The 57,671-nt window shown below is 58.7% G+C and carries 50 protein-coding genes and 2 pseudogenes (1 of these 52 only partly in view); 32 read left to right on the forward strand and 20 right to left on the reverse strand.

Going from position 1 to position 57,671, the window contains the following annotated elements; translation table 11 throughout:
* The 3 genes in view from D3870_RS06750 to D3870_RS06760 are tightly spaced (each overlapping or abutting the next) and all read left to right on the forward strand, a layout consistent with a single transcriptional unit that may run on beyond the window.
* A protein-coding gene (locus D3870_RS06750; RefSeq protein ID WP_119737724.1) for a hypothetical protein crosses the window boundary here: on the forward strand, window positions 1–137 show its end. The gene continues 232 nt to the left of window position 1, outside the view; only the last 137 of its 369 coding nucleotides appear in the window; its start codon lies off the left edge, out of view; it ends in the stop codon at window positions 135–137.
* Window positions 130–714: a DUF4126 domain-containing protein gene (locus D3870_RS06755; RefSeq protein ID WP_119737726.1), complete on the forward strand. Its 585-nt coding sequence runs from the start codon at window positions 130–132 to the stop codon at window positions 712–714. The genes D3870_RS06750 and D3870_RS06755 overlap by 8 nt, the downstream gene beginning before the upstream one ends.
* A complete protein-coding gene (locus tag D3870_RS06760; RefSeq protein WP_119737728.1) occupies window positions 714–3,227 on the forward strand; it encodes an ABC transporter permease in 2,514 nt (837 codons plus the stop codon). The genes D3870_RS06755 and D3870_RS06760 overlap by 1 nt, the downstream gene beginning before the upstream one ends.
* Window positions 3,228–3,264: 37 nt before the next feature.
* Here D3870_RS06760 and D3870_RS06765 read toward each other — a convergent pair whose 3' ends face one another.
* The 6 genes from D3870_RS06765 to D3870_RS06790 form a co-directional block, all read right to left on the reverse strand.
* Window positions 3,265–4,923, reverse strand: a complete 1,659-nt coding sequence (locus D3870_RS06765; protein WP_119737730.1) for a Na+/H+ antiporter — start codon at window positions 4,921–4,923, stop codon at window positions 3,265–3,267.
* Between the two features lie 63 nt (window positions 4,924–4,986).
* Complete coding sequence (locus D3870_RS06770) at window positions 4,987–5,655, reverse strand: PqiC family protein (RefSeq protein ID WP_119737732.1); 669 nt, start codon at window positions 5,653–5,655, stop codon at window positions 4,987–4,989.
* On the reverse strand, window positions 5,652–7,283 hold the full coding sequence (locus D3870_RS06775) for a PqiB family protein (protein WP_119737734.1): 1,632 nt from the start codon (window positions 7,281–7,283) through the stop codon (window positions 5,652–5,654). Before D3870_RS06775 ends, D3870_RS06770 begins: the two co-directional genes overlap by 4 nt.
* Window positions 7,276–7,926, reverse strand: a complete 651-nt coding sequence (locus tag D3870_RS06780; RefSeq protein ID WP_119737736.1) for a paraquat-inducible protein A — start codon at window positions 7,924–7,926, stop codon at window positions 7,276–7,278. Before D3870_RS06780 ends, D3870_RS06775 begins: the two co-directional genes overlap by 8 nt.
* The gene (locus tag D3870_RS06785; RefSeq protein ID WP_119737738.1) at window positions 7,923–8,546 is read right to left on the reverse strand and encodes a paraquat-inducible protein A; all 624 of its coding nucleotides are present in this window, start codon (window positions 8,544–8,546) and stop codon (window positions 7,923–7,925) included. Before D3870_RS06785 ends, D3870_RS06780 begins: the two co-directional genes overlap by 4 nt.
* 144 nt (window positions 8,547–8,690) lie before the next feature.
* Complete coding sequence (locus tag D3870_RS06790; RefSeq protein ID WP_119741775.1) at window positions 8,691–9,983, reverse strand: NAD(P)/FAD-dependent oxidoreductase; 1,293 nt, start codon at window positions 9,981–9,983, stop codon at window positions 8,691–8,693.
* A gap of 206 nt (window positions 9,984–10,189) precedes the next feature.
* Between D3870_RS06790 and D3870_RS06795 the strand changes: the two genes are divergently transcribed.
* Window positions 10,190–10,846, forward strand: coding sequence for a TetR/AcrR family transcriptional regulator (locus D3870_RS06795; protein ID WP_119741777.1), 657 nt, complete (start codon window positions 10,190–10,192; stop codon window positions 10,844–10,846).
* Between the two features lie 725 nt (window positions 10,847–11,571).
* Here D3870_RS06795 and D3870_RS23165 read toward each other — a convergent pair.
* A complete protein-coding gene (locus D3870_RS23165) occupies window positions 11,572–11,877 on the reverse strand; it encodes a hypothetical protein (protein WP_340638435.1) in 306 nt (101 codons plus the stop codon).
* Here D3870_RS23165 and D3870_RS23170 point away from each other — a divergent pair.
* From D3870_RS23170 to D3870_RS06850, 10 genes are all read left to right on the forward strand, one after another.
* Window positions 11,876–12,622, forward strand: coding sequence for an SLBB domain-containing protein (locus D3870_RS23170; protein WP_340638436.1), 747 nt, complete (start codon window positions 11,876–11,878; stop codon window positions 12,620–12,622). The genes D3870_RS23165 and D3870_RS23170 overlap by 2 nt on opposite strands.
* A gap of 149 nt (window positions 12,623–12,771) precedes the next feature.
* Entirely contained in the window at window positions 12,772–15,027 is a 2,256-nt protein-coding gene (locus D3870_RS06805) for a polysaccharide biosynthesis tyrosine autokinase (protein ID WP_242489889.1), read from the forward strand.
* Window positions 15,028–15,162: 135 nt separating this feature from the next.
* Window positions 15,163–16,809 carry an FAD-dependent oxidoreductase gene (locus D3870_RS06810; RefSeq protein ID WP_119737740.1) on the forward strand — a complete coding sequence of 549 codons (1,647 nt, stop codon included), beginning with the start codon at window positions 15,163–15,165 and terminating at the stop codon, window positions 16,807–16,809.
* 131 nt (window positions 16,810–16,940) lie between these two features.
* Window positions 16,941–17,966, forward strand: coding sequence for a UDP-glucose 4-epimerase GalE (gene galE, locus D3870_RS06815; RefSeq protein ID WP_119741781.1), 1,026 nt, complete (start codon window positions 16,941–16,943; stop codon window positions 17,964–17,966).
* A gap of 131 nt (window positions 17,967–18,097) precedes the next feature.
* Window positions 18,098–18,913: a polysaccharide deacetylase family protein gene (locus tag D3870_RS06820; protein ID WP_158590397.1), complete on the forward strand. Its 816-nt coding sequence runs from the start codon at window positions 18,098–18,100 to the stop codon at window positions 18,911–18,913.
* 479 nt (window positions 18,914–19,392) lie between these two features.
* Complete coding sequence (locus tag D3870_RS06825) at window positions 19,393–20,253, forward strand: glycoside hydrolase family 16 protein (protein WP_242489890.1); 861 nt, start codon at window positions 19,393–19,395, stop codon at window positions 20,251–20,253.
* 321 nt (window positions 20,254–20,574) lie between these two features.
* Complete coding sequence (locus D3870_RS06830; protein ID WP_242489891.1) at window positions 20,575–21,432, forward strand: glycoside hydrolase family 16 protein; 858 nt, start codon at window positions 20,575–20,577, stop codon at window positions 21,430–21,432.
* 381 nt (window positions 21,433–21,813) lie between these two features.
* Window positions 21,814–22,818: a glycoside hydrolase family 16 protein gene (locus D3870_RS06840; RefSeq protein WP_242489892.1), complete on the forward strand. Its 1,005-nt coding sequence runs from the start codon at window positions 21,814–21,816 to the stop codon at window positions 22,816–22,818.
* Window positions 22,819–23,047: 229 nt separating this feature from the next.
* Window positions 23,048–24,097 carry a glycosyltransferase family 4 protein gene (locus D3870_RS06845; RefSeq protein ID WP_242489893.1) on the forward strand — a complete coding sequence of 350 codons (1,050 nt, stop codon included), beginning with the start codon at window positions 23,048–23,050 and terminating at the stop codon, window positions 24,095–24,097.
* A 306-nt stretch (window positions 24,098–24,403) separates the two neighbouring features.
* Window positions 24,404–25,132 carry a polysaccharide deacetylase family protein gene (locus D3870_RS06850; protein ID WP_119737747.1) on the forward strand — a complete coding sequence of 243 codons (729 nt, stop codon included), beginning with the start codon at window positions 24,404–24,406 and terminating at the stop codon, window positions 25,130–25,132.
* Here D3870_RS06850 and D3870_RS06855 read toward each other — a convergent pair.
* From D3870_RS06855 to D3870_RS06895, 9 genes are all read right to left on the reverse strand, one after another.
* Complete coding sequence (locus tag D3870_RS06855; protein ID WP_119737749.1) at window positions 25,122–25,928, reverse strand: WecB/TagA/CpsF family glycosyltransferase; 807 nt, start codon at window positions 25,926–25,928, stop codon at window positions 25,122–25,124. The genes D3870_RS06850 and D3870_RS06855 overlap by 11 nt on opposite strands.
* A complete protein-coding gene (locus D3870_RS06860) occupies window positions 25,882–27,051 on the reverse strand; it encodes a glycosyltransferase family 4 protein (RefSeq protein ID WP_119737751.1) in 1,170 nt (389 codons plus the stop codon). The genes D3870_RS06855 and D3870_RS06860 overlap by 47 nt, the downstream gene beginning before the upstream one ends.
* A gap of 23 nt (window positions 27,052–27,074) precedes the next feature.
* Window positions 27,075–28,217 (reverse strand): glycosyltransferase family 4 protein, encoded by a 1,143-nt coding sequence (locus D3870_RS06865; RefSeq protein WP_242489894.1) that lies wholly within the window; start codon window positions 28,215–28,217, stop codon window positions 27,075–27,077.
* A 240-nt stretch (window positions 28,218–28,457) separates the two neighbouring features.
* On the reverse strand, window positions 28,458–29,375 hold the full coding sequence (locus D3870_RS06870) for a glycosyltransferase family 2 protein (protein ID WP_119737755.1): 918 nt from the start codon (window positions 29,373–29,375) through the stop codon (window positions 28,458–28,460).
* A 3-nt stretch (window positions 29,376–29,378) separates the two neighbouring features.
* Window positions 29,379–30,323 carry a glycosyltransferase family 2 protein gene (locus tag D3870_RS06875; RefSeq protein WP_119737756.1) on the reverse strand — a complete coding sequence of 315 codons (945 nt, stop codon included), beginning with the start codon at window positions 30,321–30,323 and terminating at the stop codon, window positions 29,379–29,381.
* A gap of 3 nt (window positions 30,324–30,326) precedes the next feature.
* Entirely contained in the window at window positions 30,327–31,778 is a 1,452-nt protein-coding gene (locus D3870_RS06880) for an O-antigen ligase family protein (RefSeq protein WP_119737758.1), read from the reverse strand.
* Window positions 31,779–33,308: a lipopolysaccharide biosynthesis protein gene (locus tag D3870_RS06885; protein WP_119737760.1), complete on the reverse strand. Its 1,530-nt coding sequence runs from the start codon at window positions 33,306–33,308 to the stop codon at window positions 31,779–31,781.
* Window positions 33,309–33,583: 275 nt separating this feature from the next.
* Window positions 33,584–34,012 (reverse strand): VanZ family protein, encoded by a 429-nt coding sequence (locus tag D3870_RS06890; RefSeq protein WP_147375725.1) that lies wholly within the window; start codon window positions 34,010–34,012, stop codon window positions 33,584–33,586.
* Window positions 34,013–34,262: 250 nt separating this feature from the next.
* Window positions 34,263–35,669, reverse strand: a complete 1,407-nt coding sequence (locus tag D3870_RS06895) for an undecaprenyl-phosphate glucose phosphotransferase (RefSeq protein ID WP_119737764.1) — start codon at window positions 35,667–35,669, stop codon at window positions 34,263–34,265.
* Window positions 35,670–36,146: 477 nt separating this feature from the next.
* On the opposite strand from D3870_RS06895, the gene D3870_RS06900 reads away from it, so the two are divergent.
* From D3870_RS06900 to D3870_RS06920, 5 genes and pseudogenes are all read left to right on the forward strand, one after another.
* Window positions 36,147–36,548, forward strand: a complete 402-nt coding sequence (locus tag D3870_RS06900; protein ID WP_119737766.1) for a group II truncated hemoglobin — start codon at window positions 36,147–36,149, stop codon at window positions 36,546–36,548.
* Between the two features lie 152 nt (window positions 36,549–36,700).
* A complete protein-coding gene (rmuC, locus tag D3870_RS06905; RefSeq protein ID WP_119737768.1) occupies window positions 36,701–38,167 on the forward strand; it encodes a DNA recombination protein RmuC in 1,467 nt (488 codons plus the stop codon).
* Between the two features lie 113 nt (window positions 38,168–38,280).
* On the forward strand, window positions 38,281–39,600 hold the full coding sequence (locus D3870_RS06910; RefSeq protein ID WP_119737770.1) for a hemolysin family protein: 1,320 nt from the start codon (window positions 38,281–38,283) through the stop codon (window positions 39,598–39,600).
* A 257-nt stretch (window positions 39,601–39,857) separates the two neighbouring features.
* Window positions 39,858–40,244, forward strand: a complete 387-nt coding sequence (locus tag D3870_RS06915) for a winged helix-turn-helix domain-containing protein (RefSeq protein WP_119736216.1) — start codon at window positions 39,858–39,860, stop codon at window positions 40,242–40,244.
* Window positions 40,245–40,282: 38 nt separating this feature from the next.
* Window positions 40,283–40,810: pseudogene (locus D3870_RS06920) on the forward strand (IS630 family transposase); the annotation flags it as partial.
* A gap of 7 nt (window positions 40,811–40,817) precedes the next feature.
* Here the strand turns inward: D3870_RS06920 and chrA are convergent.
* Window positions 40,818–42,158 (reverse strand): annotated as a pseudogene (gene chrA, locus D3870_RS06925) (chromate efflux transporter).
* Window positions 42,159–42,302: 144 nt separating this feature from the next.
* Window positions 42,303–45,131: an Rne/Rng family ribonuclease gene (locus D3870_RS06930; RefSeq protein ID WP_119737772.1), complete on the reverse strand. Its 2,829-nt coding sequence runs from the start codon at window positions 45,129–45,131 to the stop codon at window positions 42,303–42,305.
* Window positions 45,132–45,718: 587 nt separating this feature from the next.
* Here D3870_RS06930 and D3870_RS06940 point away from each other — a divergent pair.
* Genes D3870_RS06940 through D3870_RS06955 form a run of 4 tightly spaced genes read left to right on the forward strand, consistent with a single transcriptional unit; the run spans window position 45,719 to window position 48,868 of the window.
* Window positions 45,719–46,726, forward strand: coding sequence for an RluA family pseudouridine synthase (locus tag D3870_RS06940; RefSeq protein WP_119741789.1), 1,008 nt, complete (start codon window positions 45,719–45,721; stop codon window positions 46,724–46,726).
* 57 nt (window positions 46,727–46,783) lie between these two features.
* A complete protein-coding gene (locus tag D3870_RS06945) occupies window positions 46,784–47,443 on the forward strand; it encodes an HAD-IIIA family hydrolase (protein WP_119737775.1) in 660 nt (219 codons plus the stop codon).
* Entirely contained in the window at window positions 47,443–47,814 is a 372-nt protein-coding gene (locus D3870_RS06950; protein ID WP_119737777.1) for a Rieske (2Fe-2S) protein, read from the forward strand. The genes D3870_RS06945 and D3870_RS06950 overlap by 1 nt, the downstream gene beginning before the upstream one ends.
* Window positions 47,815–47,845: 31 nt before the next feature.
* A complete protein-coding gene (locus D3870_RS06955; protein ID WP_119737779.1) occupies window positions 47,846–48,868 on the forward strand; it encodes a S49 family peptidase in 1,023 nt (340 codons plus the stop codon).
* Between the two features lie 246 nt (window positions 48,869–49,114).
* Here the strand turns inward: D3870_RS06955 and D3870_RS06960 are convergent, their stop codons facing one another.
* Complete coding sequence (locus D3870_RS06960; RefSeq protein WP_119737781.1) at window positions 49,115–49,867, reverse strand: SAM-dependent methyltransferase; 753 nt, start codon at window positions 49,865–49,867, stop codon at window positions 49,115–49,117.
* Window positions 49,868–49,939: 72 nt separating this feature from the next.
* Complete coding sequence (locus tag D3870_RS06965) at window positions 49,940–50,569, reverse strand: Maf-like protein (RefSeq protein WP_119737783.1); 630 nt, start codon at window positions 50,567–50,569, stop codon at window positions 49,940–49,942.
* Window positions 50,570–50,671: 102 nt separating this feature from the next.
* Between D3870_RS06965 and D3870_RS06970 the strand changes: the two genes are divergently transcribed.
* The 9 genes from D3870_RS06970 (at window position 50,672) to D3870_RS21980 (ending at window position 57,604) form a co-directional block, all read left to right on the forward strand.
* Window positions 50,672–51,169, forward strand: coding sequence for a YceD family protein (locus D3870_RS06970; protein ID WP_199710550.1), 498 nt, complete (start codon window positions 50,672–50,674; stop codon window positions 51,167–51,169).
* Window positions 51,170–51,289: 120 nt separating this feature from the next.
* Complete coding sequence (gene rpmF, locus D3870_RS06975; RefSeq protein ID WP_119737787.1) at window positions 51,290–51,472, forward strand: 50S ribosomal protein L32; 183 nt, start codon at window positions 51,290–51,292, stop codon at window positions 51,470–51,472.
* Window positions 51,473–51,622: 150 nt separating this feature from the next.
* Entirely contained in the window at window positions 51,623–52,714 is a 1,092-nt protein-coding gene (gene plsX / locus D3870_RS06980; RefSeq protein WP_119737789.1) for a phosphate acyltransferase PlsX, read from the forward strand.
* Entirely contained in the window at window positions 52,711–53,697 is a 987-nt protein-coding gene (locus D3870_RS06985; protein ID WP_119737791.1) for a beta-ketoacyl-ACP synthase III, read from the forward strand. Before plsX ends, D3870_RS06985 begins: the two co-directional genes overlap by 4 nt.
* 19 nt (window positions 53,698–53,716) lie before the next feature.
* The gene (fabD, locus tag D3870_RS06990) at window positions 53,717–54,649 is read left to right on the forward strand and encodes an ACP S-malonyltransferase (RefSeq protein WP_119737793.1); all 933 of its coding nucleotides are present in this window, start codon (window positions 53,717–53,719) and stop codon (window positions 54,647–54,649) included.
* Window positions 54,646–55,392: a 3-oxoacyl-ACP reductase FabG gene (fabG, locus tag D3870_RS06995; RefSeq protein WP_119737795.1), complete on the forward strand. Its 747-nt coding sequence runs from the start codon at window positions 54,646–54,648 to the stop codon at window positions 55,390–55,392. Before fabD ends, fabG begins: the two co-directional genes overlap by 4 nt.
* Before the next feature lie 122 nt (window positions 55,393–55,514).
* A complete protein-coding gene (acpP, locus tag D3870_RS07000) occupies window positions 55,515–55,754 on the forward strand; it encodes an acyl carrier protein (RefSeq protein ID WP_040041346.1) in 240 nt (79 codons plus the stop codon).
* 30 nt (window positions 55,755–55,784) lie between these two features.
* Window positions 55,785–57,032, forward strand: a complete 1,248-nt coding sequence (fabF, locus tag D3870_RS07005) for a beta-ketoacyl-ACP synthase II (RefSeq protein ID WP_119737797.1) — start codon at window positions 55,785–55,787, stop codon at window positions 57,030–57,032.
* 65 nt (window positions 57,033–57,097) lie between these two features.
* The gene (locus D3870_RS21980) at window positions 57,098–57,604 is read left to right on the forward strand and encodes a flagellar hook-length control protein (RefSeq protein ID WP_158590398.1); all 507 of its coding nucleotides are present in this window, start codon (window positions 57,098–57,100) and stop codon (window positions 57,602–57,604) included.
* Window positions 57,605–57,671 lie beyond the last annotated feature (67 nt).

Raw genomic sequence — 57,671 nt, forward strand, 5'->3', positions numbered from 1 at the left:
GGCGCTTCATCATCCCCGTGATGCTGATTTCCGCAGGCGTCCTGATGCTGGTTGCCCGCTCTTCCTCCATACCCGAGTCGCCCGTGTTCAACCGGCGCTTCGGGCGCAAGCCGCAAGATGGAGAATCTCATGACTGATACCTTTTCCGCCGCAGCGCTGGCCGGCGGCCTGTCCTGGGCCAGCGGGCTGCGCCTGTACATGACGCTGTTCATCGCCGGCTGGTTCGGCCGAATGGGCTGGATCGATTTGCCGCAGGCCTTGCAGGTGCTGGAGTCGCCATGGGTACTGGTGACGACGGGAACGTTGATGGTGGTGGAATTTCTGGCCGACAAGGTGCCGGGTGTCGATTCTGTCTGGGATGCGATCCAGACCTTCATCCGCATTCCCGCCGGCGCGGTGCTGGCGGTGGCCGCGCTGGGGCACATGGACCCGGCATGGACGGCGGTGGCGGGCATCCTCGGCGGCACGTTTGCCGCAGGCGCGCATGCGACCAAGGCCGGCAGTCGCGCACTGATCAATACCTCGCCGGAACCGTTCAGCAACTGGACGGCGTCGGCGTCGGAGGACGCTGCGGTGATGGCCGGATTGTGGGCGGCGTTCTATCATCCGTGGGTGCTGGTCGTATTTCTCGCAGTATTTTTCCTGATCGCCGCATGGCTCATGCCGAAGTTATGGCGCGGGCTGCGCTGGCTCTTTAGAAGGCTTTCCACCTGATGTTTTCACAGGCACTCCGTATGACCCGGCGCGACTGGCGCGCGGGCGAATTGCGTTTTCTTCTGGTTGCGCTGATCGTGGCGGTTGCCGCGCTGTCGTCGGTCGGATTCTTCGTCGACCGCATGCGCGCCGGGCTGAACCGCGATGCACACCAGCTGCTCGGCGGCGATCTTGTGATCAACGCGGACCAGCCGATCAACGGCGTGTGGCGCGCGGAAGCACAGCGGCGCGGCCTGACGCTGGCCGATACCGTCTCCTTCCCCAGCATGGCGATCGCCGGCGAGGGCGACAAGACCGTGTCGCAGCTGGCATCGGTCAAGGCGGTGTCCGCCGGCTACCCATTGCGCGGCAATCTGAAGCTCGGCTCGCCGGAGCAGGGGACCGAAGTCGTGACGCGTGACATTCCCGCCGCCGATACGGTGTGGGTCGATGCCAATCTTCTCGGCACGCTCAATGTCGCACTCGGCGACACGCTGCGGCTGGGCGACAAGACCTTCACCATCGCGAACCTGATTTCGGTCGAACCGGATCGTGGCGCGTCGTTCATGAACTTCGCGCCGCGCGTGATGCTGCCTGCATCCGATCTGGCGGCGACCAACCTGATCCAGAATGGGTCACGCGTGACCTACCGGCTGCAGATCGCCGGGCAGGACAAGGAGGTCGAGGCGTATCGCAAATGGCTAGTGGCGAAAATCGGCAGCGAAAACATCAAGGGCGTGCGCGTCGAATCGCTGGAGTCGGGCCGCCCGGAGATGCGCTCGACGCTGGATCGCGCGGAACAGTTCCTGTCGCTGGTGGGCCTGCTGTCGGCGATGCTGGCAGCGGTGGCGGTCGCGATGGCGGCGCGCCGCTTCATGCTGCGCCACATCGATGCCTGCGCCATGCTGCGTTGCCTCGGCCTCACGCAGAATCAGGTGACCTCGCTCTACCTGATCGAATTCCTGCTGGTCGGTATCGCGGGCAGTCTGCTTGGCGTGGCGGTCGGCTACGGCGCGCATTTCGTCCTGCTCGAATGGCTGGGCAGGCTGGTCGCCAACGATATCCCGCCGCCGACCTTGCTGCCGGCGGTGCAGGGCATCGCCACCGGCATGCTGCTGCTGATCGGCTTTGCCGTGCCGCCCATTCTGCAGTTGCGCAATGTGCCGCACAACCGCGTGATCCGGCGCGAGCAGGATGCGCCGCAGCCGGTGACGCTCGCGACCTACGGTCTCGGTTTGCTGATGTTCATCGCGCTGCTGCTGTGGCAGGCCGGCAATCTGAAGCTCGGTCTGCTGACGGCAGCGGGCTTCTTCGGCGGCTTCGCGGTCTTCGCCCTGGTCGGATGGTTGAGTCTGCGTTCCCTGCGCACGCTGCGCACGGCGATCAATCATCCGAGCTGGCGTTTTGCGGTGACCGCGTTGCAGCGCAGAACAGCTGCGAGCGTGGTGCAGATCGTCGCGCTGGCATTGGGCTTGATGGCCTTGCTGCTGCTGACGGTGATTCGCGGCGACCTGATGCAGGCATGGCGCGAATCGACTCCGCCCGATGCGCCGAACCGCTTCGTCATCAACATCCAGCCGGACCAGAAGGACGGCATCGAAAAACAGCTGGCGGCGAATGGCATTGTCCATCCGCTGCTGCACCCGATGATCCGGGGCCGCCTGATCCAGGTGAACGGCAAGCCGATTACCGGCACCACCTATGTGGAGGATCGCGCAAAGAGGTTGGTGGACCGCGAATTCAACCTGTCCACCATGCACGGACTTCCGCCGCAGAACCAGGTCGTCGCCGGACGCTGGTTTGAAGAGGACAAGCGCGACAGCAAGCCGGAAGCCTCGGTGGAGGAAGGGCTCGCCAAGACGCTCGGCCTCAAGCTTGGCGACACGCTGCGCTTCGACATTGCCGGTCAACCGGTGGATGCAGTCATCACCAGCCTGCGCAAGCTGGAGTGGGGCTCGATGCGGGTCAACTTCTTCGTGATCATCAATCCCGAGGCGATGAAGGACATGCCGCAGACGTGGATCACGGCCTTCCATCTGCCGCCGTCGAAACTGAAGTTCGGCAACGAACTGACGCGCGACTATCCGAACCTGACGGTGGTCGATACCGGCAGCGTGCTGCGCCAAGTGCAGGGCGTGCTCGATAAGGTGGTGACGGCGGTCGAATTCCTGTTCTTGTTTACGCTGGCATCCGGCGTACTGGTGTTGTATGCGGCGCTGGTCGGTTCGCAGGATGAGCGGATCCGCGAAGCGGGCCTGCTGCGCGCCCTCGGCGCGACGCGCGCGCAACTGGCGCAGGCGCAGCGGATCGAGTTTGCGCTGGTGGGCGGCCTGTCCGGCGTGCTTGCCGCGACCGGCGCGGCCGCCATCGGCTGGGCGCTGTCGAAGTACGTGTTCAGCTTCGAATGGACCTTCGACCCGCTGGTGTGGGTCGCCGGCCTCATCGCAGGCGCGGTCTGCGCCTTCGTCGGCGGTGCTGTCGGGCTGCGCAACGTGTTGAAGAAGCCGCCCCTGCAGACGCTGCGCGAGGCGTGAAATCCGCGTCAGGCGGAGCACGCCGCGATGCGCGCTTTCAATGTGATTTGCTGTTCCGGCTGCGTGTGAATGCAGCTTCGAGCAGGTCGAGCTCGCGCAGCAGCTTTTCGTAGTGCATGTCATCCAGTTGCCGTGCGACGCGCAGCCTGTGGAGTTCATCGCGTTCGGCATTGAGCGCCTCCAGCAGCAAGCGGCGTTCGGTGGCGGCCAGCTGCTTCAGCCGGACGGCTTCGTCGCCGTTGCTCTGGCCGTAGTCGAGCCGGCGACGGTAAATATCGAGCACGCGTACCGCGGCTTCGGCGTGGCTGTCATGATCCGCTCCCTGGTTGGCCGCATCGGCCACGATCTGTTCAATACGATGGATCGCGGCTTCTGCCGCCGCCCTGCTGGCGTGGTTTTCCGCATCGACAGTCTGCTCCTGCGGCGCGAATGTCAGGCCCCGCGTCAGCAAGGGCAGGGCTGCGCTGGCAGTCAACAGTGACAGCAGGATCACGCCCATCGCGAGGAAGATGACCAGATTGCGCGCCGGGAATACAGAGCCGTCCGGCAGCAACAAGGGGATGGTCAGGATGCCCGCCAGGGTGATCGCGCCGCGCACGCCGGCCAGCGCGGTGACCAGCATCAGACGGAAGGGCGGTTTCTGTCGCTCGACATCGCTCGGCCTGCGTGTAAACAAGGTCAGCTTGAGCGATGCCCAGACCCAGAAGAAACGGAGCAGGACGAGCGCCGCCGTGATTGCGGCCACGTACAGCGGGAGCTGCCAGTCGCTGGCGATGTGAATCTCTCGTGCAATCGCGGGCATGCTGTCCAGGGTGCGCTTCAATTGCGCGCCCAGCATCACGAAGATCGCACCATTCAATGCCATTTGCATCGTGTCCCATACCGCGTCGCGCTGTGTGCGCGTGGCCGCCAGCGGACGGCCCACGAGATCGACGTAATGCATGGACATGCCTGCGGCTGCGGCGGCCAGGATGCCGGAGCTGTGCACATGCTCGGCGGCGATGTAGGCGGCAAACGGAATGAGCAGGCTGATGAGGATTTGCAGTCCGGGTTCTTCGCCGACCCGGGTCACCAGCCATTTGTTGAGCAGGCCGATGCCCCAGGCGACGGCAAGGCCGATCAGCAAGCCGCCGGCGGCCGCCTGCAGGAAGCTCAGGGAGGCTTCGGCCAGCGAGAAGCCGCCGGTAATGACCGCCGCAACCGCCACACGAAAACAGACCAGTCCGGATGCGTCGTTGAGCAGCGATTCGCCTTCCAGGATGTGCATCAGGCGCGACGGTATCGGGTTGCTGGAGGCGATGGCGGATACGGCCACCGGATCGGTCGGCGACAGGATCGCGGCGAGCGCAAATGCCACGGCCATCGGCACGGCGGGGATCAGCCAGTGGATGAAGAATCCCATGCCGACAACGGTGAACACGACGAGTCCGATCGCCAGCGTCAGGATGGGGTGCAGATCGCGGACGAACGCACCCTTGGGTATGCGCCATCCATCGAGGAACAGCAGCGGCGGGATGAAGAGCAGGAAGAACACATCCGGATTGAGCGGAATGTTCACGTCGAACAGGCCGGACAGGACGATGCCGCCGAGGATCTGGATGAGCGGCAGCGGCAACTTGACAGGCAGCAGCCGCGCGGCGAAACCGCTGGCGACCACCGTCACGAGGAGAATCAGGACGATAGTGATGGTGTGCATGAGACTTGATGGAATGATGCACGGCATGTCGAGCGGACATGCCGCAGATCGTGGTGATCGTGGTTATTGCGAACTTCGCGAATCGACATGAACCTGGCGGTTGCAGTTGGCGCTTGCGCCTGATTGCAGTTGCGTCACTTGCGCGGCGATCTGTTCCGCGACGCGACCAACCGCACGCTGGATGCCCTGAACCAGCGCATCCGTACCCGGGCCGACCGCTTCCGACAAGGGCAACACGCAGGCGGCGCCACGGCCGCCGTCCGAGCGCGCGATGGTCCAGCTGAATGTGGCATCGACACGTGCATCGGGTATGGCATCGAACTGCCGCAACTGCACGGCAATGCGGTATGCCGTTTCCCCCGGCGGACGGCCGCCGTGCGTGACATCCACTGCGTCGCTCCGTGCGGCGATGCCGCTGGCGAGTGCGTCGCGCAATTCGCTGTTGAAGGGCGATGACCAGCGGTCGTCGTCCAGAATATCGATGCGCTCGCTGCCGCGCGCGCTCCCTTGCCGGCGGACCACCAGTTGCGGTCGCACCAGGCGCTCGGGCACGGCCACCGGTGTCAGTTCGATGAAGATCGGTTTGCCCGCGTGGCTTGTCGTCGCCGCAGGCGCAGAGGGCGTGACGGGTTCCGCAGTCGCCAGCGTGTGATAACGGATCGGTGCCGCCGCGCAACCGGCAAGCAGCAGTGCAATGGCAAGCGTGATCCGGCTGCTGTTCATGGATGTCATTGTTTGTCCTTGGCTTTGCCGCGAATCAGGGATTCCGGGTGACGTTCGAGATAATCGGTCAGGATGCGCAGCGACGCCGCCGAGCGCGTCAGTTCCTTCAAGGTCTCGCGCAAGTCTTGTTGCAAGGGCGCTTCGTCCGACAGCGTGCGTTCCGCCGCATTGAGCGTCTTGCGCACATCCTTCATGGCGGCCGTCATTTCCGGCGCGACGTCGTTATTCAGGCTTTTCGTCAAGGTTTCGGCGTTGATCAGCGTGCGATTGAGCGAACCCAGCGTCTTTTGCAGATCCGCGCCGATCTTGTCGAATGGAACCTTGTTGAGCTTGCTCGCGAGGTCGGAGAGCTGCGTCTGGATCTCGTCCAGGCTGTTCGGTACCGTGGGCAGCTCAAGCGGCGTTTTCGTCGTGTCGATGTGCATCTGCGGCGATGCCGGGAAGAAGTCGAACGCCACGTATAACTGTCCCGTCAGCAGGTTGCCGGTGCGCAGTTGCGCCCGCAATCCGCGCTGGACCATGAATTGCAGATACTGTTGCTGGGTGTAGCGCGGCTGCTGCTCTGCATTGAGGTATCGGCGCCGCAGCCGGTCCGGATAGACCTGCACCAGCACCGGCATGCGGAATTCGCGCGTCCTGGCATCGAAGTCGACGCCGATCGAGATGACTTCGCCGATGATCACGCCGCGAAAATCGACTGCCGCACCCGGCGTCAGGCCGCGCAGCGACTGATTGAAGTACAGCAGCATGGTCTGGGACGGGCCATCCTGCTCTTTCATCGCAAGGCTTTCATCGGCGGCGAGGGTGAATGAGGTGTTCTCCGGCGCGATGGGCCCCATGCTGTCGCCGGGCGCCTGAAAGGCGATGCCGCCCAGCACCACGGTCGCCAGCGATTGCGTGCGCAGCTTCACGCCGCTGGCATTGATCTCCACGTCGAAGCCGCTGGCATGCCAGAAACGGGTATTGGCGCCGACAAAGGCCTGATAAGGCGCATTCACAAAGATGCGCAGCGTGACGCCTTTTCCGTCCGGATCCAGTTCGAAGGCCGTCACTTGCCCCACCTTGATGCGGCGGAAGTAGACCGGCGAGCCGATGTCCAGCGAGCCGATGTCGCCGGCATGCAGCACATACTGCAGGCCGGATGAATCGCGCGTCACGATCGGCGGCGTCTCCAGCCCGGTGAAGGTCTTGCCCGACTCCTTTGCATTGCCGGCATCCGCGCCGATGTAGGCCCCCGACAGCAGCGTGCTCAATCCCGAAATGCCCGATGCTTCCATGCGCGGTCGCACAACCCAGAAGCGGGTGTCGGCAGCGGTGAACTTCTCCGCCTCCTTCTGCAACTGCACGGTGACCAGCACATGTGAGAGGTCCCTGGCCAGCGCAATGGTCTGCACGGTGCCGATGTCGACATCCTTGTACTTCACCTTGGTCTTGCCGGCTTCCAGTCCTTCCGCGCTGCGCAGAGTGATCGTGATGACCGGCCCGCGCTCGCTCAGGACCTTGACCACCAGCGCGATGCCCACCAGCGCGGCGACGAGCGGGATCAGCCAGATCAGCGAAGGCAGCCAGTTGCGCTGCCTGGCCACCTGCGGCGTCGGCAAGTCGGGAATCGGGGCGTCGGGTTTGACTTCATCCATGGTGTTCCTTCGTTTTTGTATTTGGAAGCGCCGGCTCGCGCTCATCCCATGTCAGGCGCGGATCGAAACTGAGCGAGGCCAGCATGGTCAGCACCACGACCCCGCCGAATGCGGCGATGCCCCATCCGGCAGTGATTTCGGCCAATCCGTGAATGCGCACCAGGCCTGCGAGCAGGGCGATCACGAAAATGTCGAGCATGGACCAGCGCCCGATCGTTTCGATGATGCGATAGAGCCGGGCGCGTTCGAGGCGGCGCCAGTTGCTGCGTCGCTGTGCCGTTGCCGTGATCAGGATCAGCGTGGCCAGCTTGAACAGCGGCACCAGGAAGCTGGCGATGAACACGATCGCGGCCAGTCCGAATGAACCGCTCACCCAGAAGTAAATGACGCCGCTGAGAATCGTGTCGTGCTGCGTGCCGAGCAAGGTCCGGGTGATCATCACCGGCAAGAGGTTGGCCGGGATGTACAGGATGCAGGCGGTGATCAGCAGGGCCCACGTCCGGTGCAGGCTGGCGGGTTTGCGCAGATGCAGGCGCGTGCCGCAGCGTTCGCAGGCGTCGTTCGCGACTGCGCCTTGCCAGAGCGTGCCGCAGTTGTGGCAGGACATCATGCCCAGCCGTGCCGCTGTCAGTGGGTGGTTCATCGCTGCGGCCCCGGTTGGGGCGCAAACGCCATTTTCCAGAAGAAGCGCGGACTGAACGACAAGAGCACGGTCAGCAGTATTGTCAGCGCGATGAAAGCCCACAAGGCGACGCCCGGCAAGACATTGGTCATGTTCGACAGCTTGACGATGGCGACCAGCACGCCGAGCAGAAAGACTTCGATCATGCCCCAGGGGCGCACACCCTGGATGGCACGCACCAGAATGTTGAAACCGGCGGGGCGGCGCGCTTGCCGTCGAGGCAGAAAGATATGCAAGAGAATGAGCAGATATAGCAAGGGAAAAAAGATGGTGGTCGCCAGCACCAGCAAGGCAATCGGCGACATGCCTTCGCTGGCAAGCGCCGCTACCGCGCCGATCAGCGTCGTCTCGCTGTGCATGCCACGCATTTCGATTCGCACGATGGGGAAGAGATTGGCAATGGCGAACAGGATCAGGCAGGCGATCGTCAATGGCAACATGCGTCCGGTCCGGCGTCCGGGGTGGCGATCCAGTTCGGTTCCGCAGCGAGCGCAGCGCGCGATCTCGCCGCTCGCCAATGGATGGCGTCGATAGATGGCGTCGCAGCCCTCGCAAGCGATGGCGTCAGCAACGGCGCGCATCGTGGTTTGAATGGGAGGTGCGCCGACGCGCGTTGGCGCCGACAGGAGAGTGGAGCCGAGTTGGGGTCGCGCTTTTTTGCTTGTCGGTATGAGGCGTTCCCTGCATGTTTGATTCAGATCAGTGTTTAGCTCAGTGCTTGATTCTTAACTCAGGCGAATGCGGGGCCGGACCAGTCCGTTGATCCGTTCCGCCAGCCACATCGCGCCCGCCCGCACCATGCCGTGCAGGCCGATCTGGTGCCGCCGGTACAGATAAGTGTGGCTCAGTTGCGCGAAATGCCCGCGTATGAAACCGCCCTTGAAGAAACCGAACTTGCCGAGCGTGCCGAAAGCGTTGTATTGACTGAGGGATACCAGTGAGCCGAGGTCCTTGAACACGAAATCCGGCAAGGTGCCTCCTTCCAGCCAGCTCTCCAGGTGACGCGCGAGGTGGTCGGCTTGCTGGTTGGCGACCTGGGCGGTGGGCGGCAAGGGACGTGCGCCTTCCTCCGGCGTCAGGCTGGCGCAATCGCCGAGCACGAAGATGTGCGGATCGGTCAGGGTTTGCATGGTCGGTTTGACCAGAACCTGATTGCTCCGGTTCACCTCCAGTCCGTCGAGCCTCGTCAGAAAATCGGCTGCCTTCACGCCTGCGGCCCAGACCATCAGGTCGGCCGCGACCAGGCTGCCGTCGGCGAGGCGGAAGCCCTCCGCTTCGGCGCCGACCACGCGCGTATCCGCGTGCAGCGCGACGCCGATCTTCCTCAGTTGCGCGGCGCTGTGCGTCGAGACTTCCTCTGGAAATGCCGCCAGGATTCGCGACCCGCTTTCCAGCAAGGTCAGGTGCAGGCGATCGCGTATGTTTGCATCGCCATAGCTGGCCGCGAGTTCCAGCAGCCGACTCAGCTCGGCCGACAGCTCCACGCCCGTGGCGCCGCCACCGACAATGGCGACGCGCAAAATTTCATCGTTCACCACGCTGCGCAGGATGCGGCCGCGCAGTGTCAGGTTGAAGGCTTCGGCCTGCGCCTGGCTGTCGATGAAATGACAGTGCGCGGTGACGCCGGGCACGCCGAAATCGTTGGCGCGGCTGCCGATGGCAAGGATCAACACGTCATACCCGAGCGTGCGCTGGCCGACGATCACTTCGCCGTCCGGCATCTCCAGCGGTGCCAGCGTGACTTCGCGAACACTGCGATCCAGCCCGCACATCTCGCCCGGCTGATAGGTGAAATGATGCTCGCTGGCATGGGCAATGTAGCTGACTTGCTGTTGCTGGACATCCCATGTGCCGGCGGCAATCGTATGCAGCATCGGCTTCCAGATATGTGTCGGGCTGCGGTCGGCCAGCGTGATTTCTGCCTTGCCGATCCGACCCAGCTGGTCGCCCAGTTTGGTCGCCAGGTTCAGGCCGGCAACCCCGCCGCCGACAATGAGGATTTTTCGAATAGGGTTCATGAAATGATCCTGTAATGCAGCCTGCATGGCTTGATGTGCGCTATTATACTCGTAATTCATCACGTGATGAATATGCCCGATCACTAACCGCTCCCTTTACTCTCTCTACTCGTCCAATGAAACCGTCATCCCCCGCCCGACGCACTGTGGTCACTGCCCCGGATGCGCATGCCGAACCTGAGAACACGACGGCGCCGGATGGTGCAATGGCGCCCACGCGCCGCGCCAAGGGGCGCCCGCGCGGCCCCGATCTGGCTGCCGCTGCCGTATTGCTGAACCATGCCCGGTCGGCGTTCGCGCGCCTTGGATTCGACGCCGCGAGTGCGCGCGCCATTGCCAAGACAGCAGGCGTCGACCCGGCACTGGTCGCCCATTACTACGGTTCCAAGGAGGCGCTGTGGCTGGCTGTCGTCGATCAACTCGCCAACCAGGTCAGCGCGATGGCGTCGTCCTTGACGCTATTGCGCAGCCGTACCGATCTGGATGCGCGGACGCGTGTGATGCACGCTCTGCAACTGCTGGTTCGGGAAAGCTGTCAGGAACCGGAGTGGGGCATGTTCTTTTCCAGAGCGGCAACCGAGCAGGGTGAGCGTCTCGAAGTGTTGATGCAGCGGTTGGTGCGTCCGTACCATGATGCGTTTTTGCCGCTGCTGACCGATGCGATAGAGTGCGGCGCAATCGCGCGCCAAGACCCGGAAATCCTGTACGCGCTTCTTGCCAACGCGGTGGTGATGACAATTTCCTATCGTCATGTCCTGAAGGATTTTTCGACGCTGTCGGAGGAGCCGGAGTTGTTTGAGGCGGCGATCCTGCACAGTGTTCTCTGCATGCTGGGGCCGGACGCCGGCGCGTTGCCACGCTGAGGATTCAGACCCCTTCGGAAGGGGGGCCATATGGTCGTGTCATTCGGACGTGTCATTCCCCGGCCGGGAAGTGTGCACGTCCATCCCTTTGCCATTCCCATTTCCCTCCCGCGATACCTTGTTTTAACAAGGATTAAATTCCGCAAAGCGATTACATGCTTTTGCGCAAGGTTCACGTCGCATTTTTCTCCTACCTTTTAACTACGTCATCGCCGCTTGAACCGGCGCAACGTGACGGAATAGAGACATCGGTCGACCCCGCAAGACATTGAGGGTGACCTGTTTTATCGCGAGAAGGACGCAGTGGTGCGCCTCGACAGAGGATGTGACAAACGGTTGCACATTGCAGAACTTATATCTTGTTTCCGGTTGATACGTGTCAAAAACGCTCAAGGCCAGCTTACGTAAAGTTGAAGAGAAGATAATTTTTTGCAATGTCATCAGGCAACGCATGTGCGAGCCATGAGCGAGCCGTCTGCCGCAGAGCGCGCATTGCATCGTTCTTTTTACGAAGTCCGGCAGGCGATTGAAACCGGGCTTGTTCAATCAGTGCACATGCCATCGATCGCGCTGGCAGTCTTGCACTCATCACGTGGGGTAATCGTATGCGGTTCTCGTCCAAAGCATTGCTTTATAAATGGAGTGCGCTTGTTGTCGTGCCGTGGCTTGCCGCTTGCGCGTCCACCGCACCCGGCATGCAGTTCAACAATTCCGGCACCAACTCCTCATCGCAGCAGTCCGGCGCGAACGCGGACATGGGCAATGCGGTCCTCAAGCAGATCACGCCGCAGCTGGTGAAGGTGGAGCGCGAAGTGCGCGAGAAGCAGGTCAGCCAGGATATCAGCAGCCTGCTCGGCAAGGCGTCGGCATACAAGATCGACAACGGCGATGTGCTGTCGATCGTCGTCTGGGATCATCCCGAATTGAGCAATAGCGCGACCATCGCCGCAGGTGGCTATGCGGGCACCGGTGCGGATGCATCGGTGGCTGCGGCGACCTCCGGCCGGTTTCATCGTCGACAACGACGGCATGATCCAGTTTCCCTATGCCGGCACGATCAAGGTCGCGGGGCTGACGCAGGACCAGGCGCGCAATCTGCTCGCCACCAAACTGGCCCGCTACCTCAAGCAGCCGAAGGTGACCTTGCGCGTACAGTCGTTCCGCAGCAAGCGCGTCTATGTCGATGGCGAAGTCAAGACGCCTGGCTTGCAGGCGATCAATGACATCACGATGACGCTGGTCGAGGCGATCAATCGCGCCGGCGGCGTGCTACCGGCGGGCGATCAAAGCCAGATCGTCGTCAATCGCGCCGGTACCAATTACCTGATCAATCTGCCGCAACTCGTGCAGCGCGGCGTCAACCCCGCCAACATCCTGCTCGCCGACGGTGACGTGGTGCGTGTGAGGTCGCGCGACGAAAGCAAGGTGTTCGTGTCCGGCGAAGTGGTCGCGCCGCGCGCGCTGCCGATGTACAACGGACGGCTGTCGCTCAACGAGGCGCTGGGCGAGGCGGGCGGCGTCAATCCCTTGAGCGGCGACGGCAGCCAGATCTACGTCGTGCGCAAGAGCGGGACCGACCAGGTCGTCTATCAGCTCGACGGCAGCAAGCCGGGTGCGCTGGCGATGGCGGAAGGGTTCGAACTGCATCCCAAGGACGTCGTCTACGTTGCAGCGACGCCGCTGGCGAACTGGCACCGCACCATCAGCATGATCCTGCCGGGCGCATTGTCGTCGGCGGTCGGTGCGGTCTCTCCGATCACGACGCCGGCACGCTGATGAGGTCGCGTCCGGCAATCGGTGTCAACAATTGCAAGATGAGGTACGTCGCATTGAAGCGCGTTCAGGCTGGTCTTTTTGCCTGCGGATGCCGCGCTGATGAGTTTGAAGACCGTTTCATGTAAGTAATAACCACGGGCAGACAATCCATGATGAATCAATCCATACCCCAGTTAACCGGCCCCGCGTCCTACCGGCAGGATGAAGGAGAGATCGAGATGGCAACCTATCTCGACATCCTTTGGGAAAGCCGCTGGCTGATCGCCGGCATTGCATTCGTGATCACGCTGATCGGCGCGGCCTATGCATTCCTGGCAAGGCCGGTGTACGAGGCGAATCTGGTGATCCATGTCGAGGAAGAAGGCCAGAAGGAGTCCAAGAACATCATCGGCGACGTGAACTCGATGTTCAACGTCAAGACGATGGCCATGTCCGAAATGGAGCTGCTGCGCTCGCGCATGGTGGTGTCGCGCGCGGTCGATAACCTGCGGCTGTATATCAATGCGCAGCCGAAGTACTTTCCGGTGATCGGTTCATGGGTCGCGGACCACAACAATCAGTTGTCGGTTCCCGGCTTGCTGGGCTATGGCGGTTACGTGTGGGGCTCGGAGAAAATCGATGTGGCGGTGTTCAATGTGCCCGAAGCATTGCAGAACCGCGAGTTCGTGCTGACGGCGGAGGGCAACGGCCAGTTCCGCATGAGCCAGAAGGAAAGCGATCTCGAACTCAAGGGCGCGATCGGTGCGCCGCTGACGTTCGAAACGCCGCAGGGCAATATCGAACTGCGCATCGATCAATTGCAAGCGAAGGCCGGCGCGCAATTTCTGCTGACACGCACGTCCCGCCTCGGCACGATCGAGAGCATCCAGAAATCAATGACGGTTTCCGAACTGGGAGGCAAGCAGTCCGGCGTGATCGGCGTCACGATGCAAGGATCCAACCCGAAGCAGATCCACAGCGTCCTCGCGGAAATCTCGAAGGAATACATGCGGCAGAACGCTTCGCGCAAGACCGAGGAAGCCGAGAAATCGCTCGCCTATCTGAACAAGCAGCTGCCTGACCTGAAGGTGCAGCTGGAGCAGGCGGAGGCCAAGTACAACGCGTTCCGCAACGCCAACGGCACCATCGATCTGGCCGAGGAATCCAAACTGAACCTGCAGCAATCGGCTGCCGCCAAGCTGAGGAAGATGGACCTGCAGCAGAAGAAGATCGAGCTGCTTGCGCGCTACACCACCGAGCATCCGCTGGTGCAAGGCATCGATAGCCAGCTCAAGGAAATCAACGGTCAGATCAACAGCATGAACGAGCACATCAAGACGCTGCCGATGATCGAGCAGAATCTGCTGCGCCTGCAACGCGAGGTGAAGGTCAACACCGAGCTGTACACCGCGATGCTCAACACCGCGCAGCAATTGCGCCTGGTGTCGATGGGCAAGGTCAGCAACGTGCGTCTGGTCGATATGCCTCTGATGCCGGAAAAACCGGTCAAGCCGAACCGTCCGATGATCCTCGCGCTATCCGTGCTGAGCGGCCTGTTCCTCGGCATGATGGTCGCGTTCTTCAGGAAATCGCTGCGCGCTGGTATCGATACGCCGGAGCAGGTCGAGAGCATCGCCGGCGTGCCGGTATTCGCCACCATCCCGCACAGCAAGAAGCAGAAGGAGCTGTACGAGGCGGTCAATACCCGCCAGCAGAAGGTGCCTTTGCTTGCCAGCGTCTCGTCCAACGACATCGCGGTGGAGAGCCTGCGCAATTTCCGCACCGCGCTGCAGTTCTCGCTGCCGCAGTTCAAGAACAACATCGTGCTGATCACGGGGGCCACGCCCGGCATGGGCAAGTCCTTCGTCTCCGCCAACCTCGCCGCGATCATGGCGGCGACCGGCAAGCGCGTGCTGCTGGTCGATGCCGATTTGCGCAACGGCCTGCTGCATCTGTACTTCGGTTTCGGCCGCCAGGACGGTTTGTCGGACGCGCTCGCCGGAGCGCGCCGCCTCGATCAGGTGGTGCATCGCGGTGTGATCGAGAACATGGATTTCATCTCGACCGGCACCTTGCCGCCGAATCCATCCGAACTGCTGTTGCGTCCGAACCTCGGCGCATATCTGCAGCAGCTCTCCGGCAGCTACGATCTCGTGCTGGTCGACGGACCGCCGATTCTCGCAGTGGCCGACACGATGATCATCGGCTCGCATGCGGGCGCGATCTACATCATGACCCGCGCCGGTGTCACGACCGCCATCGAGATCAGCGAGTCGATGAAGCGCCTCGCACAGGCAGGTCTGGCGGCCAAGGGAATTCTGTTCAACGATCTGAAACTGCGGCCGGGACGCTACGGCTATGGCTATGGATACGGCAAATACTCGCAGTCGTCCGCCGGCGACACGCCGCTCATCACGGCGTCCTGAACGATGCACTTGCCCGCGCATGCCTCGTCTTGCGCGGGAGCGGAGCAGGGGCAATGCCGCAGCAGTGTGCTGATCAATGTGTGGATGCATGCGTGCGGCCGGAGAATTTCTCAACCAGGGTAGGCAAGAACAACAATGTTCATCGATACACGACATGTTGAAGAAGGTTCCGTAGTCGAGACATCGGTCTGCATCATAGGCGGCGGCGTGGCAGGCATCACGCTGGCGATGGAGCTGGACAAGCAGGGCATCGACGTCGTCCTTCTTGAGAGTGGCGGATTCAATCCGGACGACGACACACGCGATCTGTGCCGTGGCGAGGACGTGGGTGAATGGCCCTACAATTTTTCCGACGGCAGCCGCAGCCGCTTTCTGGGTGGCAGCAGCAACTGCTGGGGCGGCTGGTGCCGTCCGCTGGACCCCTGGGATTTCGAAAAGCGCGACTGGATCGCCAACAGCGGCTGGCCGTTCGGACTGGACGAGCTGCTGCCCTACTATGCGCGCACGCACAAGCTTCTCAAGCTGGGGCCGAACAACTTCGAACCGGATTTCTGGGAGCGCTCCATCGGACGGCCGGATGTGCGCCGCATGCCGCTTGTCACCGGCAAGATCCGCGACACCATTTCGCAGTTCAGTCCGCCGGCACGCTTCGGCAAGCTCTACCGCGATGTGCTCAAACGTTCGGGCAACGTGCGCGTCTACCTGTACGCGAATGCGACCAACATCGACACCGATACCGCCGCCCGCACGGTCACGCGCATCGAGGTGGCCACCTTGAGCGGAAGGACGATGGAGGTGTCGGCGAAGCTCTATGTGCTGGCTACTGGCGGCATCGAGAATGCGCGACTGCTGCTGGCGTCCAACAAGGTGCAGCGGTCCGGCCTCGGCAACGGCAATGACCTGGTCGGGCGCTACTTCATGGATCATCCGCGCCTGTTCTCGGGAAATATCCGCTTCAGCAAGGAATGGTCGCGCAACAAGCTGTCGGACGTGAAGTACCACTATCAGAATGCTGCCGTCGCAGCGTATGGCACGTGCATCGCCCACCAGTTCGCGCTGACGCCGGAGGTGCTGGCGGAAGAGGGCTTGCTGAATGCGCGCGCGTGGTTCGCGTCGATCTTCCCCGGCGAGGGCAGCGAGGGAGCGCAGGCGCTGTTCCGCTGCAAGCAGGCGCTGTTGCAGAAGGAGCAGTCCGGCTGGAGTCTCTCCCGGGACCTGCTGACCATGATGACGCATCCGCTCGATACCATCGGCTATGGTTACACGCGTCTGTACCAGCCGCGCTGGCTGATCAAGGGCGTGCAGTTCCAGCTCATTGTCGAGCCGGAGCCGGACCCGAACAGCCGCGTGATGCTGTCGCCGACGCAGATAGACCAGCTCGGCATGCCCCGTGTGCGGGTGGACTGGCGGCTCGGATCGAAGGTGAAGCGTACCTTCGACCGCACCATGGAACTGCTGGCCGAAGACATGCGCAAGAGCGGTGTGGCCGAAGTCGATCTCGATCCGCCGTTCGAGGGTCGGAACTGGCCCTCGGATCTGGAGGGGACATGGCACCACATGGGGACCACGCGAATGCACGATTCGCCGAAGCAGGGCGTGGTCGATCGCGATTGCAAGGTGCATGACATGACGAACCTGTATGTCGCCGGCAGTTCGGTTTTCCCGACGGCGGGCGCCAACTTCCCGACGATCACGCTGGCTGCGCTGGCGTTTCGCCTGTCCGAGCGCATCGGGAGGGAATTGCTCCGGGCGGATGCGGATATCTCGGTGCGGGTCGCGTAGCCTTGCCTGCATATGCAGCGGTTTGGCTGGCAGCACATGGAATCGCTTATCATCCGATGTTTGCAGCGACGGTGCCGGACAGCGGCGCTGCCGCCGCGCGCTCCCTGCTTATGACAACATCGGCTCTTCACATGACAACAAACAAATCCATCCTCGTTACCGGAGCAGCTGGCTACATCGGTTCGCATACCTGCGTTGAACTGCTGAACGCCGGTTATGCAGTCGTCGCGCTCGACAATCTGTGCAACAGCTCGCCGCAGTCGCTCAAGCGCGTCGAACGCATCACGGGAAAAGCCATCCCCTTCATCAAGGCGGATGTGCGCGACAGGCAGGCGCTGGACGCGGTGCTCAAGGCGCACCGCATCGATGCGGCCATCCACTTCGCCGGCCTGAAAGCGGTAGGCGAATCGGTCGAGCAGCCGCTCGCGTACTTCGAGAACAACGTGTCCGGCACGGTCACGCTGCTGGAGGCGCTGGGCGCGGCGGGCGTGAAGAATTTCCTGTTCAGCTCCTCGGCAACCGTATACGGCGACCCCGAGTCGGTGCCGATTTCCGAATCGGCGCGACTGTCCGTCACCAATCCATATGGCCGCTCGAAGCTGATGGTCGAACAGATTCTGCAGGACCTCGCACGATCGGATTCGTCATGGGCCATCGGCGCACTCAGATACTTCAATCCCGTTGGTGCGCATGAAAGCGGCCTGATCGGCGAAGACCCGCGAGGCATACCGAACAACCTGATGCCCTTCATCGCGCAGGTCGCCGTGGGCCGGCGCGAGCAGCTTGCCGTTTTCGGAGACGACTATCCGACACCGGACGGCACCGGCGTGCGCGACTACATCCATGTGGTCGATCTGGCGCGAGGCCATCTGGCGGCGCTGGCGGCGCTTTTTCGCTCCGGTGAGGGGTTCACGCTCAACCTCGGCACCGGGCGCGGGTACAGCGTGCTGGAGATGGTGCGTGCATTCGAGGCGGCGAGCGGACGTCCTGTGCCTTATCGGGTCGTGGCGCGCCGACCGGGCGACATCGCGGTGTGCTATGCCGATCCGGCAGGTGCGCAGGAACGGCTCGGCTGGACTGCGCAAAAAGGCGTGACGGATATGTGCGCCGATCATTGGCGCTGGCAGAGCGCGAATCCGGACGGCTTCAACGAATAGCGCGGACGCAATGGAGAGGCAGGATGCGTGCGGTGGAGCATCCTGTCATTCCCGATGACATGGGAGATTTTACCTGTGCGTTCTCGCGTTGATGTCGGGGATTCGATGCGATGTCTTGAATGAGATTGCGATTGAAATCATTGGCAAAGGACAGAGACTTGAACAACGGCATCCCCATCCTCCTGTACCACCGCATCGACGATTCATCGGTCTCGACCGCGACGCCGCCCCTGGTATTCCGGCGGCATCTCGAAATGCTCGCGGAGCGGGGATGGAGATCCTTGTCCGCGGAGGAGTTCGCGATGGCGGCGACACGCAAAGGCAGCATGCCGCAGCGCTCCTTCGTCATCACATTCGATGATGGCTACGAGTCGGTCGCGAGTGCGGCGCTGGCGGTGTTGAAGGAATTCGATTTCAAGGCGATCTGCTTTCTCTCGACCAGGTTCCCGCGCGATCCGATGCACAATCCTGCGCAGTCCGCGAACAATGCAAACGCGCACGCCTACCTGTCATGGGAGCAGGCGCGCATGCTGCAATCGAGCGGCGTGATCGATTGTCAATCGCACAGCCATTCGCACAGGGATTTCAGGAATTGTTCCCTGGCCGAGATTCGGCACGATCTCGCGACCTCGGTCGATATTCTTTCGCATGAACTGAATCTGCCTGCCAATCATTTCCGGCATGTCGCGTGGCCATGGGGATTGTCGACTCCCGAGTGGCGCGCCATCGCGCGCGAAACGGGTTTCCATTTTCAATACACCGTGGCGCGACAGTCCTTCCTGCCGGATGGCGCGCTGGATGAAATTCCGCGTACCTGCTTCGACGCCACCGCCTTCAAGAATTTTCAGCGGCAGCTTTGGCTGCAATCCGGACAACTGGCGCCGGTATGGAATGCCGCTTATCCGTTCGGCAGAAAGTTGTGGCAGTTGAAATCCATGTTCGGGTAATTCGTCCGGCCACGCACTTATATTATAGCGGGGAATAGATAAGGAGCATCGTCATGGCGATGCTTCTGCTCGGCATGCGCCTGCATGTATTTCCTTCGCGATATTTCTCCTCTGCATCAATACGGCGTTTGTTGTTTCAATGCGCATCGATACGTCGGATTCCGATTTCGCTGAAGCACACGCAGCTCCATTTCCACGCTGCAATTTTCCCTTCCTCTCTTGCTTGAAACGCATTCCACCCCGCCATCTTTGATTGCGGCAATGACAAATTTATTGTCGTAATTTTCCCAAAAGAAGCATTTTTTCGTTTTTTTCCGGAACCATTTTCTGGATGGAAAACTCTGACTGTGCACTTGCTTATGAGAATTGTTGAGCACTGTCAATTGAGCACCATCAACTTAAAGGAAAACGGTTTGACTATTTTTTCAATTAGCCAACTTCGAATCTCTGTTATTGCTGCTGCCTGCGCAGCGACTCTGTTGACCGCCTGCGGTGGCGGCGGTGGCGGTACCGATGCGCAAGCATCCACGTCTTCTTTCACGGCAGCGCCGGAAGCGTCGGCGAGCCAATCCACAACGGGGTCCTCGTCGGGCGCAACCGGCTCCGAATCGACCGGTCAGGCATCTACCGAAACTCCGGGCCCGTTCGGTCAGAACGCAGCCAACTACAAGCTGACCTTCAGTGACGAATTCGAAGGCGGCAGCCTCGATAGCAACAAGTGGATCGACCACGAATGGTATGACCAGCAGCGTCCGATCAACTACGCGGTCGAAGGCGGTTCGTTGAAAATCTGGCCGCAGAAGGACGAGAACGGCAACTTCTTCAAGCGCGTGATCAACACCGACGGCAAGTACTACCAGACCTACGGCTACTTCGAGATGGAAGCGAAGCTGCCGCACGGCAAGGGCGTGTGGCCGGCATTCTGGCTCTACAACCATGACAAACCGGATCCGTTCCGTCCCGAGATCGACATCATGGAAGCGTATTCGGGCGGCGGTCCTGCCAGCGGCTGGTCCGATGCCAACCTGAAGCCGACGGCGTTCGCCGCCACCATCTGGAAGGGCAATCCCGGCGACATGGCCGGCCACAAGATGCTGCAAGACCTGGGTGACCTGTCGGCCGGTTATCACAAGTACGCGATGAAGTGGGAGCCGAACAAGCAGACCTTCTACTTCGACGGCAAGGAAATCTATTCCACCACCGTCGCCATGCCGGATCGCATGTACATCCTGGTCGACATCCTGTTCGGCAGCGCCAGCGGCCAGCCGGACAACACGACGCCGACCGGCAAGAGCAATTCGTTCGACGTGAAATACGTGCGCGCCTGGCAGTTCAAGTAATTGCACGCACGATAGGTAGTAAAAAAGAAGAGGCCGGCATGGCGACATGCCGGCTTTTTTCTTTCCTGTCGCCGAAAAATCATTCTTGCTCTTGTGAATTATCAATCAGCGCCGCGTGGAAAAATTATCTGATCTAGTGTCCTGAGTTTGAAATTCGTTGCAAATAAAAGTGATGAAATCGCGACGAGACAAGGAAAAAAGCGCAGCAAGGCCGAGACCTTGCGAGCATTTTTGACGCGGTATCGGTGTGATTCTCGTCATCTTTTATGCAGCGAATTTCGAATTCAGGACACTAACTACGTGATTTTTCAGTCTGGTTCCATGCCCTCATTCAACTGTTTGCGATCGATTGCGCCGCTCGCTGTTTTCTTCCTCACGACAAGCGCGAGTGCCGCCGATGCCGACACCATGGTGACAACCTCGCCAAAGTCCGCCGCGCCGCCTTCGGGGCGCGCAGCCGGCAAGACTGCAGTCGGACCCTACGGCCAGAATACGGCGAAGTACCGTCTGACGTTTTCGGAAGAATTCGACGGCGATCGGCTCGATACACGCATCTGGAACGATCGCGAATGGTATGACCCGTCGTTTCCGACGATCAATTACGCGGTCGAAGGCGGTTCACTGAAGATATGGCCGCAACGGGATGCGAATGGCAACTTCTTCAAGCGCGTCATCAACACCGACGAAAAGTTTTATCAACAGTACGGTTACTTCGAGATGGAGGCCAGGCTGCCGTACGGCAAAGGTGTGTGGCCCGCATTCTGGTTGTACAACCACGATCACAAGGAGCACTTCCGTCCCGAAATCGACATCATGGAAGCCTATCCCGGCGGCGGGCCCGGCAGTGGCTGGTCCGGTGCGAATCTGCGCCCGACCGCCTATGCGATCACCATCTGGAGCGGCGAACCCGAAGTGCAGGGCGGTTACAAGATGCTGGAAGACATGGGTGACCTGTCGGCGAAATTTCACAAATATGCAGTGAAGTGGGAGCCGCACAAGCAGACGTTTTATTTCGATGGCAAGGAAGTCTATTCCGCAAAAGTGAGCATGCCGGACCGCATGTACCTCCTGCTCGATATCCTGTTCGGCAGCGCCAGCGGCGAACCGGACGACACCACGCCGACGGGAAAAGGCAATGCGTTCGAGATCAGATATGTGAGGGCGTGGCAGTTTAGATAAGCGCTTCTCGACAGCTACTCCTCACCTTCATGAAGGCCGGCATGCATCACATGCCGGCCTTTTTTCATGTGCGTGAAGAAAAATTTCTTCTTCTTTCTTCTGTTGCGTATTCACATCACCTCACACCGCTCAATCGCCGTTTTCTGAAGGAACTGTTTTTCAATCGGCATCTTTCCTTGATGAGTGGTCAACAAATTCCCTTCAAACAGTAACAAGCAGGCAATTTTTTCGTTTGCATTCTTCCATTGCCGCTAGCACACGATCAAGCAAATTTCCAGATAAAAAGATTTGTTGCGGGAACTATTTCTCGATGGAAAAGCTCTGAGTGAGCTCTTGCTCTTGAGCATCATCAAGCGCTTCCAATTGAAAAAGGGGAATTTTTTGTCTAACTCAACATTCAATCGATTTTATGTATCGGCATTGGCAAGCGCTTGTGCAGCTGTCTTGCTGGCCGCCTGCGGCGGTGGTGGCAGTTCTTCCAGCGATTCCGTTCAGGCGGGCGAGTCGACCGTTGTGGACGGCGGCACCAACGACGGAACCAGTACTACGCCGAGCCCTACGCCGGGCAATCCTGAGTCGCCTTCGCCTTCGCCTTCGCCTTCGCCGGCACCGAGTCCGTCTCCTGCACCGTCCCCGACGCCTGCTCCGACACCGGCTCCTGCGCCTTCTCCAGCAGGAATCCCGGGCCCGTTCGGTCAGAACGAAGCCAACTACAAGCTGACCTTCAATGACGAATTCGAAGGCAACAGCCTGGATACCGGCAAGTGGATCGACCGCGAATGGTATGACCAGCAGCGTCCGATCAATTACGCAGTCGAAGGCGGTTCGTTGAAAATCTGGCCGCAAAAGGATGCCAATGGCAACTTCTTCAAGCGCGTCATCAACACCGACGGCAAGTACTACCAGACCTACGGCTATTTCGAGATGGAAGCGAAGCTGCCGCACGGCAAGGGCGTATGGCCGGCATTCTGGCTCTACAACCATGACCACGCGGATCCGTTCCGTCCCGAGATCGACATCATGGAAGCGTATTCGGGCGGCGGTCCTGCCAGCGGCTGGTCGGACGCCAACCTGAAGCCGACGGCATTCGCCGCCACCATCTGGAAGGGCAACCCCGGCGACATGGCCGGCCACAAGATGCTGGAAAATCTGGGCGACCTGTCGGCCGGTTATCACAAGTACGCGATGAAGTGGGAGCCGAACAGGCAGACCTTCTACTTCGACGGCAAGGAAATCTATTCGACCACCGTCTCCATGCCGGATCGCATGTACATCCTGGTCGACATTCTGTTCGGCAGCGCCAGCGGCCAGCCGGACAACACCACGCCGACCGGCAAGAGCAATTCGTTCGACGTGAAATACGTGCGCGCCTGGCAGTTCAAGTAATTGCGCACGCTGCAGTAATGAAAGAAGAGGCCGGCATGGCGACATGTCGGCTTTTTTCTTTTTGGCGCGCGACTATGTGCATTCGCAAAACGCCTGCGCCGGCATTCTCTACACTGGGCGCATTTGCAGCAGCATGCGTGGCCAGACAATGCCGAGAATCACACTCGTTTCAAACACGCCGCCTCCCTATCGCGTTCCCGTTTTTCAACGACTATGTCGGATGCCCGGTGTGGATTTTCACGTTATTTTCTGCTCCGAGCGGGAGCCGAACCGGCTATGGGATCTGCCGCCGTTCGACTTTCCGCATACCTTCCTGCGCGAACGTTTCGTGACGGTCCGCGGCCGCTATATTCACCACAACCCGGACGTCATTTCTCATTTGAAACGGCTTGCGCCCGATGTGGTGGTGACCGATGGATTCAATCCAACGCATCTCTATGCTTTCGCTTATGCCGTGATGAAAAATCGGGCGCACGCTGTCATGACCGACGGCACCGATGTCTCCGAACAATCACTGAGCAGGGTACACAAGGGCGTGCGCCGCATCGTGTATGCGCGATCGCACGCTTTCATCGCGGCGAGCCAGGGCGGCGTGCGGCTGTATGAAAGCTACGGCATTCCGGCGGAGCGCTGTTTCATGTCCTGCCTGTGCATCGATAACGGCGCCTATGCAGCGCCGCTGCCGACGGCGCAGCAGGATCGGCCATTCGATTTCATCTTTTCCGGACGCATCGAGGCTGTGAAGAATCCCCTGTTCGCACTGGAGGTGGCAGCGGAAACCGCGCGCCGGATCAAGCGCAAAACGAGCATCCTGTTTGCCGGATCGGGCAGCATGGAAGGCGACGTGAGGGCCGTTGCATCGCGCCAGTCGCATCTGGTCGATACGCATCTGCACGGGCACGCGGCGCAGGGGCAGCTGCCGGCACTGTACGGGTCTGCGCGGCTGTTTCTGTTCCCGACCTTGTGGGACCCGTGGGGCGTGGTCGCCAATGAAGCATGCGCAGCCGGTCTGCCGGTCATCACCACGCCGGCGGCTGGCGTCGCCGGGGAGCTGGTGCGGGACAGCGAGAACGGATTCGTCTGCACTCCCGACGTGAAGACATGGGCGCAGCGCGCAGCGATGCTATTGACGCAGGATCATGTCTGGCGCGGCTTTTCGCGGCGCAGTCTTGCCCTGGTTGACGATTACAGCTACGACAAGGCGGCAGAGGGGCTGATGGCGGCATGCCGCGCTTGTCTTTCGGACGATGTGCGGAGCGGTAAAAGGAACCTGATTTGATTCCGTGCCAATCTTCATTCGCTGTTCTTTGATGCGACTTTGATGCGATTCATGTCGCGGAACCGATTGCGCAGCCAGTCGTCTGGTAAACATGAGCACGCCGTTTGTTCTGCAAATGTTTCGCGCATGACGGACATGGTCTCTACATATAAACAAGAGCGTCTGACAAACTGATTCTGCGGGTGCTGTGCCGCCTTGCCGTGCAAGACAGTACGGGCAGGGCGAGGGCGGCGCGTCTGCCTGGAACCGCCTCGCTGCATGTTGTCAAACGTTGAAAGTGCCGGACGGAACACGACGGAGTTGGCAATGGGTCTGATGTTTACTTTCTCTACGGACGACGGTCATCCATCGGACATGAAGATGGCCGAGTTGTTGAGCAAGCACGGTTTGAACGGCACCTTCTACATTCCGATCCGGAATTGCGAGGGGCATGCCGTTCTGTCGCCCTCGCAAATCGAAGAGATCGGACGCCAGTTTGAAATCGGCTCGCACACGTACGACCATTGCTATTTGCAGCATGTCGATATCTGGGATGCATACTATCAGATCGCCGAAGGAAAAAAGCAGCTGGAAAACCTGCTGGGCAAGGAAGTGGCCGGATTCTGCTATCCGGGCGGAAAATATCGGCAACGCGATATCGACCTCGTGAAGGCTTGCGGATTCAAGTATGCAAGAACGACGATGAACCTGCGTTTCGATATCGGCGACAAGTTGTTTGAAATCCCGACGACGGTCCAGTTCTATCCACATGACCGCTCGGTGTATTTCCGCAATTTTGCCGAGGCCGGCAGCTGGCTCGGCAGGCATGACGGCCTGCGTCTTGCACTGATGCACGATGACTGGATCGAGCGGCTGTTCGCACTATTCGAGTACGCATGCGTGCACGGCGATCTGTTCCATCTGTGGGGGCATTCGAGGGAGATCGACGAGCTCGATGCATGGCGCGCGCTCGATGAATTCTTCGCGCATGTCGCGAGCAAGGTGGCGCAGCAGAATCGTGTCAACAACGCGCAGGCGGCGCACGTCATTTATTGAATACTTCCTTCCGCAACACGTCCAGCAGCTGGCGCATGAAACCCAGGATGAACAAGGTGTTGGTCACCATGTAGCGCCGGAACAGACGGCGCGGCTCGGAGCCGAGCCGGTACAGCCACTCCAGTCCGTTGTTCTGCCACCAAAGCGGCGCCCGCTTCACGGTGCCGGAGTGATAATCGAATGCCGCGCCGACGCCGATCATCACGGCATTGATGCGGCCGCGATGCTCCGCCATCCACTTTTCCTGCTTCGGGCATCCAAGGCCGACGAACACGACGTGCGCGCCGGAGTCGTTGATCGTCTTCACGATCGCTTCGTCCTCCTGCATCGACAGCGGGCGGAACGGCGGCGCATGGCGGCCTCCGACCTGCAGCCGGGGAAACTGTCTGGCAAGGACCTTGTCCAGTTTCTCCAGCGTTGCATCGGTGCTGCCATAGAAGAAAACGGTCTGTCCTGCGCGCTCTGCCTCCGCGAGATATTTCCACATCAGATCCGGGCCGTTGATTCTTTCCTGCGCCGGGAATCCCAGCCGCCGCAGGGCCCATGCGATCGGCGCGCCATCCGGTGTGGCCATGTCGGCATTGTTCACGGCGATCTTGAATTCGATATCGCTGGTCGTCGTCACCACCGAGTGCACATTGCAGATGCAGACATAGCGCGACTCGTGCGCTGCACCCCAGCGCATGATCCGGCCTATGGCATCGTCCCACGTCACGGCATCGATGAAGGCTTCCAGAATCGCCTTGCCCTTACGCGGCATGACGCTCTCGGTGTGGTGCTGCAATTGCGTCTTCATATATTTCCATCAGCATTTGATAGTTGCGTTCCGGCGTGTAGTGCGCCTCGTATTCTTCGCGCGCCGCTCGGCCCATTTTCAGCATTGCGTCGGGATGCGCTTGCGCCCATGCGATTTTTGCGGCGAGATCAGCGGCGTCGCCCGGGTTGAACAGCAGACCGGTAATGCCGTCGCGCACGATATCGATCAGTGCGCCCAGCCGGCTTGCAATCACGGGCAGTCCGCATGCATAGGCTTCGACAATCGTGCGCGGCGAATTTTCGTAGCAGATGCTCGGGACAAGCAGGAATTGCGCCTTGCGCATGCGTTGCATGATGTCGTCGAGCGCCATGTAGCCGAGATAGCGGTCGCCAAGGGTGTCTTCCATCAAGGCTTGCAGCGGGCCGCTGCCGATCACGTCGATGGCGGGCTGATCGAGCATGCGCACGGCGTTCGCCAGCACATCCAGTCCCTTTTCGGATGACAGGCGGCCGACGCACATGCCGCCGCTGCGGCCGTTCCATTCGGGCATGACGGCACTGGCGACGAAGTTGGGCTTGATGCGGAAGCGCTCTGCGGGCAATCCGCCCTCGATGTACTTGTCGCGGGCAAAACTGTTCAGCGCGATGTAGCGGGTGACCCGCTCTTCGTAGGTGCCGATCATGCGGTGCGTCGCGAGCATGCCGGTAATCACGGCCGACTGCATGGCGGACTCGCGATAGCATTTGCGCGTGACGGATCGCCATGGCAGCTTGCCGACGCAGTCTTCGCAAATCTTTCCATCACGCAAAAAGATCGCCTGCGGGCACAGCAGGCGGAAGTTGTGCAGCGTCTGCACCACCGGTATGCGGCCGCGGGAGGCGGTCCAGTAGAGCGATGGCGAGATCAGCGGGAAGGTGTTGTGAGCATGAATGACATCCGGCTGAAAGGACTTGCAGACATCCGCGACTTCGCCTGCGGCGCGGCTCGACCAGATCGTCGACACGGCGGCGACTGCGCGCGACATGTGATTCAACGCATCGTTGTGCTGCCGGTACACCATGACATCGTGACCATGCTCGCGCAGCAGTGCAATCTCGGCATCGACGACGGCGTCTTCTCCGCCCCGGTGCTGATAGGTATTGTGTGCGACGAGTATTTTCATGGCATGGCTGGCATCGATATCGTTTAACCCAAACCGGCGCTTTCGCTGGGTGTCAGATTTCTGCCGGGTTTGTCCTGCACCAACGCGCTGCGGCATGCCGCCACCACGCCGGCGGCGGCATGCTCGAAAGTGTATTGTCCGGCGATGGCGCTGCTGCGCCGCGAGAAGCGCTGATAAACGGCCGGTTGGCTCAACAGCAGTGCAGCCAGTTCGCTCCACAGGGAAACGTCCAGTTCGCACACGAATCCGTTTTCGCCATCCAGCACAAGTTCGTTCGCGACCCCGGCGTAGGGTGACACGATCACCGGCAAGCCTGCCGCGCACGCTTCGTTCGCGACCACTCCCCATACATCGGCCAGGGTGGGGAACAGGAAGATGCGTGCCGAGCGGTACAGCGCAGGCAGCTCATGCTGGGAGGCAAAGCCGTTGAACTCTGCCTCGACGAGATCGCAACGCAGCAGCGCCTCCTGCCGGATCGCTTCTTCCTGCTCGCCCGATCCGACGAAGAGGATGCGCATCCGGCGGCCAAGCCGGCGCGCTGCATCTTCGGCAACGTTCAATGCGAACAGCGGATTCTTGCCTTCCACCACGCGTCCGCAAAAGAGAAAATCGAACGGTTTCTCGTCATCCGCAGGAGCGTTCATGTACACCTCGTTGTTGATGCAAAGACAGGACTCAAAGCAGCGCCTGGATGGGATGCCGTAGCTTTCATACAGCCGCCGCCCGCCGATGCTGGCGGAGATGAAGCTCTGCGAACGCCGATACACGAAGCGCCGTATCGCCTTGTGCCAGCGGCTCAGGGATTCTTCCGATGCATCGGTGCCGTCGGTCATCGGCACATGCGCCGCGCCTTTGGCGAGTGCATAGGCGAATGCGTAGAGGTAGGTCGGGTTGAATCCCGTCGTGACGACCACGTCTGGCGCAAAGCGGTTCAGCACCGGGATGACGTCGAAGTTGTGGTGGATGAAGTTGTCGCCGCGCGCGATGAATCGTTCCTGCAGAAACACATGATCGAAGTTCAGCGGTGGCAGCTTCCATTGCCGGTTGGGCTCGCGCATGCTGCAAAAGATGAGCTGCAGATCGATGTCCGGCATTTGCGCAATCTTCTCGTAGACCGGAATCCGGAACGGAGGAGGGTGGTTCGTGATCATCGCGATTTTCAGCATCGTTTCACTCCGGGTTTGCCGCTTTTGTCTCGGGAACGCTTCAACGGATGCCGCTGCAGCCATGGAATCGTTCAGGCATTGCGGCGTTGTTGAATGGATTGTGTTCAAGCGTACAAAACAATCCTGTCGGAAGTATTTACCTGGATCAGTAAATGGTCAGATATCGCGCGCAGACGGAGGTGTTGACATGACGATGAGGCGAGAGATGATGGCGGAGCGAGTCCGCCACCATCGTCGGAACTATTTGTGTCGCCACCGCAGCAGTCCGTCGAGCCGTCCCCGCACGACCGCGTACCCGTGCGCAAGATCACCCCCGAACGATCCCTTCAGCAGCGGGCGCATGACCGGCGCGGCAAGTCCGCGCAGGATGACCCACAAGGGCAAGCGGTGCTTGGCATACAGTGCGCCGGTGCCGCGTGCACGATGCCTGATCGCCATGCGTGCGTCCGGGCCGGCATCGGGCGTGGCTGGATTGACCGCGTGATGAACTTCGGCCAGCGGCTCGTAGGTCAGGACAGCGCGGGACCGCAGGGCACGCAGCACGAAGTCGGTTTCCTCGCCGGCGCCGAACCATTGGCCGACACCGAGACGGGCATCGAAACCGCCGATTTTCCGGAACAGGCTGCGTTCGCAGAACAAGGTGATCGAGCTGACCGGGACATCTCGAAAAGCGCGCGCTCTTTCCCATGTGAGGTTGGCGGCGACCAGCGGCTGTTCGCCCTGTTCCACCCAGCGCACGACCACGCCGGCCGGGTTGTCGTCCAGCATGAAGCGCGCGGCGACCCGTTCCAGCAAATGCGGGTCATACCAGCAATCATCATCCGGGAAGCCGATCCAGCGCCCGCGCGCCGCTTCGATGCCGGCATTGCGCGCCGCAGCGAGATTGGCCGGATGGTGCTTGAGATGCTTGACGGCGATGCCGAGATAGCGCGCGCGCTCCAGATGCGGCAACAGCCGTGCGTCCATGTTCTGGTCGACGACGACCAGTTCGAAATTGCTGAAAGTCTGCGCGGCCAGCGACTCGAACAGGCGTCCCAGTTCACTGGTGCGACCGACCGTCGCCAGCACAAGGGAAATATCCGGGAAACGGATATCCGCACTGCCTTTGGCGTTGCCGGTAGCTGTCGAAGCGTGAGGATTCATGGGAGTGGTTGACATGACTCAAAATCTTTCCAGGACACGAAGACGAATTGTTCTTGGCAGGCAAGCCAGCAGAAAAATCTTCAGCCAGAAGCGGGGTGCATGGATGCTGAAGCGGTTGAACAGCAGCGACACGCCACGTCCCCAGCTGCTGGTGCGCAGAAATCTCAAGGCCAGCATGAGCTGATGCAAGCCGAGCAGGCGCGACACGCCCTTGCGATGCTGCGGCGGAATGCGATCGGCGTTGTAACGCTCCTTCAATCGCTTGATGAAGGGCGGCAGATCGGCATCCGCGCTTGCCTTGCTGAGGCTGGAAGGCAGGCCGACGCGGTATGCCACCAGGGGGCGCGAGGAGTACGCGATCGGATAACGCTCGGCGATGCGGAACCAGACGTCCTGATCTTCGCCGAGGCTCTCGTTCTCCGGAAAAAAAATCTGGTGGTCGAAGAAGATCGCGCGGCGAATCACGACCGAGCAGGTGGAAAAAATATTGTTCCGCGCCCAGGCTTCGAAGAAACGCGTGACGAGCTGCGGCGAACCGTCTGGATCGACTTCGTAGATGCGTGGCGTCTGCGTGCGTCCGTCTTCGGTGAACGTGAAATAGTGCGTGGCGTACACGGCGCATTGCGGATACAGGCGATGCAATGCAAGGATTTGGGGAATGTAATCCGGTGTCCAGTAATCGTCGGCATCGAGAAAGGCAATGAATTCGCCGCTCGCTTCGCGGATGCCGCGGTTTCTCGCCGCCGATACGCCCTGGTTCCTCTGGCGAGTCAGCTTGACCCTCGGGTCGCCCATGCGCGCGACGCGTTGCGGGCCGTCGTCGGTGGAGCCGTCGTCCACCACGATGACTTCATGAATGCCGTCGTCGGCATGCAGCGCCGATGCGATGGCCGTCTCGACGTACGGTCCCTTGTTATAGAGGGGAATGACGACCGAGATAAGCGGCGGCATGATGCGCGTCATGTTTCATCCCCAACCCAGCTGCTGCCGCGTGCGCGGAATATTCGGAAAAGCATGCATGTCATGCAAGGGATAGGGCTGATTGCTCTTCAGAAGGATCAGGCGGAACAGCAGAAGATGCATGATGAATTCGCCGCTGAAGATGCCGCTCAAGTCGAACGGCGCTTCGGTGAAGGAACGGATGAGGATGATCGTGAACAGTGCGAGCGACAGCCCCCGCGTTGCCTTGTTGGCCGCCAGCGCGTAGTTGAACATCACGGCCGCGTAGAACAGCAGCCCGGCAAGGCCGACCACGCCGGCGACGGACAGCGCTTGCAGGATCTGGTTGTGCGCGTGATACGCATATTCCATGCCGATCAGCTGCCGTACCTGGTCATCCCACATCGATGCGCCGTATCCGAACAGCGGATTCTCCGCCCAGGTTTCCAATGCAACCGTCCATATATAAGTGCGGCCGGTCAAGGTTGCAATCTCTTCGTCCCTGGTGAACAAATCCACCTGTTCGCTGTACACGTTGTACAGCGCGGCAGCGCTTACCGCCAGGATGCCGAGCGCGCAAATCAGAAGCGGTCCGGACAGCTTGCGCAGTGCGTAGTCGTGATGGAGGCTGGCAGCCCTCGGCGCATGCAGCATGCGGCCCCACCACAATATCGGGAAGCATATCGTGGCGCACAGCCAAGCCGTCTTCGATTGCGACAGCACCATCACCGCGAGGCCGGTTGCCAGCGCGAGCAATTGCAACAGGCGATTCGCGAAAGGCTTGTGCATCACGAGCAGGAGGAATACGACCGATAGCGGACCGATGCTGTTGGGCCCGGAGCCGATTCCCCACAAGCGGATGTCAAGTCCGGGTATCCAGCCGGTGTAATTGCGCTGCACCGCCATTTGCGGCACCGCCACGGCGGCGATGCAGCAGCCGAGAAAGAACAGAAACAATGAAATTTTCGTCGCGTCGATCGAATAATTCTTGTCCTTGTTGCGGCTGAAATAAATGGTCGTGAAGATCAGCAGCGGGTACCACGCGCGCTGGTCGAACATCGGCTTCGTGCCGAAGATGTTGTTCAGGACAACATTGGTCGCAAAGTACAGCAGGAAGGCGATGAAGAGGGTTTTCCCTTCCTTGACGCGCAACTCGACCTTCTGCGATACCGAGATCAGGCGCGCGAAGCACAGCGCGAGAATGAGGCCGGTTGCGAGCCGCAGGACCCAACTCAGCATCGGTGAATCGACGCCGGCTGCTGCCGCCAGCTCGAACTCGGCGGCGGTGACATTTCTGCCGGTGAGCAATGCACTGATGCACATTGCAGCGACGATGATCGGGAAGATCAGTGACAGTATCCATTTCGGCGCTTGTCTTTGCAGATCGATGAACCAGGCAAGCGCAAAGATGGCAACGAAGGCGACGACGATGGCGCCGATAAAGTACAGAGCCATGGTGGAGAGTTGAATGTCGCTCATTTACATCGACCTTTTCATCTGGCCACGATAAAGAAATCTCTGAAGCCGGTTTGCAGTGCCGGATGGAAGACGCAGTGCAATCTTTTCGAACAGTTGCGCGACATGCCGGTTTACCAGCGTCGGGAATATCCAGAGCGAGGCGACGATGCCGATCACGCCGGCGGCGACATCAGCCGCCAGCCACAGCGACGGCATGGCGGTAAGTTCGCGCGTGCCGAAATCGGTCAGCAGGATCGCGACGGTGGTATTGAACGTCGTGATCAGTCCGCCTGACATGGTGCGCATGATCCGGCGCAGGCTGATCTCCAGCGCGCGGCAGGTCATGCCGAGAATCGCCGCGGCACGGATAAAGTACATGCCGAACACCGTCCATGCCACCGCCTCGAGCGAGTAGTGTGCGCCGATTACGGCGGCGGCGGTGAATGCCACGGCGATCGGAATCTGGATGAAGAACTCCGTTTTCGTGCGGCCCGCCACCCACAGCAGCGGTGTTGCCATTCCCAGCAGCAGGTACAGCGGCATGGCAAGCGCGATCGGGCGCAGCAGTTCGGTGGCGCCAAGCCATGATGCACCGTACAGACTGTGCAGGATTGTTTCGGATGCAGCGGCAATGCCGAAGAAGACCGGGAACAGCAGGAGCGTGACTGCGCCGATCATCGTCAGCAGCGCCTTGCGCAAGCGGTTAAAGTCGTCCTGCACCCGGGCGCTGGTGGAAAACAGCGCAGATTGAATGACGCCGATGGTGGTGATGGTCGGACTCGACACGAGATTGTATGAGAGCGAATAGAAGCCGACCTGCGCAGTGGGAAACATGCGACCGATGATCACGCGATCGACGTTGCCGATGATCCAGTTGACGAGGTTCGTGCCGAATACCTTGATGCCGTAACTCATCAGTCCGCCATCGTCGTGTTGGCGCAGAACGATACCGACCGGATGGCGCGCCTTCCGGTACAGAAGGATGAAGTTGATCGCTTCGCTGCTGATGAAAGCTGCGATCAGTGCCCACACCTGGTTGCCGTTCAATGCCATCGGAATGCCGATGAAGATGTAGCCGACGATATAGCCGATGATGTGCGCCACTTGCATCGATCGGAAATCCAGCTCGCGCTTGAGAAGGTTCAGCGATGGTGAGCAGACTGCATTGATGAAGCAGATCACCGAGGCAACTTCGATCACGGGGACAAGACGCGGCTCGTTGAAGAAAGTGGATAGCGGACCAGCGAGAAAGAAGACGATCAGCGAGACGACGATGCCGAGGATCACCTGCCAGGTGAAGACGAACTTGATGTCATTGTCGGTAATCGTTTTCTTCTGAATCAGGCCGTAGGAAATGCCGATATCTGAGAAAAACTTGCTGAAGCTCAGGATGGTCGCGGCAATCGCAAAGATGCCGTACTCCACGGGGCCGAGTATCCGCGCCAGAATGATCTGCGTCCCGATCTGAAGCAGTGCGCGCAGGATCGAGCCGAATCCACCCCAAAACACGGCGGAAATTCCTTTGCTCGACAAGTTGATCACTTTTTCCATGGCGAATGCCGATGCGGCAGGGAGTGTTATTCAAAGTTGCTGGTTTCCGTGTCGGCCGCGAAACCTGGGCGATTTGCACGGCGCGCCAGCGGCACTGTGCATGTTGAACTCGTTGCGGTCGTCACATCGCACATCGGCCCCACATCGGCCCATTCCCCGATATGTTCGAGGTCTGAGGTATTGTGCCGTTCCGCTCTTTGCGTACATTGATATGGGACAACATTGGCGTCACCATTGGTGTCGCAAGACGGTGTCAAATGAAATGCCTGCGCCGTTCATGCACCATGCCTCTGTTTGTCGCGCGTGACCGTGGCTCGAACGGAACGTTTCCTTCTTCCGATCGCCAGCGTATGGATCAGCATGATCGACGCGATGCATGCCATGGCCGCGATCATGTCGACACTCCAATCACTGAAGTTCGCATGACGGTATGGCATCAATCCCTGGCTAAGCTCGTCAATCGCTCCCAGCACGCCGACCACAAGAATCGTGCCGAGTCCGCGAAGGATGCGCGTGCCGGAGAGCCCGGCGTAGATCAGTGCAGTGATGAACGCATAGGCAAGGAAATGCAGCAGTTTGTCGTAGATGGCCGATGACAGCGCCGTCGCCTTGCCCGGTACGGTGCCGATACCGACCATCAATGCAAAGAATGCGAAGGCAATCATGAGACAAGCGCGCGGAGTGAAGAGTTTTTTCTGAAGCATGTCGAATCTCATGTGTCGATCGTTCTTGCGCTTGTTTGCTGATGAGCGTGAAATGAACGGCAAGAAACGCGCCAGCGCGTTGCCGGACAGGCGGCGTGAACAGGCGAGAGCTTGCGAAGGAGAAGATTTGAATATGGCGGATGCAAACGCATCCGCGCATGTGTTGCCGTCGTGTTACGCGCGGTGAATATCCTGAATCCGCAGCAAGTCGGGCGCGTCATCCTCCGCGAACGGAGCAGATTGAAAGCCATCAATACGCATTCGCTCCCGTCCACCCCTTGAATGCGGTCCAGGCGATGATGCGGATATCCATCCACAGTGACCAGTTCTGTATGTAATGCAGGTCGAACTGCACCCGCTTGGCCATCTTGTCCACCGTATCCGTTTCGCCGCGATGGCCATGGATTTGCGCCCAGCCAGTGATGCCTGGCTTGACGCGATGCCGCAGCATGTAAAGCTCCAGCAGATCCTTGTACATCTCGTTGTGCTGCAAAGCGTGCGGCCTGGGACCGACGACCGACATCTCGCCGCGCAGCACGTTGATGAACTGCGGCAGCTCGTCGAGACTGGTGCGGCGCAGGAACCCGCCGATCGACGTCAGGCGCGAGTCGTTCTTCGCCGCCTGCGTCACGATGCCCTGTTCCCGATGCACCTTCATCGTGCGGAATTTATACACATTGAATTGTTTGCCGTTCAAACCCAGCCGCGGCTGCTTGAAGAAAACCGGACCGGGTGATGTGTATTTGATGCAGACCGCGATCACCACAAACAACGGCAGCAACAGAATGAGCGCGACAATGGAAAACACCTTGTCGAACAGCTCCTTGATCACGCCGTGAATGCCGCTGGAAATCGGCTGATTGAGATCGACCGCGGGAAAGCCGAGGAAGTCGCCAACCTTGTTGCTCAACATCTGCAGACCGAGAATATCCGGCACCCAGCGAATATCGACGAGCGCATTGCGCAAGAGGTACTGCAGTTCCTGCATTTTCGGCGAGGCAACCAGCGGCAGCGTGATCCATATCTCGTGGATCTTGTTGGCGATCACGTAGTTGTGAATTTCTTCCACCGTATTGATGCGGACGATGGCGGGGTCGCTGATTTTTCCCGCATCGGTCGGATCGGCATGCACTGCCTTGACGTCATATCCGGCCCAGTCCTGGGCAAGGGCGCGTCGATGCATTTCCTGTCCGGTACTTCCATAGCCGACGATCACCACGCGCTTGCTGTTCAATCCCTTCTTGCGCAGATGGCGCAGCGTGCCGTAGACAATGATGCGATAAGCCACGAGGAGCATCACGCCCGTCGCATACCAGTAGAACAGCCACAGCCGCGATACATGCCCGACATGGTGAATAAGGAAGCTGAAAAACAATCCGATCAGCAACACTAATCCCCATGCCATCGCGACACGCACGAACATTTCCGGCATGGAACGTCCGCGCCATGAAGTATAGAGACCGAGCTGGGCAAACAGCACGAAAGCCAGCCCGCTGCAGAAGTGCAGCAACACTGTGTGGATCGGAGCGGTTTCGCCGATCATTGCCTGGAAGTGGATGATGCTCGCCAGCATGCCGGCGGTTTCGAGTACGAGCACATCCATGACCCGCATGGAAAGTTCGAGCCGGGAGGAATTGCGGATGATCAGGTCTTGCATGGCTTCTCGATATTCAGCAATCTCAAATCATGGATGGCTGCCTCCGCTACATTGGTTGCCGCACCAACCGGTATTCCGATCAAGGCAGCGAAAAGCAATGAAATCCGGCAGTGTCAAACAATGAAAAAACTGTTTCTATGGAAATGAATTTACTTGTGGACTGGCTTGAAATCCTTGAATCATTGTTACCTTTCTAACAATATTAGGCATTTAATGGCGGCCAGAATCGCAAAGTGTTCAATGCTTGCGTCGGCTCAAATGGCAGGTTGCCCCGCATCAAATGCAGGCTTGAGAAGAATCAGATTCGTCGCTTTTTAGACACTTCATCAGCGGTACGCAGTAATCAGTCACATGCATTTGCCTGTCGTGTCGATGATGCAAACGTCATGCGGAAACAGGGTGACGCATTGACAAGTGCCATTTTCGATTGGCCGCGCGCCGTTACCCTTGCACATTCGATGCGCTATCATTGGCCTCATGAATGCAGAAGAAACTCAACAGCCATCCGCTTACGAACTCATCGGAGGGGATGCCAGATTGCGCGAGTTGGTTGACCGCTTTTACGACCTGATGGATCTGGAAGCGGAATTCGCCGGCATCCGCGCGATGCATCCGACACCGCTGGACGGTTCACGCGACAAGCTCTACTGGTTCTTGTCGGGCTGGACCGGCGGCCCCAGCATGTACATCGAACGCTTCGGCCATCCGCGTCTGCGCGCACGTCATTTACCCTATGCGATTACCTCCGTCGAACGCGACCAATGGCTGCGCTGCATGGCATTGGCCATGCAGGACGTCGGCGTCGAGGAGTCGTTGCAACACCGGCTGATGCAAGCGTTTTATCAAACCGCGGATTGGATGCGGAACAAGGCAGGCTGATTTCGGACGGGAGGACGGCGAGGGGCAACATATTGTCTCGCGTTCAGCCGTGCATCGCCGGAACGCAAGTGCAGTTTCTCTGGCTCGACGATTGCTGCATCCGGACGCGCCGCCGTGTTTCACCAAGCGGATCGAATTCCAAAGAAGTCCCCATGACACTCATCGAACTCATTATTCTGTCGCTCGTATCGGCAGTCGCCATATTGCAAGTCTTCATGCTTGTGCGTGGACGTGCGCGCGACCTGACAGCACAGCTGGACAGCATGCAGGATGAATTGCGCTTCCATCACCAGCAAGCCGGCGAGCGCATCGAGCGCGAGCTGCGCGGCGAGATGCAAACGACAGCACAGCGCACGCGGCAGGAAATGACCGGCAGCCTTGCGCAGTTTCAGCAGATGCTCACTGCGCAATTGACCAGTGTTGCCACCATACAGAACAACCAGATCGATTCCTTCGCGCAGCAACTCGCAAAGCTGAACGAAGTGAATGCGCAGCAGCTCGAATCGATGCGGCAGGCCATCGCGTTGCAAGCGCAGACCGGAAGGGAAGAGCAGGCCGCCACGCTCAAGCGTTTCGGCGATTCCTTGAGTCAGGCTATTGCTGCATTGACCGAATCGAACGCGCAACGCATGACGGAAGTGCGCGCAACCCTTGAGGCGAAGATCAGGGATCTGCAAACCGACAACGGCACACGGCTGGAAGAAATGCGCAGGACGGTTGACGAGAAACTGCATGCGACTCTCGAGCATCGTCTGGGCGAATCCTTCAAGCTCGTCTCCGACCGCCTCGAAAAGGTGCATCAGGGTCTGGGAGAAATGCAGCAGCTTGCCATCGGGGTAGGAGACCTGAAGCGTGTGTTGACCAATGTGAAGACGCGCGGCACATGGGGCGAAGTGCAGCTCGAAATGCTGCTGGAGCAGGTGCTGACACCGGACCAATACGCGAAGAATGTGGAAACCGTGCCGGCGACCGGCGAGCGCGTCGAGTTCGCCATCAAGTTGCCGGGACAGGAAGAAGGTCAGAAGCCGGTATGGTTGCCGATCGATGCCAAGTTTCCGAAAGAGCAATATGAACGCCTGATCGAGGCGGCCGAACATTCCGACGCCGATGGCGTTGCCGCAGCCGGTCGTGACCTCGAGCGCGCCGTGCGCGTGGAAGCGAAAAGCATTGCCGAGAAATATCTGTCGCCGCCGCTGACCACCGATTTTGCCATCATGTTCCTGCCTACCGAAGGCTTGTATGCGGAAGTCATGCGCCGGCCCGGTCTGGCCGACGAGTTGCAGCGCGTGTGCCGCGTCAGCATTGCCGGCCCCTCGACCTTGTCGGCATTGCTGAACAGTCTGCAGATGGGCTTCCGCACTCTTGCGCTCGAAAAGCGTTCGTCGGAAGTGTGGCAGGTACTGGGCGCGGTCAAGACCGAGTTTGGCAAGTTCGGCGATGTGCTGGCGGCAACCAAGAGCACGCTTGAGCGCGCCGCCAGAAATATCGAGCAGGCGGAAACGCGCAGCCGGCAGATGGCGCGCAAGTTGAAATCGGTGGAGGCGCTGCCTGCCGATGCGGCACAGCGTTTGCTTGGGGCGGAAACGTACACGATGGAAGACGAGAAGGAAGAGCGATAGTGCGTTTCCGGTGCAAGGGGCGGTTGGAGATTGTGTTGTCATTCCGAGCTACCGAGAGGAATCCCCCAGTTCGGCGTCACATCAACATTTAAGGAACGCATCACCCACACCATATGGAAATAGCGATACTGTTCGGCCTGATACTCCTGAATGGCGCATTTGCCATGGCGGAGATAGCACTGATCACCGCGCGCAAGATGCGGCTGCAAAAAATGGCGGAAGATGGCGATGGTTCCGCAGCTGCTGCGATACAACTTGGCGAAGATCCCAACCGTTTTCTCTCGACGGTGCAGATCGGCATCACATCGATCGGCGTGCTCAACGGTATCGTGGGCCAAGCGACGCTTGCGGAACCCTTCAGTCTCTGGCTGCAGAACATTGGCGTTCCGGAATCGGCATCCGGCTACCTCTCAACAGGCCTGGTCGTGGTGAGCATCACGTATTTTTCGATCGTGCTGGGAGAGCTTGTGCCCAAGCGTCTGGGACAGATCAGCCCGGAGCCCATTGCGCGCCTGGTTGCAAGACCAATGCTCTGGATGTCGGCAATCACGAAACCTTTCGTGAAGCTGCTGTCGGGGTCGACCCAACTGGTATTGCGCAGTTTCGGCGTGACTGCAAACAGCGCACCGGCCATGACGGAAGAGGAAATCCACCTGATGCTGGCGGAAGGATCGGAGTCAGGTGTGATCGAACACCATGAGCATCAAATGGTGCGCAATGTGTTTCGTCTCGATGACCGCCAGATCGCGACACTGATGGTGCCGCGCGGCGAGATCGAGTATCTCGACATCGACGGTTCGTTTGAAGAAAATCTGAAGCGCCTGGAACGGAGCAGTCATTCGCGCTTCCCCGTGGTGCGTGGCGGCTGGGATGAGGTAATGGGGGTGGCCACGGCGCGCCAGTTCCTTACCCAGACCCTGCGCGGAGAAACCCCCAGGCTTGCCGACCATTTGCAGCCGCCGGTATTTCTGCCGGAGTCGCTGACAGGAATGGAGCTGCTTGAGAATTTCAAGAATTCCGGCGTGCAGCTTGCATTCATCGTGGATGAGTACGGCGAGGTGCAAGGCATCGTGACCTTGCAAGACGTGCTGGAAGCCATTACCGGCGAGTTCAAGACGACGGAGGCGGACGATGCCTGGGCCGTGCAGCGCGATGACGGCTCGTGGCTGCTGGATGGCTTGATCCCGGTGCCGGAGCTGAAGGACCGACTCGGTCTGAAGCAGGTCCCGGAAGAGGACAGGGGGCGTTACAACACCCTGAGCGGAATGATGATGCTGTTGCTGGGAAAACTCCCGCAAACGGCGGACCGCTGTGAATGGGAAGGATGGACCTTCGAAATTGTCGATCTCGACGGCAAGCGGATCGACAAGGTGCTGGCAGCGCGGACCCAGGAAGCTGCGGAAGAATTCCTGCCGCCTGTGTCGGCAGAATGATGTCTAGTGTCCTGAATTCGAAATTCGCTGCATAAAAGATGACGAGAATCGCACCGATACTGCGTCAAAAATGCTCGCAAGGCCTCGGCCTTGCTGCGCTTTTTTCCTTGTCTCGTCGCGATTTCATCACTTTTATTTGCAACGAGTTTCGAACTCAGGACACTAGAGCAGTTTTGTCCTGACCTGCGTCACAAAGCTGTTGAACTACGGGATCGGTGCAGGATCGAATGGGATTGGCAGCGGCAGGAGACACGGTCATGGCGTGGCATCCAGGACAAGCCTACGGGCAAGATTTACGGGATCGCGTGCTAAACGCGAGCGGTTCCATAGCCGAGGTGGCGACCCGCTTCAGGGTAAGCAAATCGTACGTGGCAAGGGCCCGTTCGCGGCGGCACCGACTCGGGGATGATACGGCGGGTGTCCAGCACAACCATGTGCCGTTGAAACTGAGCGGACTGGAAGACGTGCTGGCCGCGCGCGTACAAGCCATCAATGATCAAACGCTGGAACAGTTGTGCCAATGGCTGCATGCCGAGCATGGCGTTCAGGTGAGCGTGACTACCATGTGGAAGACGCTGGCCCGGCTTGGGCTGAGCCTTAAAAAAAGACGCTCCATGCCGCCGAGCAGGAGCGCCCGGACGTAGCGCAGGCGCGTTGTGACTGGGCCGCCGAGCAGGGCTGCTTTGACGTGCGCCACCTGGTATTTCTGGATGAGACCTGGGCCGGCACCAGCATGACGCCGGCCCGAGGACGCTCCGTGAAAGGCACTCGCTGTCTCGGGCAAGCGCCTTGCGGCCACTGGCATACGACCACCTTCGTCTGCGCCTTGCGTACCGGCGGCCTGGTGGCGCCTTGCGTGTTCGATGGCCCGATCAATGGCAATGCCTTTCGCACCTGGGTACAACAGGTACTGGCCCCTGTGCTGCAACCGGGCGATATCGTGGTGATGGACAATCTCGGCTCGCACAAGGTCGTCGGCATTGCTGCTGCCATCGAGACCGCTGGTGCACAAGTGCGTTATCTGCCGCCTTACAGCCCCGACTACAACCCCATCGAACAAGTCTTTGCCAAGTTCAAAACGCTCCTCAGAAAAACTGCAGCTCGCACGATGGATACCCTCTGGTGTGCCTTCGGCGCCCTGCTCGATCAATTCAATGCCGCCGAATGTGAACGATACATTTGCCATTCTGGCTATGGCAAGTCAGGCTGAAACCGCTCTAGCGCAACAAGGAAATCGACAAGCCGATCAAGGCAGTGCACGCGATCAAGCTGATGGTCCCCGCCTTGAACCGGAACAAGGCGATGCCTGCTGCAACGCCAATCGCCATCGCCGTATAGTCCCATTGCGAAATCGGCTGCGCAAGGTGGAACACATGTTCCGCAAAAAACAGGGCAAGACTCACGATCACGCCGACCACCGCCGCCGAGATTGCTGTCAACGGCGCGCTCAGCCTGATGTTGTCGCGTGTCGATTCCACCATCGGGCCGCCGGCCAGGATGAAGACGAATGACGGCAGGAAGGTGAAGAACGTGGCGACGCAGGCACCCATCACGCCGGCCAGGAGCGGGCTCTCCGCGCCGAACAATTGTCCGGCCCAGCCACCGACGAACCCGACAAACGCAACGATCATGATCAGGGGCCCGGGCGTCGTTTCGCCAAGGGCCAGTCCGTCGATCATTTGCGCCGGCGTTACCCATTGGTAAGTCTCGACTGCGCCTTGATAGACGTAGGGTAGAACCGCGTATGCGCCGCCGAAGGTCAGCAGCGCCGCCTTTGTGAAGAACCATGCCATTTGCACGAAGGGATTGGCGATGCCGAATTGCGGCACGAGGGCGCTCCATATCGCCGCAGCAATCCCGATACCGGCCAGCGTCACCACAGCCAGGTATCCTCAGGAAAAGCGGGCATGCTGCGGCGTTGGCGTGTCGTCGTCAATCAAGGCGATGCCGAAGGATGCCGTGCTTGCCGCTGCATGCTTCCCGTTCACGTTGAACTTCTGCGGCAGCCAGTGTCCGCCGATCAAACCGATCAGCGCAGCAGCGACGACGATGATTGGAAAGGGAGCATGCAAGGCAGCAATGGCAATGAAGGCTGCCACCGCCACGCAGATCAAGCACGGATTTTTCAGTGTACGGGAACCGATGCGCCATGCCGCGGCCAGCACCACTGCAACGATTGCCGGTTTGATTCCATACAGTATGCCTATCACTGCCGGGACGTTGCCAAACACGATATAGATCCAGGACGCCGCGATCAGGATTACCAGGGAAGGCAGAATGAAAAGTATCCCGGCGACGATACCTCCCCAGGTGCGATGCATCAGCCAGCCGATATATACCGCCAATTGCGTGGCTTCCGGTCCGGGCAGCAGCATGCAGTAATTGAGCGCATGCAGAAAGCGCTGTTCGGAAATCCAGCGCCGTCTTTCGACCAGATCGGTATGCATCAATGCAATCTGCCCGGCGGGGCCACCGAAACTGATGAACCCGAGCTTCAGCCAATACCAGAAGGCATGTGAGAGGGATACAGGAGTTGGGCGTGGCGGCGAGGTGGTCATTGGGGCGAACTGGAATGTGGAAACGGAAATGACAAGACAACATTCACGATCAAGAGCAGCATCCAAAGAAAAAGGGAGCGAATGCTCCCTTTTGCGAACTGCCGTTGAACGCCCTGCCCGGTGGCACCGGGCAGGGCGGTGCGATCAATGCCGCGTTTCGACTTGAACCAGTGGTTCGGACGACGACGGCGGCAACGGCTTGCGCTCGCGCGGCACACGAGGAACCGGAACGATTCGTGCAGCGGCTTCTTGCGCAGCACTCAGCTTTTCCGGATCGGTGACAGCCAGAGTGAGGCCCGCGGCGGCCAGCACATCGTGCAGACTGTCCGCTGCCACAGGTACTGGCGCAGCCAGTATGGCTTCAGCCTCGGCGGATACCGGAGCTGCAGGAATTGCTTCGACTGCAACTGCCGGCATAACCGATTGCGGCTGTTCTGCGGTCGGCACAGCAATGTGCTGCGGTTCCAAAACCGCCTGCACGGGCGCGGCAGGTGCAGGCTCGACTGATCCTTCCTGTGCCACAGCTTCGGCTTCTTTCCGGGCCGGGGCTTCCGCCGCATCTGCCGCCGAGACAGCAAGCACTTCCGCCTTTTCCACGACGACAGCTGATTGCGCTACTTCGGCGATTTCGAGTTGTCCGGTTACCGTCTGAGCACCGGCAGCTTCGCTATCTTCCATGCCCTCGGCCGCTGCCACCGCTTCTCCGCCCTCGCGATCGCGGCGGTTACGGTTACGGCCGCCACGGCGACGACGACGACGACGCTCCTCGCCTTGCTCGGTTGTTTCGCCATCAGCAAGGTTGATCGCCATCTGCTCGGAGCCTTCCGGTTCTGACGTCACCAGCGGCGCAACCGGTGGCACCGGCGCGACTGCGACCGCCGCTATTGCTGCTGCAGCGGCCTCGCTGGCAGCGGTTTCTTCCACTACTGCCGGTTTCCGCTCCTCGCGCTGGCGTTGTTGCCGTTCAGTGCGATCGCGGCGACCTTCGCTGCGGGATTCATTGTCGCGATTCTCGCGGGGCGGGCGAGGCTGGCGCGGCGCTTGCTGCACTTCGGCAGCGGCAGGTTGCGCTTGTTTCGCTGCATCTCCTCGGGCTTCGGTGCGCGTGACGTCACGCTCTTCATTCCTGTCGCGCCCGCCGCGTCCGCGTCCGCGGCCACGTTGCTGGCTGCGGCCGTTACGATCGCCACGGTCACGCGGCGCTTGCGGCTTTTCTTCTGCCGTGGGGGCCGGCGCTGCGACCGGCGTTACCGCCTTCTTGCGGAAGAATCCGAACATCCGGCTGAAGAAGCCTTGCTGCTCGGGTTCGACGACCGGCATCACAACCGGAGCAGCCTCAACCGGCTTGCGCTCCACGATCGGCGCAGGCTGATCAGGCGTGATGCCTTTGACCATGGCTTCCTGGCGCGGTTTCAGCTCTTCCTTTTGACGCTTGTTGTAGCCGATGTCGGTTTCCGCTTCCTCTACCATGGCGTAGCTCGCGTGAGCATCTTCCAGGCGCGGATCGTCATGCTTGATGCGTTCCAGCTTGTAATGCGGGGTTTCGAGGTGCTTGTTCGGGATCAGGATGACAGTCACCCGATGACGCGTCTCGATCTTCAGGATCTCGCCGCGCTTCTCATTGAGCAGGAAGGCAGCAACATCCACAGGTGCCTGGACGTGGATCGCTGCGGAGTTCTCCTTCATCGCTTCTTCCTGGATGATGCGCAGGACTTGCAATGCGGAAGACTCGGTATCGCGGATATGACCTGTGCCGTTGCAGCGCGGGCAGGTGACGTGGCTGCCTTCGGACAGGGACGGGCGCAGGCGCTGGCGTGACAGTTCCATCAGGCCGAAGCGGGAAATCTTGCCCATTTGAACGCGGGCGCGGTCATAGCGCAGCGCATCCTTCAGGCGAGTTTCGACCTCGCGCTGATTCTTGGCGTTCTCCATGTCGATGAAATCGATCACGATCAGACCGCCCAAGTCACGCAGACGCAGTTGCCGTGCGACTTCATCGGCGGCTTCGAGATTCGTGTTCAGCGCGGTGGTTTCGATATCGCTGCCGCGCGTGGCGCGTGCCGAATTGACGTCGATCGATACCAGCGCTTCGGTATGGTCGATGACGATCGCGCCGCCGGAAGGCAACGGCACAGTGCGGGAATACGCGGTTTCGATCTGGTGTTCGATCTGGAAACGTGAGAACAGCGGCACGTCATCGCGGTAGCGCTTGACCCGATGCACCATGTCCGGCATCACGTGGCTCATGAATTGCTGGGCCTGTTCGTAGATGTCGTCAGTGTCGATCAGGATTTCGCCGATATCAGGCTGGAAATAATCGCGGATCGCGCGGATTACCAGCGAGGATTCCTGGTAAATCAGGAACGCGCCGGAAGAAGACTGGCCCGCGCCTTCGATGGCGCGCCACAGTTGCATCAGGTAGTTCAAGTCCCATTGCAGCTCATCGACGCTGCGGCCGATGCCGGCAGTACGGGCAATGACCGACATGCCGGAAGGCAGTTCGAGCTTGTCCATCGCCTCGCGCAATTCCTGGCGGTCTTCGCCTTCGACCCGGCGGGAAACCCCGCCGCCGCGCGGATTGTTCGGCATCAATACGAGATAGCGGCCCGCCAGCGAGACGAAGGAGGTCAGTGCCGCGCCCTTGTTGCCACGCTCTTCCTTCTCCACTTGGACCATGATTTCCTGGCCTTCACGCAACGCATCCTTGATGGTGCAATTGCGGACGTCCACACCCTCGCGGAAATAGCTGCGCGCCACCTCCTTGAAAGGCAGAAAGCCGTGACGCTCTTCGCCGTAATTGACGAAACAGGCTTCGAGCGATGGTTCGATGCGAGTAATGACCCCTTTGTAGATATTGGACTTGCGCTGTTCGCGTCCGGTTGTTTCGATATCAATGTCGATGAGCTTTTGCCCGTCAACAATCGCCACGCGCAGTTCTTCCTGCTGCGTGGCGTTGAACAACATACGTTTCATTTTTTGGCTCCGTGACCTTGCGGCCATCTAATATTGCTGTCAGCGGTGAACGACACCAGCCGATGCAGCATGGTACGGGGGATGTATGCGAGGTCGGAGTGCTTGAGGAGGGAATTGCCTTAGTGTGCGGGAAAGCGAAACAAACTCGCTTCCTCCGCAACGGGGCGCGGATGAGGTTGATCGCGATGCCGAGTACGCGCCTGAGTCGCGCCGAGCGTCTCGAATATGTCGAGCGCAAGTGGCGGCATCGCAGGCGATGAGCAGCTGGATTGAACTGCGCAATACATTGGCTTCAGCAAAATCGGCAAACGGAATTCAACCACATCAACCAGCAAGCATCCCTTCATCAAGGGCCATGCTTGCCGGACTTATCCATACAATTCAAGCAATCCTGTCCGGCATCCTTGCGCGACGATCCGATGGCAACAACGGTGCAACCCTGATCCGCACAAGGATGTGCATACACATCTTTTCCATCGAATTTGCATATTGGCGAGGCTGGTGGAGACGCCCCTGTGTAGAATGTGCTTTTTATTCTTACACCAGCAGCCAGGTTGTACCGGCTGCGAATCGATTATATATTCAAAATGAAGGACTTAGCGAGATTTTCTGGGGAACCGAAGCAGAGCACATCGCCGTCCTCGCCATCGCAAGTCAGCCCCCAGGTTCAGCTCATTACCATTTCCGAAGAAGAAGCCGAGCAGCGCATCGATAATTTTCTCTTGCGCATTTGCAAAGGGGTGCCGAAGAGCCATATTTATCGTGTGCTACGGTCAGGCGAAGTGCGTGTCAACAAAGGCCGTATCGATCAGACATATCGCCTGAAAGAAGGGGATGTGGTGCGAGTGCCGCCGGTGCGGGTCGCCGAAAAGACTGTGCAGACGGTTCCTGGGGCTGAATTCAAAATCTTGCTTGAAGATAATCATCTTTTGATCATCGACAAACCCGCCGGTGTTGCCGTGCACGGCGGGTCAGGTGTCAGCTACGGGGTGATCGAGCAATTGCGCGCGGCCCGTCCGCAAGCAAAATTTCTCGAACTGGTGCATCGGCTGGACCGGGATACGTCCGGCATTCTCATGCTTGCCAAGAAAAGGTCGGCGTTGACGAACTTGCATGAACAGATTCGTGATGGCCAACTCGACAAGCGGTATTTTGCATTGGTGCATGGTGATTGGCAGAATCCGCGGCAGCATATCAAACTGCCGTTGTTCAAATACAGCACCCCGGATGGTGAACGCCGGGTGCGTGTTCAGTCGGATGGGCAACCATCCCATACCATATTCAATCTAATTCGCAAGTACGACTCGTTCGCCTTGCTGGAAGCGGAATTGAAGACTGGGCGTACGCATCAGATCCGGGTCCATCTAGCCTCTAGCGGATTTCCGATTGTTGGTGATGACAAATATGGTGATTTCGGCTTGAACCGTGTATTGCAGAAACCGGACGGCACGCGCGTTGCCTTGAAGCGAATGTTTCTGCATGCGCATGAGATCACGTTCATCCATCCCGAAAGTGGCAAACCTGTTACGCTCAATGCGCCTCTTCCGAGCGAATGCGAGCAGTTTGTAAAGAGTCTGAACAAGGCTTCCGCTTGAATCGCATTCCCGGCGATAACGAAAACAAGGAGTTGGTAGTCAGTACTACCGGAAAACATGACAAGAAAGCAATTTGATTTAATCGTATTCGACTGGGATGGCACCTTGATGGACAGCACGGCGACCATTGTCAAGTGCATCCAGGCTGCGGCCAAGGACCTCGGGCTGCCAATTCCGGACAACAAGGCCGCGTCGCATGTCATCGGCCTCGGCTTGCAGGACGCCATGGAAGCAGCACTGCCGGGACTGGATCCCAGGCATTACCCGCGCATCGTCGAACGCTATCGCTATCATTACCTCAGCAAGGACAAGGGTCTTGCCCTTTTTGAGGGGGTGCGCGAAATGCTGACCGAACTGTCGCAGCAGGGATATTTTCTCGCGGTCGCGACCGGAAAGAGCCGGGTCGGCTTGAATCGGGCACTGGATGCGGCGAATCTGTTATCGGTCTTCGATGCCACTCGCTGCGCGGATGAAACCTTTTCGAAGCCGCATCCCGCGATGCTGCAGGAATTGACCCGTGAATTGGGACAAGACATTCAGCGTACCGTCATGATCGGCGATACCACCCACGATCTGCAGATGGCGATCAATGCCGGTGCTGCGGGAATCGCGGTGCAATATGGTGCCCATCCTGCGCATGAATTGGAAACGCTGAATCCGATCTATGCGGCCAATTCGGTCCCTGAACTCCATGCCTGGCTGAACGAGAATGCGTAATGAGCGAGACCGCGATCCAGATTTGCGTATCCGAGGCTCTTGAAGAGAGCGGCAAAGGCATTCGATTTCCCGTAACCGCTGGGGGGGAGGATGGCACCGGATTCGCGATTCGATATAGCGGTGCCGTTTATGCATATCTCAATCGATGCGCCCACGTGCCGATCGAGCTGGATTGGAACGAAGGCGAATTTTTCGAATCCAGCGGGCTTTACCTCATGTGCTCCACGCACGGAGCGATCTACGTGCCGGACAGCGGACGCTGTGCCGGCGGCCCCTGTCGCGGGGGGCGTCTGCGGCCAATTGTTGTGTTCGAAAAAGACAATCGGGTATTCTGGCAGCCGGATGAATACGTCCGGCCTGCAAGGGCATGAGTTCTCAGTACACAGAAGAGAGTGATCGACGATGAGCGACAACAGTTTTGAAGAACGCGGGCACGAGTCTCACGGCGAATCGACGCAGACGCGAACCTTCACGCCGCCGCAAAACAGAAAGGATGGCTGGGAGCGGGAGGTGCTGGAAAAGCTCGCGTTTGCCACGCTGAAAGAGCAGCGTGCGCGCCGCCGCTGGAGCAACTTTTTCAAGTTTGCGACCTTGGCGGTGATTGTCTTCGGACTCTGGCTTGCATTCGACTTGGGTGGTGCCGATGTCGAACCGGTCGGGCCGCATACCGCACTGATCAAGATTGATGGCACCATCGAGGCAGGTACGTCTGGAGCTGCAGACACGGTCATTCCCGCGTTGAACCAGGCCTACTCGGATGACAATGCTGTCGGCGTGATCTTGCAAATCAACAGTCCGGGCGGCAGTCCGGTGCAAGCAGGCATGATCAACGACGAAATCATGCGTCTGCGCAAAGCCTATCCTCGCAAGCCGCTGTTTGTCGTGGTCGATGAAATCTGCGCGTCCGGCGGCTATTACATTGCCGCTGCGGGCGACAAGATTTTCGTCAACAAGGCCAGCATCGTCGGCTCCATCGGCGTATTGATGGAGGGATTCGGGTTCACTGGATTGATGGATAAATTGGGCGTGGAGCGTCGTTTGATGACTGCAGGCGAAAACAAGGGTTTCATGGATCCGTTTAGTCCGCAAAGCGCCCAGCAGAAAGGTTTTGCGCAAGAGATGTTGAACGAGATTCACCAGCAGTTCATCGACGTCGTGCGCGAAGGCCGAGGCAAACGATTGAAGGAAACGCCCGAGACGTTCTCGGGGTTGTTCTGGAGCGGTTCAAAGGCCGTCGAGATTGGCTTGGCAGACGGGTTTGGTACGGTCGATACAGTGGCGCGCGACGAATTGAAGGCAGAAGACATCGTTGACTACACTCAACATGAAGGCTTGTCGGAGAGATTGTTGAAGAAATTTGGTGGTGCCGTAGGCACTGCCGTTATGGCTTCGATGTCGGGGATGGCGAAACCAGCGTTGAAATGACTGACGAGATTTCAGGAAGTGTCGGCGTGCTCTTGAATCTTCCGAATCCCATCTTATACTGCAAGTGTCTGATGTCAGATTCGATCCTTGTACGCATAAACAAACACGTAAAAAGGAAAAAATCCTGAGTCAGGCAACACTTGTCGCATCGGCGATGCGGCTTTGAGAAGTCTCGGACTTCTCACTAGTTGCCCCATGGGCATGCAAAACGGCGGCGCAATACCGCCGTTTTGCACGTCTGGACAGCTAGTTTGCAAGCAATAAGAACACGGTAGGCTTCTTGTGAAATTCAGGCATCTTGCCGGCCACCAGTTCCTCTTTCCATTTTGCCGCTGTCTGGGTCTTGATCGATTCCGATGCCAGCGTCAAATCGGTGGCGACGCACATCAGCGTGCTTCCATGGCAGTTTGCGATAAGTGCGTCCAGCAGGGCAGCGTTGCGATACGGTGTTTCGATGAATAGTTGAGTCTGCTTCTCCTGCCGTGATCTGTCCTCGAGCGCCTTGATGCGCTTCGCACGTTGATCGGCGTCTGTTGGCAGGTAGCCATTGAAGGCAAAACTTTGCCCGTTCAATCCGCTGGCCATCACAGCAAGCAATAAGGACGACGGACCAACCAACGGTTTTACGGGAATCCCTCGCTCATGCGCAAGTCGTACCAGATTCGCGCCCGGGTCTGCAACGGCCGGCACACCAGCTTCCGAGATCAATCCCGCATCGCATCCCGCCAGGAGTGGGGCCAGCAGAGCCGGCAGCGCTGCGGCTTCGGTATTGACATTGAGTTCGCTGATCCGGATTTCCTGAAGAGGCTTCGTCAATGGATGCGAAACCGAAACGAGCTTGAGAAAGGCCCTGGTCGTTTTCGCATTTTCCGCGATGAAGTACTCGAGCCCGGAGATCGCGCGCTGCACCTGTGATGGAATGATTTGCGCTAATGGATCTGTTTGTGCTGCGTCGACTGGGCCGAGAGTATTGGGAAGAAGGTAAAGAATGCCGGGCATGATGTGTTGATGTGAGAGAAATGGCCATCGCTATGTGCGCAATACGCATGCAAGAACGTATTCCTTGCGATGTCACGAAGTGCCGTATCGGAGCCCAAATAAAGACACTCCGGCCCGGCGCAGCATTGTAGTCAGTGCGATCAGCGGCAGGCCGGTGAGAGCCGTCGGATCGGGACTCTCGATTTTTTCGAGAATTGCTATTCCAAGTCCCTCGTTTTTTGCGCTGCCTGCGCAATCATATGGCTGCTCGGTTCTAAGATAGGCATCCAGCTGTTCGTCAGGAAGGTCGCGGAAGGTGACAAAGGTCTGCACATTCTCCACTTGCGCTGCCTGTGCTGCATTGGCGTTGCGGGCATCCCACAGACACAATGCAGTATGGAAGACAACGCGCTTGCCGCGCATCTGCTGCAATTGTTTCAAGGCCATGTCATGAGATCCGGGCTTGCCGATTTGCTCACCGTCAAGCGTTGCCACTTGATCCGATCCAATGATCAGAGCATCCGGATACTGCTTTGCGATAGCCGCGGCTTTCTGACGAGCAAGGCGTACGGCCGTTGTGTCCGGAGATTCGCCCGCCAGAGGTGATTCGTCGATATCGGGTGCGACGACATCGAATGGGATGCGCAAGCGTGAGAGCAATTCCTTTCGATATGCGGAGCCTGACGCGAGGACAAGGCGCGGCACGATGGATGAGGCAGGCATTTTTGATATTGAATGGAGTGAGTGCACAGGAAAATCAAGCTAACACTTTGACGAATAAGGAAAAAGCCTGTTATTATCGCAGGTTTTCCGGGGCAAACTTCCATGAGTGCTTTTGTAATCGACGCTTTTGAGTTTTGCCGCGTCAAGGAGCGTCGTGAGGGTCGGATTGCAGTTTGCGATCTGTCAAGGCTGGCGGAAGAGTCCGCTGACAAGTTCGGCGCAATTCACTGGTCTCTGCAAGGTGGCAGCGATAATCGTGGTCATTCGCAGTTGCTGCTTTCTGTGTCGGGCTCGGTGCGTTTGATTTGCCAGCGCTGCCTGACGCCGTTTGAGTTTGATGTTGCATCCGATTCGGTGCTTGTACTGGCCCGGAGTGATGCTGATGCGGACGAGATCGATGCATTTTTGGCAGATGATTCGGTTGAAGTCATTGTTGGGAGTCGGACTTTCAATGTTGCTGAATTGATAGAGGATGAGGCGTTACTGACCATTCCCCTGTCAGCCAAGCACGATGTTTGCCCGGATCAGTTGGCGCCAGATGTTGAGCGGGGAGCGGAAAAGGTTTCGCCGTTTGCAGTGCTGAAAAGCCTCAAGCAATAGATGGGGTCAAATTCGGGCGCATGCAATGCGTTTGAAGGAAATGCAGGAAAGATCCGGTTTGTAAAATGGTTGGCAATCCGGGTATGTTAAAATTCGAAGTCTTCAGGTTTAGGAGCTATCATGGCCGTTCAGCAAAATAAAAAGTCCCCATCCAAGCGTGGCATGCATCGTGCGCACGATTTTCTGTCCGCTCCGCCGCTGGCAGTTGAGCCGACAACTGGCGAAACGCATCTGCGTCACCACATCAGCCCCAACGGCTATTATCGTGGTCGCAAAGTGTTGAAGACCAAGAACGACGAGTAATCGTTCCGCACACTTTTTGTATGCTGAAAGCGGCGCCGAAGGTTTGACTTAGCGCCGTTTTTTCATATTTTGAAAGAACGCATTGCGTCATTTTGAATCACGCCGGATCTGGCCCGCAGGTTGGTTGGAGCGAGGTACTGAATCAAAAAAATGACAATCAAAATTTCCATTGACTGCATGGGTGGCGATCATGGCCCCGCAGTCACAATTCCCGCAGCTGTCTCTTTCGTCAATAGCGAGCCTGAGGCTGAGCTGATTCTGGTCGGTCTGGAAAGCGCAATCCGCGCGGAACTCAAGAAACATAAAGCTGCAGACCATCCTCGTCTATCAGTCCTCAATGCGACAGAAGTCGTCACGATGGATGATCCGCTCGAAGTCGCGTTGAGGCGGAAGAAGGATTCCTCCATGCGGGTCGCCATCAATCTGGTGAAAGACGGGCGCGCGCATGCGTGTGTCTCTGCCGGCAATACTGGTGCCCTGATGGCGGTGTCTCGCTATGTGTTGAAGACTATTCCAGGGGTCGATCGTCCGGCACTCTGTGCCCTTATCCCCAATCAAAAAGATGCACCCACTTACATGCTTGACTTGGGGGCCAATGTCGACTGCGAAGCCCAACATTTGCATCAGTTTGCCTTGATGGGAGCCGTGCTGGTTTCCGCCCTTGAAGGAAAGGCAAAACCCACGATCGGCTTGCTTAATGTTGGCGAAGAGGACATCAAGGGTAACGATGTTGTCAAACAAACCGCCGCATTGCTGCGTGCCGACCATGAGAAAGACCTGCTCAATTTCCACGGCAATGTGGAAGGTAACGATATCTTCGAGGGCACGACGGACATCGTTGTATGCGATGGTTTCGTGGGGAATGTGGTGCTCAAGGCTTCCGAAGGCCTTGGGCGTTTTGTAAAGAAGGTCCTGACCACCGAGTTCAAGCGCAATCCGCTTAACATGCTGGGCGCCTTGATCGCCACAGGTGCCATCAAGGCAATTTCCCGTCGCATGAATCCTTCCCGCTACAATGGCGCCAGTTTGCTGGGTCTTCGGGGACTTGTCTTCAAGAGCCATGGCGGTGAAAATGCGTACGGATATGAATGGGCGATCAAGCGCGCATTCGATGCAGCAAAATACGATGTCATTTCACGCATTTCGAAATCGATCGCAGAATTGATGTCGCAGCCGGAAACGGATCCGGCAGCAGCTGGCGGGTCCGGAGTCAATGATCTAACACAACAGAAATCGGCATGAATCTCTATAGCAAAATCATCGGTACAGGGAGTCATCTTCCCCCCAGGCGTGTAACGAATGAAGAGCTCGCCAAGCAGCTGGCGGAAAAGGGGATTGAGACCTCCGACGAGTGGATCGTGTCGCGCAGCGGGATTTCAGCTCGTCACTATGCGGAGCCTCATGTGCAATCGAGTGATCTCGCTGTTGAGGCTGCCAGACGTGCTCTTGAAATGGCGGCGCTTGATGCAAATGACATTGATCTCATCATTTTGGCGACGTCCACACCAGATCATTTCGGAGGCTTTCCCAGCACTGCCTGCGTAGTGCAACGCAAACTCGGAATCACGAATGAATGTGCCGCAGTGGACGTCCAGGCTGTATGCAGCGGTTTTGTCTACGCGGTGTCCGTTGCCGATAGCTTCATCAAATCCGGCGCTCATAAAAATGTTCTGATCATAGGCGCGGAAGTATTTTCGCGCATCCTGAATTTTGAAGACCGTACCACGTGTGTGTTGTTTGGTGATGGGGCCGGTGCGGTGGTGATGACGGCATCGCGTGAGCCTGGAGTTCTTGCGACCAAACTGCATGCGGACGGCAGCCATGCCGACATTCTCTGTATCCCCGGGAGGGTCAGTGGAGGTGTGGTTGAGGGCAGCGCTTTCCTGCATATGGATGGGCAGGCAGTATTCAAACTCGCTGTATCTGTCCTTGACAAGGTTGCAAATGAAGTGCTCAGGATTGCTGGCATGGCGGCCTCGGAGGTTAATTGGCTGATTCCGCATCAGGCAAATATCCGGATCATGCAAGGTACTGCCAAGAAGCTCGGCTTGCCGCTTGAAAAAATGGTGGTTACGGTAGACCAGCACGGCAATACCTCGGCCGCGTCGATCCCCCTTGCGCTCGACAAAGCGATGCGCGATGGCCGCATCAAGCCAGGACAAAATGTCTTGATGGAAGGTGTCGGCGGCGGATTCACATGGGGTGCGGTTCTCGCACAAATGTAACTACTCTTTAAATACCAGTATGATCAAATGTGCATTTGTTTTTCCCGGCCAGGGATCGCAGGCCGTCGGAATGTTGAGTGGCTTCGCAGATAACGCGATCGTCAAGCAGACAATCGCCGAGGCTTCGGACGCATTGCAATTCGACATGGGCAAGCTGATTGCTGAAGGGCCCAAGGAGGATCTCGACCTGACAACCAACACGCAGCCAGTCATGCTGACTGCTGCCGTGGCGATTTATCGGGCATGGATCGCGACTGGAGGGCGGGAGCCTGCGATCGTGGCCGGCCACAGCCTTGGCGAGTATTCGGCATTGGTGGCTGCTGGCGTCATTGCGTTCAAGGATGCAGTGCCGCTGGTCCGTTTTCGTGCAAAGGCGATGCAGGAAGCCGTGCCAGTAGGGCAGGGCGGTATGGCGGCAATTCTTGGCTTGTCTGACGATGATGTGCGTGCCGTTTGTGCTGAAGCAGCGCAAGGCGAAATCGTTGAAGCGGTTAATTTCAATGCCCCCGCGCAGGTCGTGATTGCAGGGCACAAAGGTGCGGTCGAGCGGGCCTGCGAAGTGGCGAAGGCAAAAGGCGCGAAGCGTGCATTGCCACTCCCGGTATCTGCGCCGTTTCACTCGTCCTTGCTGAAACCGGCATCTGATCGGTTGCGTAGTTACATGGCCGACATAAGCTTTGCTGCTCCACGAATTCCATTGATTAACAATGTCGATGTTGCCATCGAGCAGGATGCTGCTGCCATCAAGGACGCGTTGGTGCGTCAGGCTGCCAGCCCGGTACGCTGGGTCGAAACCGTGCAGAAAATGGCGGCAGGCGGCGTGACGCATGTGGTCGAATGCGGTCCTGGCAAGGTTTTGGCCGGGCTGACAAAGCGCATCAATGGTGAGTTGGCAGGCGACGCAATTGTCGATCAAGCGTCATTGGATAAAGTCTTGGAGGTTTTGAGGTGAATCTGAATAATCAAATTGCGCTGGTCACCGGCGCGTCGCGCGGAATTGGCAAGGCAATTGCGGAAGAGCTTGCCAGGAACGGGGCAAAGGTGATCGGCACGGCCACTACGGAAGCGGGTGCGGGAACGATTTCAAAGTATTTGTCTGAAATCAGGCCGGATTGCGGTAAGGGCGTTGTACTGAATGTAAACAACGCAGATGCCTGTAACGCGACAATCGAGGCAGTTCAGAAAGAGTTCGGTGGTTTGTCGATTCTTGTGAATAACGCGGGCATCACTCAAGACCAGCTTGCCATGCGGATGAAAGATGAAGAGTGGGATGCCGTTATCGCCACCAACCTGACCGCGGTAGCCCGATTATCCCGCGCAGTATTGCGTGGCATGATGAAAGCAAAACATGGACGCATTATCAACATCACGTCCGTGGTTGGATCTGCCGGCAATCCGGGGCAAATGAATTATGCGGCTGCCAAGGCGGGAGTTGCCGGCATGGCGCGCGCATTGGCTCGCGAGATCGGCAGCCGGAACATTACGGTGAATTGTGTCGCTCCCGGTTTCATCGATACCGACATGACGAAGACATTGAGCGAGCAACAAACCTCCGCTCTGTTGCAGCAGATTCCGCTGGGCCGACTGGGCTTGCCTGAGGATATCGCCGCAGCGGTGGCATTTCTTGCGTCGCCGCAAGCCGCTTACATTACCGGCACGACAGTGCATGTGAACGGCGGCATGTACATGAATTAAGCGAGAATAAGTTGCTTTTGGCCGATGATCAATCAATATTGAAGGCAAAGGCTGAAAGTGAATTTTCATTGCGCAAACCTGATAAAATGCGCGCACTTTCTGTAACCTACTGGAGGCAAAATATGTCCGATATCGAACAACGCGTTAAGAAGATCGTCGCTGAACAACTGGGTGTCGCTGAAGCCGACATCAAAAATGAATCGTCTTTTGTTGACGACCTCGGTGCCGATTCGCTTGACACGGTTGAACTCGTGATGGCGCTTGAAGACGAGTTCGAAATGGAAATCCCGGACGAACAAGCCGAAAAAATCACAACGGTGCAGCAGGCGATCGACTACGCCAAGGCACACGTCAAGGCCTGATTCTGTTTTTGATCGATCCAGGAGAGACGCTTGAGCCGCTCACGTGAACGTCGAGTTGTAGTGACCGGCCTCGGTTGTGTTTCACCTGTCGGCAATAATGTTGCCGATTCGTGGACTGCACTGACCGCAGGCAAATCGGGTATTGCGACCATCACAAAATTTGATGCCACACCTTTCTCCACGCGCTTTGGTGGTGAGGTGAAGGGCTTCAATATCGAGGATTACATTCCCGGCAAGGAAGCGCGCCATATGGATACGTTCATCCATTATGGGATGGCTGCCGGTATCCAGGCGATAGAGGATAGCGGCCTGACCGTGACCGAAGAAAACGCTGAAACAATCGGTGTTATCGTGGGATCGGGTATTGGCGGCTTGCCGATGATTGAGGAAACTCATTCGGAGTTGATCAACCGCGGGCCTCGCAGGATCAGTCCATTCTTCGTGCCAGCGTCGATCATTAACATGATCTCGGGTCATCTTTCGATCAAATACGGACTCAAGGGACCCAACCTTGCCATCGTCACTGCGTGTACCACAGGGTTGCATTGCATTGGTGCAGCGGCCCGCTTGATTGAGTATGGTGATGCCGATGTCATGATCGCGGGAGGGGCCGAATCGACAGTCTCGCCCCTTGGTCTCGGTGGTTTTGCCGCAGCTCGCGCATTGTCCTCCCGGAACGACGATCCTGCGACAGCTTCCCGCCCTTGGGACAAGGATCGCGATGGCTTTGTACTGGGTGAAGGCGCTGGTGTGATGGTGCTCGAAGAGTACGAACACGCGAAAGCCAGAGGTGCAAAGATTTATGCCGAGGTACTTGGTTTCGGCATGAGTGCCGATGCTTATCACATGACCGCACCATTGGAAGACGGTGACGGGGCGCGGCGCTGCATGGTGGCCGCGATGAAAAATGCGGAAATCAACCCGGATCAGGTGGACTATGTGAATGCGCATGGTACATCGACGCCTCTGGGGGATATTGCCGAAACAGTCGCTATCAAGCGCGCGCTGGGCGATCATGCGAAAAGCATCGTCGTCAACTCGACCAAGTCGATGACCGGGCATTTGCTGGGCGGCGCTGGCGGGCTCGAGTCGGTCTTCACGGTACTGGCGCTGCATCATCAACTGTCCCCGCCAACCATCAACATCTTTAATCAGGATCCGGCCTGCGATCTCGATTATTGCGCCAATAGCGCGCGCGATATGTCCATCAACATAGCGGTCAAAAACTCGTTCGGTTTTGGCGGTACGAACGGGACGCTTATCTTCGGCAAAGTCTGATTTCTCCGATTCCGTCCTGGTCCCAGGCGGAATCGGTTGCGAATCACCTTTTCAGCTCTTCCATCATGTCAATTGCGGTATCAGTCGTGGTAAAACCATCGCGACTATTGCTGATACTGGTCGGTGGCGTGTGCGCATCGGTGATCGCAGCCGGGAGCATGATTTCTCTCGGCGTGATTGGCAATCTTTCTGCACTGCCTCGCGGCGTCATTGCGGTTTTCAGTTTTTTCCCAGCACTTTTTGGGTTTTATCATACCGTTCAAAACCGAAAAGCCATACATATTGATATCTCGGGTATTGGGCAAGTGCGTCTCAAGGAATTGAGCGCTTCAATTGGATCTTGTCAGGAACCAAATTGGCCGCATGTAAATAGTAGTGTGCCAGTTCGGTTATTGCAGGACTCGACACTTTGGTCGCAACTGTTGTTGTTGCGCTTGCAGACCGATAACGGGACGGTGGTGGTCGTGTCGATTTTGCCGGACTGCGTTTCGCGGGACGAATTCCGGGCATTATCGGTTGCTTGCCGATGGATCGCCGCGCATAAGAGTTCGGCTGATCAAAAAAAAGCGTGAATTTATTCGGACAGCGTTGAACTTACTATATTTCTTCCAGTCAACTAACAAAGCCGCGTACATGTTG

Source organism: Noviherbaspirillum cavernae, assembly GCF_003590875.1.
GTDB lineage: Bacteria > Pseudomonadota > Gammaproteobacteria > Burkholderiales > Burkholderiaceae_D > Noviherbaspirillum > Noviherbaspirillum cavernae.

What these genes read in the sequence shown, in the direction of transcription:
- D3870_RS06755 (WP_119737726.1), top strand. Translation starts at nt 130, where the DNA reads ATGACTGATACCTTTTCCGCCGCAGCGCTGGCCGGCGGCCTGTCCTGG.
- D3870_RS06760 (WP_119737728.1), top strand. Translation starts at nt 714, where the DNA reads ATGTTTTCACAGGCACTCCGTATGACCCGGCGCGACTGGCGCGCGGGC.
- D3870_RS06765 (WP_119737730.1), bottom strand. Translation starts at nt 4,923, where the DNA reads ATGCACACCATCACTATCGTCCTGATTCTCCTCGTGACGGTGGTCGCC.
- D3870_RS06770 (WP_119737732.1), bottom strand. Translation starts at nt 5,655, where the DNA reads ATGACATCCATGAACAGCAGCCGGATCACGCTTGCCATTGCACTGCTG.
- D3870_RS06775 (WP_119737734.1), bottom strand. Translation starts at nt 7,283, where the DNA reads ATGGATGAAGTCAAACCCGACGCCCCGATTCCCGACTTGCCGACGCCG.
- D3870_RS06780 (WP_119737736.1), bottom strand. Translation starts at nt 7,926, where the DNA reads ATGAACCACCCACTGACAGCGGCACGGCTGGGCATGATGTCCTGCCAC.
- D3870_RS06785 (WP_119737738.1), bottom strand. Translation starts at nt 8,546, where the DNA reads ATGCGCGCCGTTGCTGACGCCATCGCTTGCGAGGGCTGCGACGCCATC.
- D3870_RS06790 (WP_119741775.1), bottom strand. Translation starts at nt 9,983, where the DNA reads ATGAACCCTATTCGAAAAATCCTCATTGTCGGCGGCGGGGTTGCCGGC.
- D3870_RS06795 (WP_119741777.1), top strand. Translation starts at nt 10,190, where the DNA reads ATGGCGCCCACGCGCCGCGCCAAGGGGCGCCCGCGCGGCCCCGATCTG.
- D3870_RS23170 (WP_340638436.1), top strand. Translation starts at nt 11,876, where the DNA reads ATGATCCAGTTTCCCTATGCCGGCACGATCAAGGTCGCGGGGCTGACG.
- D3870_RS23165 (WP_340638435.1), bottom strand. Translation starts at nt 11,877, where the DNA reads ATGCCGTCGTTGTCGACGATGAAACCGGCCGGAGGTCGCCGCAGCCAC.
- D3870_RS06805 (WP_242489889.1), top strand. Translation starts at nt 12,772, where the DNA reads ATGATGAATCAATCCATACCCCAGTTAACCGGCCCCGCGTCCTACCGG.
- D3870_RS06810 (WP_119737740.1), top strand. Translation starts at nt 15,163, where the DNA reads ATGTTCATCGATACACGACATGTTGAAGAAGGTTCCGTAGTCGAGACA.
- galE (WP_119741781.1), top strand. Translation starts at nt 16,941, where the DNA reads ATGACAACAAACAAATCCATCCTCGTTACCGGAGCAGCTGGCTACATC.
- D3870_RS06830 (WP_242489891.1), top strand. Translation starts at nt 20,575, where the DNA reads ATGCCCTCATTCAACTGTTTGCGATCGATTGCGCCGCTCGCTGTTTTC.
- D3870_RS06850 (WP_119737747.1), top strand. Translation starts at nt 24,404, where the DNA reads ATGGGTCTGATGTTTACTTTCTCTACGGACGACGGTCATCCATCGGAC.
- D3870_RS06855 (WP_119737749.1), bottom strand. Translation starts at nt 25,928, where the DNA reads ATGAAGACGCAATTGCAGCACCACACCGAGAGCGTCATGCCGCGTAAG.
- D3870_RS06860 (WP_119737751.1), bottom strand. Translation starts at nt 27,051, where the DNA reads ATGAAAATACTCGTCGCACACAATACCTATCAGCACCGGGGCGGAGAA.
- D3870_RS06865 (WP_242489894.1), bottom strand. Translation starts at nt 28,217, where the DNA reads ATGCTGAAAATCGCGATGATCACGAACCACCCTCCTCCGTTCCGGATT.
- D3870_RS06870 (WP_119737755.1), bottom strand. Translation starts at nt 29,375, where the DNA reads ATGTCAACCACTCCCATGAATCCTCACGCTTCGACAGCTACCGGCAAC.
- D3870_RS06875 (WP_119737756.1), bottom strand. Translation starts at nt 30,323, where the DNA reads ATGACGCGCATCATGCCGCCGCTTATCTCGGTCGTCATTCCCCTCTAT.
- D3870_RS06880 (WP_119737758.1), bottom strand. Translation starts at nt 31,778, where the DNA reads ATGAGCGACATTCAACTCTCCACCATGGCTCTGTACTTTATCGGCGCC.
- D3870_RS06885 (WP_119737760.1), bottom strand. Translation starts at nt 33,308, where the DNA reads ATGGAAAAAGTGATCAACTTGTCGAGCAAAGGAATTTCCGCCGTGTTT.
- D3870_RS06890 (WP_147375725.1), bottom strand. Translation starts at nt 34,012, where the DNA reads ATGCTTCAGAAAAAACTCTTCACTCCGCGCGCTTGTCTCATGATTGCC.
- D3870_RS06895 (WP_119737764.1), bottom strand. Translation starts at nt 35,669, where the DNA reads ATGCAAGACCTGATCATCCGCAATTCCTCCCGGCTCGAACTTTCCATG.
- D3870_RS06900 (WP_119737766.1), top strand. Translation starts at nt 36,147, where the DNA reads ATGAATGCAGAAGAAACTCAACAGCCATCCGCTTACGAACTCATCGGA.
- rmuC (WP_119737768.1), top strand. Translation starts at nt 36,701, where the DNA reads ATGACACTCATCGAACTCATTATTCTGTCGCTCGTATCGGCAGTCGCC.
- D3870_RS06910 (WP_119737770.1), top strand. Translation starts at nt 38,281, where the DNA reads ATGGAAATAGCGATACTGTTCGGCCTGATACTCCTGAATGGCGCATTT.
- D3870_RS06915 (WP_119736216.1), top strand. Translation starts at nt 39,858, where the DNA reads ATGGCGTGGCATCCAGGACAAGCCTACGGGCAAGATTTACGGGATCGC.
- D3870_RS06930 (WP_119737772.1), bottom strand. Translation starts at nt 45,131, where the DNA reads ATGAAACGTATGTTGTTCAACGCCACGCAGCAGGAAGAACTGCGCGTG.
- D3870_RS06940 (WP_119741789.1), top strand. Translation starts at nt 45,719, where the DNA reads ATGAAGGACTTAGCGAGATTTTCTGGGGAACCGAAGCAGAGCACATCG.
- D3870_RS06945 (WP_119737775.1), top strand. Translation starts at nt 46,784, where the DNA reads ATGACAAGAAAGCAATTTGATTTAATCGTATTCGACTGGGATGGCACC.
- D3870_RS06950 (WP_119737777.1), top strand. Translation starts at nt 47,443, where the DNA reads ATGAGCGAGACCGCGATCCAGATTTGCGTATCCGAGGCTCTTGAAGAG.
- D3870_RS06955 (WP_119737779.1), top strand. Translation starts at nt 47,846, where the DNA reads ATGAGCGACAACAGTTTTGAAGAACGCGGGCACGAGTCTCACGGCGAA.
- D3870_RS06960 (WP_119737781.1), bottom strand. Translation starts at nt 49,867, where the DNA reads ATGCCCGGCATTCTTTACCTTCTTCCCAATACTCTCGGCCCAGTCGAC.
- D3870_RS06965 (WP_119737783.1), bottom strand. Translation starts at nt 50,569, where the DNA reads ATGCCTGCCTCATCCATCGTGCCGCGCCTTGTCCTCGCGTCAGGCTCC.
- D3870_RS06970 (WP_199710550.1), top strand. Translation starts at nt 50,672, where the DNA reads ATGAGTGCTTTTGTAATCGACGCTTTTGAGTTTTGCCGCGTCAAGGAG.
- rpmF (WP_119737787.1), top strand. Translation starts at nt 51,290, where the DNA reads ATGGCCGTTCAGCAAAATAAAAAGTCCCCATCCAAGCGTGGCATGCAT.
- plsX (WP_119737789.1), top strand. Translation starts at nt 51,623, where the DNA reads ATGACAATCAAAATTTCCATTGACTGCATGGGTGGCGATCATGGCCCC.
- D3870_RS06985 (WP_119737791.1), top strand. Translation starts at nt 52,711, where the DNA reads ATGAATCTCTATAGCAAAATCATCGGTACAGGGAGTCATCTTCCCCCC.
- fabD (WP_119737793.1), top strand. Translation starts at nt 53,717, where the DNA reads ATGATCAAATGTGCATTTGTTTTTCCCGGCCAGGGATCGCAGGCCGTC.
- acpP (WP_040041346.1), top strand. Translation starts at nt 55,515, where the DNA reads ATGTCCGATATCGAACAACGCGTTAAGAAGATCGTCGCTGAACAACTG.
- D3870_RS21980 (WP_158590398.1), top strand. Translation starts at nt 57,098, where the DNA reads ATGTCAATTGCGGTATCAGTCGTGGTAAAACCATCGCGACTATTGCTG.